The organism is Paenibacillus sp. A3, from assembly GCF_001399685.1.
Lineage (GTDB): Bacteria > Bacillota > Bacilli > Paenibacillales > NBRC-103111 > Paenibacillus_G.
Genome location: NZ_JTHN01000041.1, coordinates 57,672 through 113,274, shown reverse-complemented (window position 1 = coordinate 113,274; position 55,603 = coordinate 57,672). Strand labels below are relative to the sequence as shown.

At 55.6% G+C, this 55,603-nt stretch carries 47 protein-coding genes (1 of these 47 running past the window's edge); 36 read left to right on the top strand and 11 right to left on the bottom strand.

Features of this window, described 5'->3' with window-relative positions:
• The 3 genes from QJ48_RS37360 to QJ48_RS06245 all read left to right on the top strand — a co-directional run.
• Positions 1-1,203: hypothetical protein (locus QJ48_RS37360; RefSeq protein ID WP_054972785.1), on the top strand; the 1,203-nt coding region annotated here is incomplete at its 5' end.
• Between the two features lie 20 nt (positions 1,204-1,223).
• Positions 1,224-2,210, top strand: coding sequence for a glycosyltransferase family 2 protein (locus tag QJ48_RS06250; RefSeq protein WP_054972778.1), 987 nt, complete (start codon positions 1,224-1,226; stop codon positions 2,208-2,210).
• Positions 2,207-2,596, top strand: coding sequence for a GtrA family protein (locus QJ48_RS06245; RefSeq protein WP_054972777.1), 390 nt, complete (start codon positions 2,207-2,209; stop codon positions 2,594-2,596). Before QJ48_RS06250 ends, QJ48_RS06245 begins: the two co-directional genes overlap by 4 nt.
• 276 nt (positions 2,597-2,872) lie before the next feature.
• Here the strand turns inward: QJ48_RS06245 and QJ48_RS06240 are convergent, their stop codons facing one another.
• Positions 2,873-4,051: a metallophosphoesterase gene (locus tag QJ48_RS06240; RefSeq protein WP_054972776.1), complete on the bottom strand. Its 1,179-nt coding sequence runs from the start codon at positions 4,049-4,051 to the stop codon at positions 2,873-2,875.
• A gap of 953 nt (positions 4,052-5,004) precedes the next feature.
• On the opposite strand from QJ48_RS06240, the gene ilvB reads away from it, so the two are divergent.
• The 8 genes from ilvB to rfbD all read left to right on the top strand — a co-directional run bounded on the left by ilvB (position 5,005) and on the right by rfbD (position 13,610).
• Complete coding sequence (gene ilvB, locus QJ48_RS06235) at positions 5,005-6,747, top strand: biosynthetic-type acetolactate synthase large subunit (protein ID WP_054972775.1); 1,743 nt, start codon at positions 5,005-5,007, stop codon at positions 6,745-6,747.
• Positions 6,744-7,232: an acetolactate synthase small subunit gene (ilvN, locus tag QJ48_RS06230; RefSeq protein ID WP_036693781.1), complete on the top strand. Its 489-nt coding sequence runs from the start codon at positions 6,744-6,746 to the stop codon at positions 7,230-7,232. Before ilvB ends, ilvN begins: the two co-directional genes overlap by 4 nt.
• Positions 7,233-7,391: 159 nt before the next feature.
• Positions 7,392-8,384 carry a ketol-acid reductoisomerase gene (gene ilvC / locus QJ48_RS06225; protein ID WP_010499554.1) on the top strand — a complete coding sequence of 331 codons (993 nt, stop codon included), beginning with the start codon at positions 7,392-7,394 and terminating at the stop codon, positions 8,382-8,384.
• Between the two features lie 158 nt (positions 8,385-8,542).
• Positions 8,543-10,090 carry a 2-isopropylmalate synthase gene (locus tag QJ48_RS06220; RefSeq protein ID WP_054972774.1) on the top strand — a complete coding sequence of 516 codons (1,548 nt, stop codon included), beginning with the start codon at positions 8,543-8,545 and terminating at the stop codon, positions 10,088-10,090.
• 325 nt (positions 10,091-10,415) lie between these two features.
• Positions 10,416-11,156, top strand: a complete 741-nt coding sequence (locus tag QJ48_RS06215; RefSeq protein WP_054972773.1) for a sugar phosphate nucleotidyltransferase — start codon at positions 10,416-10,418, stop codon at positions 11,154-11,156.
• A gap of 30 nt (positions 11,157-11,186) precedes the next feature.
• Entirely contained in the window at positions 11,187-11,735 is a 549-nt protein-coding gene (gene rfbC, locus QJ48_RS06210; protein ID WP_054972772.1) for a dTDP-4-dehydrorhamnose 3,5-epimerase, read from the top strand.
• Between the two features lie 10 nt (positions 11,736-11,745).
• Positions 11,746-12,768 carry a dTDP-glucose 4,6-dehydratase gene (rfbB, locus tag QJ48_RS06205; protein ID WP_054972771.1) on the top strand — a complete coding sequence of 341 codons (1,023 nt, stop codon included), beginning with the start codon at positions 11,746-11,748 and terminating at the stop codon, positions 12,766-12,768.
• The gene (rfbD, locus tag QJ48_RS06200) at positions 12,768-13,610 is read left to right on the top strand and encodes a dTDP-4-dehydrorhamnose reductase (RefSeq protein WP_054972770.1); all 843 of its coding nucleotides are present in this window, start codon (positions 12,768-12,770) and stop codon (positions 13,608-13,610) included. The genes rfbB and rfbD overlap by 1 nt, the downstream gene beginning before the upstream one ends.
• Positions 13,611-13,747: 137 nt before the next feature.
• On the opposite strand, the gene QJ48_RS06195 is transcribed toward rfbD, so the two are convergent.
• Complete coding sequence (locus QJ48_RS06195) at positions 13,748-14,950, bottom strand: PLP-dependent aminotransferase family protein (RefSeq protein ID WP_054972769.1); 1,203 nt, start codon at positions 14,948-14,950, stop codon at positions 13,748-13,750.
• Positions 14,951-15,156: 206 nt separating this feature from the next.
• Between QJ48_RS06195 and QJ48_RS06190 the strand changes: the two genes are divergently transcribed.
• Together QJ48_RS06190 and QJ48_RS06185 are read left to right on the top strand one after the other, a co-directional pair.
• Entirely contained in the window at positions 15,157-15,981 is an 825-nt protein-coding gene (locus QJ48_RS06190; RefSeq protein WP_054972768.1) for a helix-turn-helix domain-containing protein, read from the top strand.
• Positions 15,982-16,112: 131 nt separating this feature from the next.
• A complete protein-coding gene (locus tag QJ48_RS06185) occupies positions 16,113-17,012 on the top strand; it encodes a hypothetical protein (protein ID WP_054972767.1) in 900 nt (299 codons plus the stop codon).
• A gap of 315 nt (positions 17,013-17,327) precedes the next feature.
• Here the strand turns inward: QJ48_RS06185 and QJ48_RS06180 are convergent, their stop codons facing one another.
• Positions 17,328-17,552, bottom strand: coding sequence for a helix-turn-helix transcriptional regulator (locus QJ48_RS06180; RefSeq protein ID WP_054972766.1), 225 nt, complete (start codon positions 17,550-17,552; stop codon positions 17,328-17,330).
• Positions 17,553-17,571: 19 nt separating this feature from the next.
• Entirely contained in the window at positions 17,572-18,144 is a 573-nt protein-coding gene (locus QJ48_RS06175) for a DUF2975 domain-containing protein (RefSeq protein ID WP_054972765.1), read from the bottom strand.
• A gap of 204 nt (positions 18,145-18,348) precedes the next feature.
• Here QJ48_RS06175 and QJ48_RS06170 point away from each other — a divergent pair, with 204 nt between their 5' ends.
• The 6 genes from QJ48_RS06170 (at position 18,349) to QJ48_RS06145 (ending at position 23,515) form a co-directional block, all read left to right on the top strand.
• Positions 18,349-18,843: a PH domain-containing protein gene (locus QJ48_RS06170; RefSeq protein WP_054972764.1), complete on the top strand. Its 495-nt coding sequence runs from the start codon at positions 18,349-18,351 to the stop codon at positions 18,841-18,843.
• Positions 18,840-20,339: a PH domain-containing protein gene (locus QJ48_RS06165; protein ID WP_054972763.1), complete on the top strand. Its 1,500-nt coding sequence runs from the start codon at positions 18,840-18,842 to the stop codon at positions 20,337-20,339. Before QJ48_RS06170 ends, QJ48_RS06165 begins: the two co-directional genes overlap by 4 nt.
• Positions 20,340-20,527: 188 nt before the next feature.
• Positions 20,528-21,607: a 3-isopropylmalate dehydrogenase gene (gene leuB / locus QJ48_RS06160; protein ID WP_054972762.1), complete on the top strand. Its 1,080-nt coding sequence runs from the start codon at positions 20,528-20,530 to the stop codon at positions 21,605-21,607.
• A gap of 225 nt (positions 21,608-21,832) precedes the next feature.
• Positions 21,833-22,381 (top strand): peroxiredoxin, encoded by a 549-nt coding sequence (locus QJ48_RS06155; protein WP_054972761.1) that lies wholly within the window; start codon positions 21,833-21,835, stop codon positions 22,379-22,381.
• A 95-nt stretch (positions 22,382-22,476) separates the two neighbouring features.
• A complete protein-coding gene (gene gcvH / locus QJ48_RS06150; RefSeq protein ID WP_036694249.1) occupies positions 22,477-22,860 on the top strand; it encodes a glycine cleavage system protein GcvH in 384 nt (127 codons plus the stop codon).
• A 148-nt stretch (positions 22,861-23,008) separates the two neighbouring features.
• Positions 23,009-23,515 carry a DUF1572 family protein gene (locus QJ48_RS06145; protein ID WP_054972760.1) on the top strand — a complete coding sequence of 169 codons (507 nt, stop codon included), beginning with the start codon at positions 23,009-23,011 and terminating at the stop codon, positions 23,513-23,515.
• A gap of 108 nt (positions 23,516-23,623) precedes the next feature.
• Here the strand turns inward: QJ48_RS06145 and QJ48_RS06140 are convergent, their stop codons facing one another.
• From QJ48_RS06140 to QJ48_RS06120, 5 genes are all read right to left on the bottom strand, one after another.
• Positions 23,624-25,600 (bottom strand): glycoside hydrolase family 15 protein, encoded by a 1,977-nt coding sequence (locus QJ48_RS06140; protein WP_193394405.1) that lies wholly within the window; start codon positions 25,598-25,600, stop codon positions 23,624-23,626.
• Between the two features lie 167 nt (positions 25,601-25,767).
• Positions 25,768-25,980 (bottom strand): KTSC domain-containing protein, encoded by a 213-nt coding sequence (locus QJ48_RS06135; protein WP_054972759.1) that lies wholly within the window; start codon positions 25,978-25,980, stop codon positions 25,768-25,770.
• Positions 25,981-26,050: 70 nt separating this feature from the next.
• Positions 26,051-28,447 (bottom strand): sugar phosphate nucleotidyltransferase, encoded by a 2,397-nt coding sequence (locus QJ48_RS06130; RefSeq protein ID WP_054972758.1) that lies wholly within the window; start codon positions 28,445-28,447, stop codon positions 26,051-26,053.
• A 58-nt stretch (positions 28,448-28,505) separates the two neighbouring features.
• The gene (locus tag QJ48_RS06125; protein WP_054972757.1) at positions 28,506-31,415 is read right to left on the bottom strand and encodes a 1,4-alpha-glucan branching protein domain-containing protein; all 2,910 of its coding nucleotides are present in this window, start codon (positions 31,413-31,415) and stop codon (positions 28,506-28,508) included.
• A 12-nt stretch (positions 31,416-31,427) separates the two neighbouring features.
• Positions 31,428-31,937 carry a DUF4912 domain-containing protein gene (locus tag QJ48_RS06120; protein ID WP_054972756.1) on the bottom strand — a complete coding sequence of 170 codons (510 nt, stop codon included), beginning with the start codon at positions 31,935-31,937 and terminating at the stop codon, positions 31,428-31,430.
• A 475-nt stretch (positions 31,938-32,412) separates the two neighbouring features.
• On the opposite strand from QJ48_RS06120, the gene QJ48_RS06115 reads away from it, so the two are divergent.
• From QJ48_RS06115 to QJ48_RS06090, 6 genes are all read left to right on the top strand, one after another.
• Positions 32,413-32,841, top strand: a complete 429-nt coding sequence (locus QJ48_RS06115) for a hypothetical protein (RefSeq protein ID WP_054972755.1) — start codon at positions 32,413-32,415, stop codon at positions 32,839-32,841.
• A 307-nt stretch (positions 32,842-33,148) separates the two neighbouring features.
• The gene (sigI, locus tag QJ48_RS06110) at positions 33,149-33,958 is read left to right on the top strand and encodes an RNA polymerase sigma factor SigI (RefSeq protein ID WP_054972754.1); all 810 of its coding nucleotides are present in this window, start codon (positions 33,149-33,151) and stop codon (positions 33,956-33,958) included.
• Positions 33,951-35,516, top strand: a complete 1,566-nt coding sequence (locus QJ48_RS06105) for an anti-sigma factor domain-containing protein (RefSeq protein WP_054972753.1) — start codon at positions 33,951-33,953, stop codon at positions 35,514-35,516. Before sigI ends, QJ48_RS06105 begins: the two co-directional genes overlap by 8 nt.
• A gap of 200 nt (positions 35,517-35,716) precedes the next feature.
• The gene (locus tag QJ48_RS06100) at positions 35,717-37,936 is read left to right on the top strand and encodes an S-layer homology domain-containing protein (RefSeq protein ID WP_054972752.1); all 2,220 of its coding nucleotides are present in this window, start codon (positions 35,717-35,719) and stop codon (positions 37,934-37,936) included.
• Between the two features lie 209 nt (positions 37,937-38,145).
• A complete protein-coding gene (locus QJ48_RS06095) occupies positions 38,146-39,162 on the top strand; it encodes an aldo/keto reductase (protein WP_054972751.1) in 1,017 nt (338 codons plus the stop codon).
• Between the two features lie 63 nt (positions 39,163-39,225).
• Positions 39,226-40,848 (top strand): leucyl aminopeptidase, encoded by a 1,623-nt coding sequence (locus tag QJ48_RS06090; protein ID WP_082420370.1) that lies wholly within the window; start codon positions 39,226-39,228, stop codon positions 40,846-40,848.
• A gap of 108 nt (positions 40,849-40,956) precedes the next feature.
• Here the strand turns inward: QJ48_RS06090 and QJ48_RS06085 are convergent, their stop codons facing one another.
• Positions 40,957-41,547 carry a hypothetical protein gene (locus QJ48_RS06085; RefSeq protein WP_054972750.1) on the bottom strand — a complete coding sequence of 197 codons (591 nt, stop codon included), beginning with the start codon at positions 41,545-41,547 and terminating at the stop codon, positions 40,957-40,959.
• Positions 41,548-41,752: 205 nt separating this feature from the next.
• On the opposite strand from QJ48_RS06085, the gene QJ48_RS06080 reads away from it, so the two are divergent.
• From QJ48_RS06080 to QJ48_RS06030, 11 genes are all read left to right on the top strand, one after another.
• On the top strand, positions 41,753-42,709 hold the full coding sequence (locus QJ48_RS06080; RefSeq protein WP_054972749.1) for a Gfo/Idh/MocA family protein: 957 nt from the start codon (positions 41,753-41,755) through the stop codon (positions 42,707-42,709).
• A gap of 52 nt (positions 42,710-42,761) precedes the next feature.
• Positions 42,762-44,906 (top strand): PAS domain-containing sensor histidine kinase, encoded by a 2,145-nt coding sequence (locus QJ48_RS06075; protein ID WP_054972748.1) that lies wholly within the window; start codon positions 42,762-42,764, stop codon positions 44,904-44,906.
• 112 nt (positions 44,907-45,018) lie between these two features.
• Positions 45,019-45,630, top strand: coding sequence for a sulfite oxidase-like oxidoreductase (locus tag QJ48_RS06070; RefSeq protein ID WP_054972747.1), 612 nt, complete (start codon positions 45,019-45,021; stop codon positions 45,628-45,630).
• Between the two features lie 202 nt (positions 45,631-45,832).
• Positions 45,833-46,942 carry a UDP-N-acetylmuramoyl-tripeptide--D-alanyl-D-alanine ligase gene (murF, locus tag QJ48_RS06065; protein ID WP_054972746.1) on the top strand — a complete coding sequence of 370 codons (1,110 nt, stop codon included), beginning with the start codon at positions 45,833-45,835 and terminating at the stop codon, positions 46,940-46,942.
• Between the two features lie 212 nt (positions 46,943-47,154).
• Positions 47,155-47,583: a universal stress protein gene (locus QJ48_RS06060; RefSeq protein ID WP_054972782.1), complete on the top strand. Its 429-nt coding sequence runs from the start codon at positions 47,155-47,157 to the stop codon at positions 47,581-47,583.
• A gap of 426 nt (positions 47,584-48,009) precedes the next feature.
• Complete coding sequence (locus QJ48_RS06055) at positions 48,010-49,794, top strand: LytS/YhcK type 5TM receptor domain-containing protein (protein WP_054972745.1); 1,785 nt, start codon at positions 48,010-48,012, stop codon at positions 49,792-49,794.
• The gene (locus QJ48_RS06050) at positions 49,769-50,551 is read left to right on the top strand and encodes a LytTR family DNA-binding domain-containing protein (RefSeq protein WP_054972744.1); all 783 of its coding nucleotides are present in this window, start codon (positions 49,769-49,771) and stop codon (positions 50,549-50,551) included. The genes QJ48_RS06055 and QJ48_RS06050 overlap by 26 nt, the downstream gene beginning before the upstream one ends.
• 243 nt (positions 50,552-50,794) lie before the next feature.
• Positions 50,795-51,124 carry a DUF485 domain-containing protein gene (locus QJ48_RS06045; protein WP_054972743.1) on the top strand — a complete coding sequence of 110 codons (330 nt, stop codon included), beginning with the start codon at positions 50,795-50,797 and terminating at the stop codon, positions 51,122-51,124.
• Between the two features lie 3 nt (positions 51,125-51,127).
• The gene (locus QJ48_RS06040) at positions 51,128-52,663 is read left to right on the top strand and encodes a cation acetate symporter (protein ID WP_054972742.1); all 1,536 of its coding nucleotides are present in this window, start codon (positions 51,128-51,130) and stop codon (positions 52,661-52,663) included.
• 138 nt (positions 52,664-52,801) lie between these two features.
• Positions 52,802-55,252 (top strand): CoA-disulfide reductase, encoded by a 2,451-nt coding sequence (locus tag QJ48_RS06035; protein WP_054972741.1) that lies wholly within the window; start codon positions 52,802-52,804, stop codon positions 55,250-55,252.
• A gap of 15 nt (positions 55,253-55,267) precedes the next feature.
• A complete protein-coding gene (locus QJ48_RS06030; RefSeq protein WP_010493553.1) occupies positions 55,268-55,528 on the top strand; it encodes a metal-sensitive transcriptional regulator in 261 nt (86 codons plus the stop codon).
• A 66-nt stretch (positions 55,529-55,594) separates the two neighbouring features.
• On the opposite strand, the gene QJ48_RS06025 is transcribed toward QJ48_RS06030, so the two are convergent.
• Positions 55,595-55,603: the 3' end of a helix-turn-helix domain-containing protein gene (locus tag QJ48_RS06025; protein WP_054972740.1), read on the bottom strand. The gene runs 393 nt beyond the window's last position; the window shows 9 of its 402 coding nt (coding positions 394-402); its start codon lies beyond the right edge, outside the window — the gene reads right to left on this strand; its stop codon occupies positions 55,595-55,597.

The following is a 55,603-nucleotide window of genomic DNA, read 5'->3' as shown; positions in this document are numbered from 1 at the left end:
AGCTTCAGCTGTAACCCGTTCATGTTCCTGTTCGGCGCGAACGGACTTAGCGATGCGCCGTTTATTTTTTTCATCATGTATGCGGTTGTCCATCTGACGCATTGGATTTACGGGCGGCGCGTCGGCAGTCTGATCAAAGTGAGCTTTGCGCTGGCGCTTGCTTTTTGGACCCGATACGAAGCGGTGCCTCTGGGAGCGGCGGTCGCTCTGGCCATCATCCTGATCGTTCTGCGGATTCCGCCGACGGACCCTCGGGTCGACCTGCCGAGGCGGCAGTACGGATTGCTGCACAAGCTGTTCCATATCGAGGGGACATGGTCGATGGTTATGGCGCCGGTCGTGTTTTCCGGACTGCTGTGGCTTTGGTTCAACTACAGCATCATGGGAGACGCGCTTTATTTCCTGCGTTCCGAATACTCAAACGTGGCTCAGGCGCAAGGGCTGGCGACTGAGCAGGCCTTTGTGGACATGATGGGCAATCCGCTGCTCGGTCTGGTGTTTGTGGCCAAGAAAACGGCTTATTATTCGCTTCCGCTGGCCGCCGTCGTGCTGCTGCGGCTCTGGAACCGGCGCTGGTTCCTGTGGGACCTGCTGGTGCTGCTGCTGCTGTTCGTCTCGATCGTCGCGCTGCAGTTCCTCATGCTCATGAAAGGAACGTCTTACGGCTGGTTCCGTTACTTCATGTACGTGTTTCCGATCACCGTGGCCTGGCTGCCGTACGAGCTTGCCCGGGTGAAACGGTCCTTCGTCAATTACGGGATCGTGCTGGCCGGGATGCTGGGAGCCTGCGTCGTGCTCGGGTACGCCTGGACGAACCCGCAGATTGCTCCGGACGAGAACAAGTATTTGCATGCGTCGCAGTATGCGGCTTCCCAACAGGTGGAGAAGGAGATTGCCCGTTATTTGGACACGGAGCTGAAGGGCCACAACATTTTGATGGACTCGTACTCCGCTTATTCGGTCATTCTGAACAGCAGACATCCTGACAAATTTTTGATCACCAGCGATTTCGAATTTACTCCTTCGCTGAAAGATCCGGTCGGCCGGGGCGTCGATTTTATTCTTACGGCGAAGCCGGACAAGAGTTCGGCGCTAAGTGCCGAGGAGCGGACGTATAAAGATTTCTACGAGACGGGCACGGAATGGACGGAGCTGTATAAGGAATTCGGGGGCAAATGGAGATTGTACAAGGTCATTCGTTAGCAAGAGGGAGGCGGGGAAACGTGGAACGCGCGGAGCCCGAGATTACCGTCATTATACCGGTTTATAACGAGGAAATTCATATTTACCGCTCGCTGCAGCATATTGAAGAGGAACTGAAACGGCTGACAGCTTCTTACGAGATCATCGTCATCGACGACGGTTCGCGGGACGGCACATGGGAGCAGCTGATTTTGTCCGGGCAGCGTTCACCCCGGCTGACCGCGCTGCGGCTGAGCCGCAATTTCGGCAAGGAGCTGGCGCTCTGCGCCGGGCTAGAGCATGCGTTGGGACGGGGGGTCATTATTATGGACTCTGACCTGCAGCACCCGCCGGCGCTGCTTCCCGAGATGGTCCGGCTGTGGCGAGAGGAAGGCAAGGAGATCGTGGAATGCGTCAAGCAGGACCGGGGCAAGGAGTCGCTGGATAAGGCGGTCGGCTCCGCACTGTTCTACAGCATCCTCAACCGGCTGTCCGGCTTCGATCTGCGCGGCGCGTCGGATTTCAAACTGCTGGACCGGAAGGTCGTGCAGGCATGGCGGGAAATGCCGGAGCGGAACATATTTTTCCGCGGGATGACGGCATGGCTCGGCTTCAACCGGGCGCAGATTTCGTTCGAGGTGCCGGAGCGGACGGACGGTCACAGCCAATGGAGCTTTTTCGGCCTCATGAAGCTGGCGGTGAACGCCGTGGTTGCATTTTCTTCCATTCCGCTGCGGTTTGTCAGCCTGTTCGGAATCGTATTCCTGCTTGGCGCCGCCGTGCTCGGGGTCCAGACGCTGTATCAGAAAATCGTCGGCAATGCAGTGACCGGCTTTACGACGGTCATCCTGCTGCTGCTCGTCATCGGCAGCGTCATTATGATTTCGCTCGGGATCATCGGCGAGTACATCGCCTCCATTTACAACGAAGTGAAGGGAAGGCCGCGGTACTTGGTCAGCCAGCGCATCTTCAGCGAAGCGTCCGCCGCGGCCGGCGAGGAAAGCCGCCGGGTGGGCGAGGTTTCATGACGCTGCGGCTGCTCTTTCGGTACGGCATCGTCGGGCTGCTCGGGACGGCGCTTCATTTTGCGGCGCTGTTTGTGCTCGTCGAAGCGGCGAAGCTGCATCCGGTGCCGGCCTCGGCGCTCGGGTTCGTGCTTGTGCTGCTGGTATCGTACGCGCTGAATCGGCGCTGGACGTTTCAGGCTTCCGCCTCGGGCTGGAAGCCGCTTGCCAAATATACGGTCGTGTCCGTCGCCGGCCTGCTGCTCAACACCGGCCTCATGTATTTGGCCGTGGACCGGCTGCACTGGCACTATGCCGTCGGCCAATGTCTCGTTGTCGTTGCCGTGCCGCTTTCGAACTTTTTGTTTAATTATTACTGGACGTTTCGCGAAAAAAGGTCCGGTGAATAAGAAGCCGCCGAGCGGGCTGAGCTTGTTGAGAAAGTGGTGAATTGAGGTAATAGAGGTGTACGAATGGGTGGGGTATCTACTTCCGGCCGCTGTTGTCAGCGGGAAACTTTGATTGAAGCCGCTTAACAGCGGTTATTTCCCGCAGACAAAGGCGAACGCTATCGCTTCTCCCACCTACGTACATATCTCTATTTTTGATTAGACCATTTTCTCAACACTCTGCAGCCGCCGAGCGGCCTGCTCTTATTCATCGGACCTTAAAAATAAGCCAGCCGCTCACTTCTTCTGGGCCAGCGGCACGGTAAACTGCGCTTCCGGAATCCACTGCTTCCGGTAAAAATCCCTGCCCTTGATCCGGACACGGTCCGGATACACCTCGACGTACAGCCCTTCGCTTTCAGCCTTGCCCTTCAGCTTTTCCGCTCCTTTGCCGTCACTCGTCCACGTTTCGGACACCGAGGCGGTGTTGACCATCGTGAAGCCGTCCCGCACCAGCGTATCCGGCTGATTCAGCTCCCAGTGCGAATGGCTGCTGAAGTAGATGACCTGCGGATACTGCGACAAGGTCGCCTTCAGCTCCTCGTGCTGAATGACGGCCCGGCTATTCGTGCAGCAGAAATGGGTTCCCGATACCGTGGCAGGCAGCGGCTGATGCAGGAAGACGAAGACCGGCTTGTTCGAGCCGGCGTCTTTTTTCAGCGTCTGCCTCAGCCATTCCAATTGCTCGGGCGACAAATAAGCGTCCTCCGCATTATTCTGGTCGGACTGCCGGTACCGCTCCGAGCCAAGGAAGATAAAGTGATAGCCCTTGATGGTCTTGTCGTAATAGACCTTGTTCTCACCGGAGAACGCGAGGAACCGGGAAATCGACGCCTGCTCCGTTTCTCCATTCGGGAAGCCGTCCGGGTTCCAACGGGTACGGCTGCTGTACCAGGCTTTGTAAAACTCGTGGTTGCCGATATTGTACAAGACGCTCTCCGGATGCGGCGCGCTTTGCATGAGCTCCTTTAGCTTGGCGTAGTCCTCGGGCATGCCTTCGGTTAAATCCCCGTTGATCACGAGCGTGTCGGCCGACGGATTGATTTCGTTCAGGTCGTTCAATACGTGAACCAGCTTCTCGTGCGACGCATCCTCCCACGATTGAACGTGGATATCGCTGATGACGGGAAAGGTCAGCACCGGACTTCCGTCCGTTTGGGGTTGAACGCTTCCGGCGGCCGCGTCTTGTGGCGGCTTCGTTTGCGGAGCGGAGCCGGAGATAGCCGTCGGCGGGGCTGGCGACACGGCTTCGCCGCCCAGGAGCGGGCCGGTTGCGGTGGAAGCTTGGCTTATGGCTTGTCCCATGCCGGTTGCCATCAGTTCGGAACCGACGGCAAAAGGAGCGGCTGCAGCGGTTGCAAGGGCGCCGGAGATCAAGGTGATGGACAGGACGGCGGATTGCAGCATGTCTCGCATGAAATCACTCCTTTTTCTAGTTGCGCTTTTTTTGCTTTTTCGGTCTTTTATATACTTCGGCGTTCGGCTCCTCCGTTTTGACCCATTGCGGTAAACTTTTCTCCATCATGGCTATTATTGGCCTGAAGCCGCAAGATTGAAGACGAGTTCATTCTGGTAAAAGTTTCAGTGTATCCAATTTTCGGTTGGCCGTTCTCCGTTCCTTGGTCGCGGGGCTCCTTTTTAACATAACCAAAGTTTGTTATTGCTTCGTCAAGCCGGCAAGAATTGTTTGTGAAACCAACGAGAGGCATTCACGAAATCTTCATTCGATGCGACGGCAATCGGCAGCCGCGGGGAAGGAGCGCTTGCAATCGGGCTCTCCGAAAGAGTCTCTGGTCTGACTTTGTGTAAAGAAAACGCAAACGCCGTCTCCGACTTGAGCGGGAGGTCCCGGGTCAAGGGCTTTTCCGCGTCCGTTTTTTCGGCTGGAATGATGCTTGACTAAAAAATCGATTCGGCATATAATACAAAAAAACACATCAGATATATCGGCTATGAAGAGGACGAAGTTATAAGGGCTCTTATGTTCAGAGAGCAGCGGAGATGCTGAAACCAATGCCTTAACCCCTTATGTACGAGCTCACCTCGGAGCTGTTTTCCTGAAAGCTTGTCGCATAGCATCAGGCTTTACCGCTTGAAAGCGACAATGTTACTAGGGAAAATCGGATTGGCACACGTTACCGTGCTGAAGGTAAGAGACGCGAACTCGCGGGTCGTCATCGTGCTAGCCGATGAGGATTGCTGCGGCGCGCATTACCTGCTAAGGTTATTTGCCGTGAGGCATCTAACAAATTCTGGGTGGTACCACGGAAGATTAACCCCTTTCGTCCCGTCAGACGCACATGCTGCGTTTGGGGATGAGAGGGGTTTTTTAGTCGTTTGTCGGATTATCTGAGAGGAGGCCAATATTCATGATCGTCCAAACCACACAAAAGTCAAAGGTACAGCTTCGCGAAGAGCTGCTGAAGCCGGACGTCATTACCGGTTCGGAAATGCTGCTTCGCAGCCTGCTGCTGGAGGACGTGGATTGCGTCTTCGGTTATCCCGGCGGAGCGGTCTTATATATTTACGATGCCATGCACGGCAATCCGGATTTCAACCATTTGCTGACGCGGCACGAGCAAGGCGCGATTCACGCAGCCGACGGGTACGCCCGTTCGACCGGCAAGGTAGGCGTCTGTATCGCCACCTCGGGTCCGGGAGCAACGAACCTCGTTACCGGAATTGCGACGGCTTACATGGATTCGGTGCCGCTCGTGGTCATCACGGGCAACGTAGCGACATCGGTCATTGGTACGGACGCGTTCCAAGAGGCGGACATTACCGGCATCACGATGCCGATTACGAAGCACAGCTACTTGGTGCGCGACGTGAAAGATTTGCCGCGCATTATCAAAGAAGCGTTCCATATCGCTTCGACCGGCCGCAGAGGCCCGGTTCTGATCGATATTCCGAAGGACGTCTCGAACGATACGGCGCCGTTCTACTATCCGGAGAAGGTGGACATCCGCGGCTACAATCCGACGGTGCAGCCGAACAAGCTCCAAGTCGACAAGATGCTGGAGGCGATCGCCGAGAGCGAGCGTCCGGTGATCATTGCCGGCGGCGGCGTTGTCTATGCGGATGCGGCGGAACAGCTTCTCGAGTTCGTTAACAAAACGCGGATTCCTGTCGCCACGACGCTGCTTGGCTTGGGAGGCTTCCCGAGCGCGCACGAGCTGTGGCTCGGCATGCCGGGGATGCACGGAACGTACACCGCCAACAACGCGCTGCAAAACTGCGATCTGCTGATCGGCATCGGCGCCCGGTTCGACGACCGCGTCACGATGAAGGTGGACGGCTTTGCGCCGAAGGCGAAAAAAATCGTCCACATCGACGTGGACCCGGCGGAAATCGGCAAAATCGTCGAAACGGCGATCCCGGTCGTCGGCGACGTGAAGGCCGCGCTGCAGCTTGCCAACCTGAAGGCGAAGCCGTCCCGATCGGAGAAATGGATCGAATGGGTGCAGGAGACGAAGCGGAATTTCCCGCTGCGCTATAAAGATTCCGACACGGAGTTGAAGCCGCAGTACGTTATCGAGATGATCCACGAGACGACCAAGGGCGAAGCGATCGTGACGACGGACGTCGGCCAGCATCAGATGTGGGCGGCGCAGTATTACAAATTCAATCATCCGCGTTCCTGGATCACCTCGGGCGGCCTCGGCACGATGGGCTTTGGCTTCCCGTCGGCGATCGGCGCGCAGAAGGCGCACCCGGACCGGCTGGTCGTCTCGATCAACGGCGACGGCGGCATGCAGATGTGCTCCCAGGAGCTCGCGGTTTGCGCGATTCACCAAATTCCGGTCAAAATCGTCGTCATCAACAACCAGGTGCTCGGTATGGTGCGCCAGTGGCAGGAAATCATTTATGACAACCGGTACAGCCACATTGACCTGGCCGGCAGCCCGGATTTCGTGAAGCTGGCGGAAGCTTACGGCGTGAAGGGTCTGCGCGCGACGAACAAAGACGAAGCCCAACGCGCTTGGCAGGAAGCGCTGGATACCCCGGGTCCCGTGCTCGTCGAATTCGTCGTCCGGAAGCACGAGAACGTGTTCCCGATGGTAACGCAGGGCTCGACGATAGACCAAATGTTAATGGGGGATTCGGAATGACACGCAAACACACCATATCCGTTCTAGTGAACAACCAGCCCGGTGTGCTGCAACGCGTATCCGGCCTGTTCGGCCGCCGGGGCTTCAATATCGAGAGCATTACGGTGGGCGAGTCCGAGGAAAAAGGGCTCTCCCGCATGGTTATCGTCACGACGGGAGACGACAAGACGCTGGAGCAGGTTTCCAAGCAGCTCTATAAGCTGATCGACGTGATCAAAGTCGTCGACCTGAGCGCTCATCCGATGGTGGCGCGCGAGCTGGCGCTGATCAAAGTCAACGCCGAACCAAGCATGCGGCCGGAAATTCTCGGCGTCGTCGAGACGTTCCGCGCGGCTATCGTCGATATCGGTCCGAGCTCGCTGATCGTGCAGGTGGTCGGGGATTCCGAGAAAATCGAAGCCATGACCGAGCTGCTTAAGCCTTACGGCATTAAGGAGCTGTCCCGCACCGGCGTAACCGCCATGATTCGCGGTATGATTAAATAATTCATTTTTCGTTTTATTACTAATATCAAGATGGTCCTGTGAACGGGGGCTCATGCGGATGACAGGGCCAACCCGGCCGGCGGTCCGAGCTTCCTGTCCCCCGTCGTCCGTTCGAGCACCCGTTCACAGGGTTTTAATTCAAAGGAGGAGCTATTATCCATGGCAGTTACGATGTACTATGAAAAAGACGCTGATTTGAACGTATTGAAAGGGAAAACGATCGCCATCATCGGCTACGGCAGCCAAGGCCACGCCCAAGCGCAAAACCTGCGCGACAGCGGCTTGAAAGTCATCATCGGACTTCGTCAAGGCCGTTCCTTCGAGCAAGCGAAAAACGACGGTTTCGAAGTTTACTCCGTAGCGGAAGCGACCAAGCTTGCTGACGTCGTACAGCTTCTGATGCCGGACGAAACCCAAGCGAGCGTATACAAAAACGAAATCGAACCGAACCTGAAGCATGGCGCAGCTATCATGTTCTCCCACGGCTTCAACGTTCATTTCGGCCAAATTCAACCGTCTGCGGATAAAGACGTATTCCTCGTCGCTCCGAAATCGCCGGGCCACATGGTTCGCCGCGTGTACGTCGAAGGCTTCGGGGTACCCGGCCTGATTGCGGTTGAGCAAGATGCAAGCGGTCAAGCGAAAGCTATCGGCTTGGCATATGCCAAAGGGATCGGCTGCACCCGCGCGGGCGTCATCGAAACATCGTTCCGCGAAGAAACCGAAACCGACCTGTTCGGTGAGCAAGCCGTTCTGTGCGGCGGTGCTTCCGCGCTCGTTAAAGCAGGCTTCGAAACGCTGGTGGAAGCAGGCTACGCGCCGGAAATGGCTTACTTCGAGTGCTTGCACGAGCTGAAGCTGATCGTTGACCTGATGTACGAAGGCGGCCTCGCGACGATGAGACATTCCATCTCCAACACGGCGGAGTATGGCGACTATGTCACAGGTCCTCGCATCATTACGGAAGAAACGAAGAAAGAAATGAAACGCGTCCTGTCCGACATCCAACAAGGCAAATTCGCCCGCGACTTCATTTTGGAGAACCAATCGGGCCGTGCGTTCCTGACAGCTACCCGCCGTCTGGAAGCCGAGCATCCGATCGAGCAAGTCGGTTCCCAGCTGCGCGAATTGATGCACTGGATCAAGAAGTAATACGGCAGACAATCTCAACGTATAACGGAGAAGCGGCATAAGGTCGGTTTGAAGCGGCGCAGGGAATGGACAACAAGAGATCCGATCCCTGCCCGTTTCGGATCGCACCTTTTTCTGCTTTAATGCAAGTCATTTCCAAAGGAGGCCGGCCAAGACCCATGAGAAAAATTTATATTTTCGATACGACGCTTCGTGACGGCGAACAGTCGCCGGGCGTCAACCTGAACATGCAGGAAAAAGTCGAGATTGCGCTGCAGCTCGAGAAGCTCGGCGTCGATCGGATGGAAGCCGGCTTCCCGGCAGCCTCGCCCGGAGACTTGGCGGGTGTCAGCGCCGTGGCCCGCGCCGTGAAAAATGCCTCGGTTATCGCCCTGTCGCGTTCCCGCGAGCAGGACATCGAGGCGGCCCGCGAAGCGCTGAAGGATGCGCAGGACCCGTGTCTGCATTTGTTCCTCGCTACCTCGCCGATTCACCGCCAGCACAAGCTGCGGATGGAAAAGCACCAAGTGCTTGAAACGGCGGAAGCGGCGATCCGTTACGCGAAGAAGTATTTCAGCAAAATCGAGTTTTCGCCGGAAGATGCCGGCCGTACCGAGCTCGATTTTCTGTGCGAAGTGACGGAGATGGCGATCCGCGCGGGCGCGACGGTTGTGAACATCCCGGATACGGTCGGTTACATGACGCCTTATGAATACGGCAACATTTTCAAGACATTGAAAGAGAACGTGCCGGGCATCCAGAAAATTCAGCTCAGCGCGCACTGTCACGACGACTTGGGCATGGCGACGGCGAATGCGCTGGCGGCGATTCTGAACGGAGCGGACCAGATCGAAGGGACGATCAACGGCATCGGCGAACGCGCAGGCAATACGTCGATCGAGGAAGTGGCGATGGCGCTAGAGACGCGTCAGGAGTTTTTCCAAGCGAAGACGACGCTCACGCTGTCCGAGATTGCCCGTACGAGCCGTTTGGTCAGCAAGCTGACCGGTATGGTCGTGCCGGGCAACAAGGCGATTGTCGGCGCCAATGCGTTCGCGCACGAATCCGGTATCCATCAGGACGGCATGCTGAAGGAAAAGACGACGTACGAGATTATGTCGCCGGAGACGATCGGGCTCAAGGAGAGCAAGCTGGTGCTCGGCAAGCACTCCGGACGCCATGCGTTCCGCGAGAAGCTGGTCGACCTCGGCTACAACCTCGACGACGAGCATGTGAATGCCGCGTTCGCCAAGTTCAAAGACTTGGCCGACAAGAAGAAGAACGTCACGGACGAAGACATTGTCGCACTGCTCGAAGAGAAGCTGATCGAGACGCCCGAGGTGTTCTCGCTTGAGACGATTCAAGTCTCGTACGGCAATCAATCGACTCCGACGGCTACCGTGCGGATTAAGCTGCTGGAAGGCGGCCACCTGGAAGAAGCGGCCGTCGGCAACGGCTCTGTCGATGCGATCTACAAAGCGATCGACAAGGCGACCAAGGAAGAAGTCGAGCTCGACGACTATTCGATCCAATCGGTTACGCACGGCAAGGATGCGCTTGGCGAAGTGCACGTGGTGCTGAAGCAGGGCGATTACGCCGTGCTCGGCCGCGGCGTTAGCACGGATATTCTCGAAGCGAGCGCCCGCGCGTACGTGGACGCGATCAACCGCTTGATCGAGAAGCGCAAAAGTCCGGCCCGCAGCCGCGATAATGTGACGTTGATATAAGAATAGGCACATTTCTTGTTTGTTTTTGCCGGCTCCTTGGGTGCCGGCTTTTTTCGTTCAATCCGCATGATTCCCCAACCTTATTTCGATACCTGCAGACTGAGTTTATGTAAAAAGATACTATGTACTTAGAACTAAAGAAACGCATTTCAATGGCCGATATATAATGTGTGATATCCAAGAGATGTCTCCTTTAGAGGGAGAGGTATGATAGCAGCCTGCCTTTCAACAAAAGGAGATTTTTTGTTCAACGATGTTTCTTGAACAAATTTCTTTTTAAAGTGGATCCGTTTCAGCTTATTTCATACATTATACGGAGGTCGACATGAAAGGAATTATACTTGCAGGCGGAACCGGTTCCAGGCTCTATCCTCTTACGAAAGTAACGAATAAACATCTTTTGCCAGTAGGTAAGTATCCTATGATTTACCACGCGATTCATAAATTGATTCAAGCAGATATTTATGAAATTCTTATTGTAACTGGCCGGGAACATATGGGTGATGTAGTCAACCTTTTGGGCAGCGGTCATGAATTTGGAGTAACTTTTACGTATAAAGTGCAAGATCAAGCTGGCGGAATTGCTCAAGCTTTGGGATTGGCTCAAAATTTTGTCGGTCAGGATTCCATGGTGGTTATTTTAGGAGATAATGTGTTTGAAGATAATATAAGTCCTTATGTCCAAAATTTCGATAAACAAAGCCAAGGAGCAAAGATTCTCCTCAAAGAGGTTCATGATCCTGAACGTTACGGTGTTGCGGAACTATCGATGGAAAAAATTGTTTCTATCGAAGAAAAACCAGTAGTACCGAAAAGTTCATTAGCCGTAACCGGAATTTATATGTATGATAACAAGGTATTTGATGTTATTAAAACATTGAAGCCTTCGGGGCGTGGAGAGCTTGAAATCACTGACGTAAATAACGCGTACATTCAAAATAATGAATTAACCTATGATGTTCTTCAAGGTTGGTGGACTGACGCTGGAACTCACACTTCCTTAGCAAGGGCAAATGAATTAGCAGTAGGACTTGAATTCGGAGATCATTTTGGCCGTAACATTTAAAAATAAAGTTTACTGATGGAGAGGGTTTTCTTGAAAATATACCCTACAAAGTTTCAAGAAGTGAAGCTGATCGAGCCTATTGTATTTGAAGATTCACGTGGTTTTTTTATGGAGAGCTATAATGAACAAATTTTTAAAATATCAGGTGCTAATTATTCATTTGTTCAAGATAACCATTCCTTATCATGCGATGCGGGTGTGTTGAGAGGGCTTCATTATCAACTGGAACCGAAGGCACAATCAAAGCTTGTAAGGGTAATTGCCGGGGCTATTTTTGATGTTGTTGTTGATATCAGAAAATCCTCGCCCACCTTTGGGGAATGGTATGGTGTTATTTTAAGTGAGTTTAATAAAAGGCAGTTGTTAGTCCCAAAAGGGTTTGCCCATGGTTTCTGTACGTTGGTTCCAAATACTCAAGTCATTTATAAGGTAGACGAATACTACTCACCCGAACATGACCGTGGAATTATATGGAATGACCCAAGTCTTGGTATTGAATGGCCTATAAACAATCCTCAGCTTTCAGCCAAGGATGAAAAGCATTCGTTACTTCAGGATGCTGAAATTAACTTTATTTAATGGAGGCCATATGAAAGTACTAATTACCGGCGGTGCTGGATTTATTGGAAGTAATTTTATTATTTATATGACCCATCGATATCCGAATTATGAATTTGTTAATTTTGATGCTCTTACTTATGCGGGAAATTTGGAAAGTTTGAGATCAGTTCATCTTTTACCAAACTATCGCTTTATTAAAGGAGATATCACGGAACGTGATTTTGTGGAGTCGGTTGTAGCAGACGGAGTAGAGGCTATTGTCAATTTTGCCGCGGAATCTCACGTAGATCGAAGTATTACGGAACCTGATATTTTTGTGAAAACAAACGTTCTAGGGACACAAGTTTTGCTTGATGCGGCAAAGAAGTATAATATTACAAAATTTCTTCAAATCTCTACCGATGAAGTATACGGTACTCTTGGAGAAACCGGTTTATTTACAGAAACGACGCTACTAGCTGCGAACAGCCCGTACTCTTCCAGTAAAGCGGGTGCTGATCTGCTTGTTCGGGCTTATCATGAAACTTATGGTTTACCGATAAATATAACACGATGCTCCAATAACTATGGACCCTATCAATTCCCTGAAAAGCTCATTCCGTTAATGATTATCAATGCAATTAACAATAAATCGCTGCCCGTATATGGGGATGGTTTAAATATTCGAGATTGGCTGCATGTAGAAGACCATTGCTGTGCAATCGATTATGTGCTTCATAAAGGAATTGATGGAGAAGTCTATAATGTTGGAGGGAATAACGAGAAGACGAATATACAGATTGTCAAAACAATTTTGGCGGAGTTAGGGAAATCAGATGATTTGATTCAATTTGTTAAAGACCGCCCTGGGCATGACCGCCGCTATGCAATAGATGCAAGTAAAATTACAAAGGAATTAGGCTGGACCCCTAAATATAATTTTGAATCAGGTATCAAAGAGACGATCCAATGGTATCTGCAAAATCAAGCTTGGTGGGAACGCATTATTAATGGGCAATATCAGCAATATTATGAGAAACAGTACGCCATGCGAATAAATGGGAGAGTGTAATGAGAATATTCGTTACTGGTGCTTCCGGACAATTAGGAACCGATCTCATTGATCTCTTTAAAGAAACAGGATTTGAGGTTTTCGGTACATCTAGTAAGAACTTGGATATCACTGATAGGAAGGCCGTAGAATGCGTAATTTCGGAAAAGTGTCCTGACATTATTGTCCACTCAGCTGCTTATACTAAAGTGGACCAGGCCGAACAAGATATGGATGAAGCATATGCTGTCAACGCTTACGGCACAAGAAATATTGCTATGGCTGCACAGAATTGCAGTGCCAAATTGATATATATCAGTACGGATTATGTATTCGACGGGACATCACAAGTTCCGTATAATGAGTTTTCTCCGACTTCTCCACAAAGCGTTTATGGCAAATCTAAATTAGCAGGGGAACAATTTGTTCGCCAATGGATTCCGAAGCATTATATTATAAGAACTTCTTGGTTATTTGGAAAGCATGGTTCCAATTTTGTAAATACGATGCTAAAATTGGCCGGAGAACGTGCCCAGCTAAATGTAGTGCATGACCAGTTCGGCTCGCCTACGTATACGGCAGACTTAGCTGAGTTCGTATTGCAATTACTGGATAAAGAATTGTATGGGACGTATCATGCGTCAAATACGGGCGTATGCTCATGGTACGAATTTAGTAAAGAAATCTTTCAACAGGCTGGATTGCAGCATGTACAGGTAAACCCTGTGAGCACATCAGAATTTCCGCGTCCGGCTCCGAGACCTTCATACTCCGTGATGGATCATATGGCTATTCGGGTAAATGGTCTTAAAGATTTACGCCACTGGAAGGAAGCACTTTCAGCTTTTTTATTGCAAAAATAATTGATCAACACCAATAAAAAGAATGCAATTCCATAGATTATGGGACTTGTTTTATAAGTCTTGGAAACATAAAAACCGTTCACTTTCTTACGTGTGGTGAACGGTTTTTTAGTGTTCAAGAATTTACCTTCGTTCGCTCAACGTGCCGTAGTCTGCTGCATGCGCTGCAGGGCGCGGTCCAACCGGTCGAAAGCGCGGATCATGTCCTCGCTGTTCGTATGGGTAAAGTTCAGCCGCATCGTGTTCGTCTGCGGTTCGTTCGCGAAGAAGCTGATGCCCGGGACGAAAGCGACGCCTTCTTCGACAGCCAGCTTAAGCAGCTCCTGCGTGTTGATATGCTCCGGCATTTCCACCCAGACGAACATGCCGCCTTTCGGCTCGATCCACTTCACGCCGTCCCAGTTTTTCGCTTTCATCAGGTCGATCATCTGCCGCATCCGCGTCTCGTAAGCCGTCCGGATCTGATCGATATGGCCGTATAAATCGAAATGCTCAAACAGCTGATGCAGCGCCTGCTGATCCATCGTGCTGGAGTGAAGGTCGGCCGCTTGCTTGGCGCGGGTCATGTGACGGATCACCTGCTCGTCGCCGATGACCCAGCCCGTGCGCAGCGCCGGAGCAACGATTTTCGAGAACGTGCTGGTGTAGACAACCGCGCCGCCATTCGCTTCCTGCTCCAACGAGAAAATCGACGGCATCGGCTCGCCGCCGCCGAAGCGCAGCTCGCCGTACGGGTCGTCCTCCAAAATCAGCACATCGTTGGCTTTGCACAGGTTCAATGTGCTCTGGCGCCGGTCCAAGCTCCACGATTTTCCCGTCGGGTTGGAGAAGGTCGGGATGACGTAAACGAGCTTCGGGCGGTGCTGCTTGATTTTACGTTCCAGATCCTCGGGAATCATGCCGTCCGCGTCGCAGTCGACGGAAATAAGTTTCGCCTGGCGGGATTGGAACACTTGAATAGCAGCCAAGTAAGTCGGCCGCTCGACGAGAATGACGTCGCCCGGATCGATATAGACGCGGGTGAGCAGGTCGATCGCTTGCTGCGACCCTGTCGTCAGCAGCATATTGTCGACGCCGGCGCGGATGCCTTTGCGTTCCAGATGCTTCGAGATGTTCTCGCGCAGCGGCGTATAGCCTTCGGTCAAGCCGTACTGCAGCACGCCCTTGCCCTGCTTGAACACGCGATCGAACGCTTCGTTGACCGCTTCTACCGGAAAATACTGCTCGTTCGGCAAGCCGCCGGCGAGCGAAATGATCGAACGGCCCTGGGTCAATTTCAGGATCTCGCGCACGGCCGACGATTCAAAAGCTTTGGTTGTATCGGAAAAACGGTATTTCATCGGTTTAGGGCTCCTTTGACGAAAAGAAGTGAATGTTGCTCCAATCGATAAATTTAATTGTAAACTTATCGGGGGGAGATGACAACTGCCGCCAAACGCCGACAGCGGCCGTAGTGCCAACAGCCGTTCGTAGGATGCCAAGGTGTCCGGACGACCGGTGTGGTAAACTATTTGTATCAGCACGGAGATGGAAGAGGGCGGACGATGTGGAATCTTACCTGATGTTCGAACCGACGCAGGGGACGCGCACCCCAGGTCATTACGCGGAATACAAGCCTTGCCCCGCACTTAGGGCGTATGTATCGTGCTATTGGAGCTCCCGGACGGATGGAACGGGATTGTGGAACGAATCTGCGGTCACCGTCGTTCCGGACGGCTGTACGGATTTGATTTTCGAATGGGAAGCCGCGGGCGGGGGAGACGTTTCCATCCGTTATTGCGGGGCGTTTGAGCTTCCCTTCAGCCCGGAGCCGAAGCGCGAGGGTGCTTCGGAAACGTTTGCGGTGCGGTTTTTTCCGGGAGGAGCGTACCCCTTTATAGGAGTGCCGCTCGGCGAGTTTAAAAATGCGCTGTTTCGGGGAACGGACGTATGGGGGAAAGCGGCGGGGGAGCTCGGGGAGCATCTGAGGCTTGCCGCAGGGACGGCGGAACGGATCGTCCGTGTCGAAACGGCGCTGCTCCGCCTGTTGGCGGCTGCGGATAATGGCAGGGCCGAAGCACCACCAGCGCTGCATGAGGCGATGATGCGTATTTTTGCGGCCAGGGGGACGATCAGCGTTCAGCAGTTGGCCCGGGCGGGGAATATTAGCGCAAGGCAGCTGCAGCGGCTGTTCGACGGCCGGATCGGGCTGGGACCGAAAACGTTTTGCGGCATTGTCCGGTTTCAAAATATACTGCGCGATGCGGAAAGGCAGCCCAAGCTTTCTTGGCAGGAAGTCGCCGGGGCTTACGGATACTGCGATCAGGCGCATTTTATTCGCGACTTCAAGCGCTTTTACGGCGAGCTTCCTTCCTCGTTGATAATGTCCTAGCAGGTGGTCCGGCCACCATGTACGCAAGGGTTCCCGTTCTCATCCACCGATGTCCGATTTGTTCAATACAAGTCGCCCTAGCCCGGTTACACTGGTATACGGAAATCGAACATCAAGGAGGCGTGTGAGCAATGGAATTCAATAGAGCCGCTGCAGCGGCGGAAGAACGGGCCAAGCACTACCTGCAAACGAAAGCGCGGCCGCTGGAGAAGGCGATGTATAAGTACGAGTTCGAAGGGGGACGCTCGGCGGACGTAGTCAGGGCGCTCGAGCCCTACCAGAACGAAGACGGCGGCTTTGGGCATGGACTGGAGCCGGATATTCGCTGCGAGGCGTCCTCGGCCATTGCCACGACCGTAGCGCTGCAAACGCTGTCCCTGCTTCCCCGGGAGGCAGGCGGGGAGATGACCAGAAAAGCGCTGCGCTACTTTACGCAGACGTACGACCCTGCGATTTCGGGTTGGGACAAGGTGCCGCCGAAGGTTGAGCGGTCCCCTCGGGCTCCATGGTGGAATTACAGCAAGGCGAATCCGTACTGGGGCAATCCGAATGCGGAAATCGCGGGCTACTTTATTCAGTTCCGGGAATGGCCGGAGGCGGAAGGCTGGGCGGACAAGCTGACGGAGCTTGCCGTCGGTAAGCTGTGCGAAGAATCGTCGCTGGACGAATTCCATGAGCTGTTGTGCTACTTGCGCCTGTCCGAGCGGCTCGCCGGCGACCAGTGGGCACGGATCGCCGAGCGGCTCGACACGATGATTGGCCGCTGTGTCACGATCGATCCCGCACAATGGAGCGGGTACGGGCTGCACCCGGTTCAAGTGGCGACAACACGGCAATCTCCATACTACGAGTGGTACAAGGATATCATACCGGTTAATCTGGAATTCATCGTCCGGGGTCAGACGGAGGAGGGGGCTTGGGAGCCGGCGTGGTCTTGGGGACAGTACGAGGACGTATGGCCGCTAGCGAAAGAAGCGTGGAAAAGTGTGCTGACGCTGGGGAACTTGCGGCTGCTGCGGGATTTGCGATAGAGCAGGGGCAGGTGGTCGGAAGCAAGAAAAGCGGCCACCACTGCTGCGGTCTTTGGAACGAATCAGGATGCTTGGGATCAAGCAGTAGTTATTATTCAAACAAAAGAAACCCCGCATAAGGGTTCCTTCAGAGTATTGAGAAAGAGGTTTTGATTTAAGAATAGAGATACATACGGAGGTGGGGTATCTACTGGAGGAGCGATAGCGTTCGCCTTTGTCTGCGGGAAATACCCGCTGCTAAGCGGCTTCTAATAAAAATTTCCTGCAGACAACAGCGACCGGAAGTAGATACCCCACCCCTCTCGTAACCCTCTATTACCTCATTTGGCCACTTTCGGTCTCGTCGATATATTCCATTAAATCGCCGGGCTGGCAGTTTAAAGCTTTGCACAACGCATCAAGCGTCGTAAAGCGAATGGCTTTGCCGTTTTCGTTTTTTAAGATCGACAAATTCGCCGGCGTGATGCCGACCAGTTCGGAGAGCCGGTTTAACGACATTTTACGCTCCGCCATCACGACATCCAGTTTGATTCTTATCATCTTATCGCCTACTTCGCCGTTAAATTGTTTTGCTATTTTCCTCCACTGCATGTACCGCTATTTTTAAAGCCCAAGAGATCAACAGGAGCACGATCCCGCCGGTTATCGTATCGACATAGGACAGGTTGGAAAGCGAAATCTGCGCATTGGAAACCGTTAAGGCCGCAAACGCCTTCGATAACAGAAGGCCGTCCGTATACGTATAGGCCGACCCCGCAACGATGATCGTCAGCCCTAATTTGAAAACAATCGACACGTTCTCATACGAAAAGAGGCTATCTTCATATATATTGTTCAGCAGCTTGCGCATAAACCATAGGAACAAGAGCATGAACAAGAGCATGCACGCCGTGGAAATGAGCGATAGTTGAATAAAGGAAGGATCGGTGTAGAGCTGCGGCTGCTGATAAAAGTTAAGATCGATATAGCTGAATAAAGGCTGGAAGTCTCCGAAGGACCGGGTGAGATCGCTATCCGGGCTCCACAGATGTAAGGAATGTTCCCCTAATGCAAAAATCCCTACCAAGATAACAAAATAAAAACAAATGAGACACAGGATCGCGCCTATTTTAAATATGATCTTTGCTTTCATGAAGGATAACTCCTTTATAGCAGAATTGTAGTAACGAGTCGGGCAAAAGGCTGCTTCAGTTCATTAATCTACCATATTATTTTATCCTAAACAATAAAAATTTATCGTTTATCGATAAAAATTTATTGATTAAGATGATGAAAGCTGCTAAGGTTAAAATTAGAAACTTGAACATGGCAGCATGGAGCTATAGGGGTGAAAATTATGTTTTCTCCAATTGACGCGCCTCAAAGACGATTGTCCAGGGATGCGGTCAAAGTATGGATCATCAGTGAAACGATTTCGAATGTCATCGGCTTTGTTCTGCTTGGGGCTTTGCTCTATTTGGACCATCGGTACGCATGGAAAGCGTGGATCGGCTGGATTCTTATCGGTCTTGCTGTCATTTCCGTGCCGTCTGCGATCTGGTCTTTCTATAGACCGTTTTTACTCTATAACAATTGGCGCTACGATATTAATGAAGAGTTTTTGCAGCTGAAATCGGGCGCGTTAAACGAAGAGCATCAGCTCGTCCCGATGACCAAAATCCAGTCGGTCGCCACGAAACAAGGACCGCTTCTGCGAAAGTACGGCCTCTGCTCGGTCTCGATCAAAACGATGGGATCGACGCATGCCATACCTGCTCTGCCTAAAGAGGTCGCGATTGAGTTAAGGGATCAAATTGCCCATTTCGCCAAACTAAAGGAAGTGGAGTCATGACCGAAGCGAAACGGCATCATCCGCTGTCGATGGTTTGGAAATTATGGAAGCTGGGCAAATTCTCGTTTATCATCGCCATGTACTTGTTCGTGATCAAATCCGGTTCGGATTCCGCTTTTCTCAAGTATGGACGGATTGCTTTTTTCCTGTTTGTTGGGGTCTCCGTTCTTGTCATTCTTTCGAAGTGGCTGACGCACAAATACAAGCTCGACGATGCTTCGTTTCATCTATATGAAGGGGTGTTCACCAAATCCGGACGAACGATTCCTTTTGCCAAAATTCAAAACGTCAACCGTCACACAACCTTATTCCATCGGCTGTTTAACGTGACTTCCATTCGATTCGAAACAGGCCTCACCGGCGAAGAGGCCGCCGTCGAATTCGAGGTCATCTCGTTAGCGGAAGCCGACAATATGGAAAAGCACGTGGCGAGCCCGGTGCCGGGCGGGCCGATGACGGTACAGGACGGCGAAGCTGCCGCGGAGTCGCATGCCGAAGCGGTGAATTCGCGGCGGACCGTTCATTTTAAGCCGACAAGAAAGGATATTATAAGAGCTTCCTTTACATCCTTAAGCTTTCTGCTCCTTATTCCTTTGCTCGGTTCCGCTTATTCCAAAATCGATCAATTCTTTCATGTGAAGCAAGAGGCGAAAGGTTTGCTTTCCATCATTATGAACTCCTGGTGGATTGCCGCGATTCTGATCGTTGTGCTCGCTGTGGTCTCTGTCGCTTTCGGAATCGTCAGAACCTTTGTGAAGTATGGGAAATACGAGATTTCTTCCGATCCCGACCGGATTTACATCACCAAAGGCCTGATCGACGAAACGGTATTTTCCATAGCCAAGCAAAGGGTGCAGGCGGTTGAAATTACGCAGTCCGTGCTGAAACGCTTGCTCGGACTCGCCGAAGTGAAGCTGACCAGCGCAGGAGGCCTTGGCGACGGAGAAGACAAGCTGGAAATCAGCTCGCTGTATCCTTTTTTGCCTGTTCGGCGCGCCTATGAGATGATTTCGGAAATGCTGCCGGCTTATGAAGTGACCCGCGAGATGAACCGTCTTCCCCGGAAGTCGTTATGGGTCCGCATGCTAAGGCCAAGCTGGGTTTGGATTCTATCGACGGCCGCTCTATTTTATTTCAAGCCGCGGTTCCTTGGATTTGAACAGACTTGGTGGGTTTTATCCGGCGTTTTGCTGATATGGATCTTTGTAGCCAGATGGCTTGATTACGCCAATACGCGGTACGTCTTGAAGGATAACTTCATTCAGTTCCAAACGGGAAGTCTGACAACGGCTTTATTCGTATCGAAGCGGGAGAAGATTATTGAAGTGAACGTCACCCGCAGCCTATTTCAAAAATGGCTGGGGCTCGCGTCCGTCGGGACCATGAACCGGGCTAAGCCGGTACGTCGTGCCGGGATCGACGATGCGCCGGTCGAGCTGGCCGAGTCGTTCGTCAAGTGGTATATGGGACGCCGCAAAGAGGTCAAAATGGAATAGAAGGGCGCCTGCGTGCGCGATTCGGAGCGCGTCCCGCCTTCCAGCTCTGGAGAAGGTCCGGGAGGCCGGTTATCGGTACGTTGAGGGTTATAGGTTTTGTCTATCAAATTTATTCGATTTATGTCTTGGCGCAAAGACGGACAAATGTGCTACAAAAGAGATAATGAACTTATTTAGGAGTGAAACCAATGGCAGACGTGAAGAAAATTGCCGTTATCGCCGGGGACGGCATCGGTCCCGAGGTTGTGGCGGAAGCGATTAAAGTCATGAAAAAAACCGAGGATGTGTTCGGGTACCGTTTTGAGTTCGAGCACGGCTTGTTCGGCGGTATCGCCATTGACGAGAAAGGAACACCGCTGCCGGAGGACACGCTGGCGATTTGTAAGAAAGCGGACGCCGTGCTGCTCGGAGCCGTCGGCGGCCCGAAATGGGACAACAATCCGAAGGAGCTGCGTCCGGAAACGGGATTGCTCGGAATCCGCAAGGCGCTCGGCTTGTTCTCCAACATTCGTCCGGCTAACGTATTCGATTGCTTGAAGGAAGCTTCCACGCTGAAGCCGGAAGTGCTTGAAGGCACGGACCTGATCGTCGTGCGCGAGCTGACCGGGGGGATTTACTTCGGAGAGAAATTCCGCCGCGAGGGCGCGAACGGAGAAGAGGCGGTCGATACGTGCGTATACAACGTCACGGAAGTGGAGCGCATCGTGCGCCAAGCGTTCGAGATCGCCCGTACCCGCCGCAAGAAGCTGGCTTCCGTCGATAAAGCGAACGTGCTGGAAACGTCCCGTCTGTGGAGAGAAACGGTCAACCGGATCGCGCCGGATTACCCGGACGTCGAGCTGGAGCACGTGCTCGTCGACAACTGCGCGATGCAGCTTCTGCGCCGTCCGTCCAGCTTCGACGTCATCGTGACGGAGAACATGTTCGGCGACATTCTGAGCGACGAAGCGGCGATGCTGACGGGGTCGATCGGCATGCTGTCCTCCGCCTCCCTGGGCGAAGGGGCGTTCGGCCTGTACGAGCCGGTGCACGGCTCTGCGCCGGATATTGCGGGCCAAGGCATTGCGAATCCGATCGCGACGATCTTGTCCGTAGCGCTGATGTACCGCCTGACGTTCGGCTACCATGATGCCGCCGAAGCGATCGAGCGTGCCGTGAAGGAAGTGCTGGACGCGGGTCACCGCACCGGAGACATTGCCGTCGACAAGAGCAAGGCCATCGGTACGACCGCAATGGGCGAGCTGATCGTTAACGCCATCCGCAAATAGGAATCGAATAGCAAGACCGGACAGCAAAAAACTCTTGAGGAATTCCGATTTCTTAAGAGTTTTTTCTGTTTTCTACAGCGTAGTTTTGTGTCTGGATCGTCACAGATTAGAATTATTATAAAAAAGTAATTAGTTTAATCTTGACTTCAATGGGCTCCGAATGATACGATTTATAACGTGAAAAACCGTGATCAATAACCAAATTTAAGGGAGGATTTTTGGAACATGGCAGAACGTTTGGTAGGTAAACAAGCACCCGATTTTACAATGGACACCGCCCTTGGGAACGGACAAGAGTTCGGCAAAGTTTCCTTGTCCGACTATAAAGGCAAGTGGCTCGTATTGTTCTTCTATCCGCTGGACTTCACTTTCGTGTGCCCGACGGAAATTACGGCAATCAGCGAAGCCGCTTCGCAATTTAAAGCGATCAATGCCGAAATCCTCGGCGTTTCCATCGATAGCATTCATTCCCACCGCGCATGGATCAACACGCCGGTAGATCAAAACGGCCTTGGCCAATTGAACTTCCCGTTGGCTGCCGATATTACGAAACAAGTATCGCGCGACTACGGCGTTCTGATCGAAGAAGAAGGCATCGCGCTGCGCGGCCTGTTCATCATCAGCCCGGAAGGCGAACTGCAATACCAAGTCGTTCATCACAACAATGTAGGCCGCAGCGTCGAAGAAACGCTCCGCGTTCTCGAAGCTCTGCAATCCGGCGGTCTGTGCCCGATCGGCTGGAAAAAAGGCGACAAGCACCTGACGGCGAAATAATCGTCTTCATACGCCGCGCATATCCCCCTCGGCCTGTCTTGCGGCAGGCTAGGGGGTTTTTCACTACTTGGAGTAAAGGGGCCGAAAACAAGCTTATGGAAGTGATCAAGGGGCTCAAGTACAGCGAGAATCATGAATGGGTGCGGGTGGAGAACGGGAGAGCCGTGATCGGCCTCACTGATTTTGCCCAAGAGGAATTCGGGATCATCGTCTTTGTGGAGCTCCCCGAAGAGGGAGACGTCCTTCAGGCCGGCGAACCGTTCGGCAGCATGGAATCGGTCAAGACGGTGACGGAGCTGTATGCTCCGGTATCCGGTAAAGTCGTTAGCGTCAATCCGAAGCTGACGGAAAACCCGGGCGTCATCAACCTGTCCCCGTATGGCCAAGGCTGGATGATCGTCGTCGAAATGAGCGATCCCGCCGAGCTTGACCGGCTGTGGGAAGCGGACAAATACGAACAAACCTACGTGCATGAATAAAAAGGTACGGCAGCCTGACTTCGGTCAGGCTTTTTTTGCGTCTACCGTTTGTACGGCTTATCGCCCCGATAAAAAAACGGGAATGTACTTTCCGGACTCGTTCCCGTAAGATGGGGTTGTACCCATTTCGCGGAAAGGGAGGATCATGATGAACCAACCGATTCAACTTGGCGACGAATTTTTGAAAGAATCGATTTTGGCTTTTGAAAGCATGAAGAAGCTGGCCGACGGAACGATGAGCCAACTGGAGGACGCGCACTTTTACGAAACGATCGATCCGGAATCCAACTCAATGGAACTACTGATCAAGCATATGCATGGAAATATGATATCGCGCTGGACCGATTTTTTGACGACGGACGGCGAGAAGCCGGACCGCAACCGGGACGGCGAATTCGAAGTCAGCCGGCTCCCCCGGACCGAGCTGCTGCGGCTGTGGGAGGCAGGCTGGGAGCGGGTATTTCAGGCTCTGCGTTCGCTGACGCCGGAGGATGTGCTGCGCACCGTATATATCCGCGGCGAAGCGCATACGGTGCTGAAGGCGATTCAACGCCAGGTTTCCCATTACGGATACCATGTCGGGCAGATCGTCTTTTTGGGCAAGCACCTGAAAAGCGAGCATTGGCAGACGCTCAGCATTCCCCGCAAGCGGTAGCAGGCGATAGGAGGATGCAGGAGGAGCCGCGCAGAACAAAAAACATGCCGGAAGGACGGACGACCCGTCTTGCCGGCATGTTTTTTGCTATTACGAAAGCTGCCGGGTTTACGCTTTGCTGGCGGCCAGCAGCTTTTTATATTTCTCCGTGTACTTGACGACGGTCAGCACATAGGTGGCGTGCGACCAGGTGAGCGGGGCGACCGATACCGGCCCGCCGTCGAACGGGTCAAGCTGCTCCGGCAAAACGCCGCTTTCCATCGCGTGGCTGACGACCCATTCGAGCGTGCGCCGCGGCGATTCGAGATCTTCCAGCGTCTTGGCGCACTCGATCTCCCATTCCGCGATCCACAGCGTGCAGATGATCCACGGATTGCCCGGGACGGTATCAATATCCGACGAACGCTGGAAGTAATAGTCGTGATGGTAACGGGCGACGCCGCCGATGTCCGTTTTGATCGTGAGTCCGGCCCGGTTGGCCTCCATCGTGCTGACGACGCGCGGGTCGTCGGCCGGGAGCACGCCAAACTCGAAAATGCCGTAGACGCTGCTCTCCAGCGTCTTGTCTTTCACCCAGGCTCCGCCGTCCAGCACGAGTCCCCGCACGAAACGCTGCTCCTCTTCGTCCCACAGATGCTTGAGGATGCCGGACTTGATTTTCTCCGCCGTATGCCGGTAGCGGCTGGACCGCTCTTCGTCTCCGAACAGGCTGCAGAAGTTGGCGGCTGCAATGAGACCGCCGTAGACGGCCGATGCGGTGAATGTGAAGATGCCGTACCGCTCCTCCCACAGGTCGTAGCTCGGCTTCGGCAGGCTCAGCTCCTGCTCGATATAGCCGGCCATAAAGCGCGCCGCGCGGCGGATCAACGTCCGGTACAGCGACTGCGGCAGCTCGATGATGCCGTGGCGGACGTAGTCCTGCCACAGCGCGAACAGGACGAGCCCGGTCTCGTCCTCTTGAATCGGCAGCTGCATGTTGCCGCCGTTGAGGTACGGATGCCAGCTGGAGCCGACCGTTCCGTCGGGATTGTATTTGTGATGCAGGTAGCCGTCCGGCGAGAGGGCCTCCGCGCAAAAGTTGAAGAACGGCGTAATCATGCCTTGATAGCCGGCCATGGTCATCGCATAAGCGATCAGCGCACCGTCCCGGGGCCACATATAGCTGTAGTGGTCGCGGTTGGACTGCATGATGTCGGAGTCGTTCGCCGCGATGATCGCGCCGTTCACGTCGGTCTGCGTCCGGACGATTAACAGGCTGTGCTTGTACAACCGCACACAGGCCTCGCTCAGGTTGCCGTAATCGCGTTCCTCCGGCTTGTTGACCCAGCGCTGCCAATAGATTTCTACCCGGTCCAGCAGCTTGCCCGGATAGCTTTCTTTGACGTAGTTGTCGAGCTTCTTCACTTCTTCGAGATTTTTGCCTGCGCTCATCCAGTAGTAGAGCGTCTCGTCGCCGTTCGGCGGCACATGAAGCCGGAAGCTGACGGTGCTGTCGACCGAGCCCTGGGCGATCGCATTGCCCATCAGATGGCCGTCCTCCGCATCGCGCCACGTGCCCTCGGCGTTGTAAAACCGTTTGACGCCCGTCGTGTACTGATAAATGCCGTCGGTGCCGGCCAGCCCGTTGAACATGAAGTAGCGGTCTTTTTTATAATGAAACACGGTATTGTTCTGAGGATAATAAGCGGCGGTATCGCCCACCTCGGTCTCGTTGATGACGAGGTCCTGATTGAAAAACATGCGCACTTCGCGCACGGTATCCCAGTGATTGTGGACGCGCACGCGTTTCAGATACACGTCCTCGCGCTGATGCACGCCGTCGTTAATAAGCAAAGTAATCCCGAGATGGTAATGGGAGGCGCGAACTTCGGTTACCAGAGAGTCCTCAATATACGAAAGCTCGAACTTCCATTCCGGGTCGGCCAGCCAAGTAAAAGCGCCGTCCACCCAAAGGCCGATGCGGCATTGATAGCCGCCGACATGGTTGAGCTGCCCGACGTAAGGATAATACAAATCGCGCATGTACGTATTACGGTCCAGGTTGATCAAAAACTTTCCGTTTCCGATGACTAAGTGCCTAGGCAATCCACCCACACCCTTCTCGTTCCAGAATGCTTGCTTTCTCTTAAGATACCTTTTTATGCCATGCCGGTCAATCCGTGAAAATGAGTGAAAACAGCTGCCGGCGGCATGTTTGCTTCAAATTGTCGGCTATGGGACCGGAGCGGAGGAAGAGGCAAAGCCCGGCTGCCTCAGGCTTGCGGAGGGCACCAGGCTTTGGCGGATGTCATTTGCATGAGCAAATCGTATGGATTGGGAGACTGGAGCAGCAACTGGTAATGCTCGGGCAGGACGTCGCAGCACGTGTGGGTATGACCCGTATGGTATTGAATGTGCATCTGCGAAGCTTGGTCGTCATACCGGACAAAAGCAATCTGCTTCGAGCCGATCGGAATGAGCTTCATACGATCATCCTTCCTTTGGGAAGTCCGGTGAAGCCGGACTGTTCAATTGGGCATTACTTTATGGTTATGCTCACTGCATCAGGTTTAGAATTTGCTCGCGGTATTCGTGAACGAGCGACAGCGCATGCTCGTCGTGAAGCCCTTGGGCGACGACGCTGAAGGCCGGGTCGTCCGAATCAGGGAGCAGCAGCACCCATCCGCCGTCGTGGTGCACCTTGATGCCGTCGATGAGCTCCACCGGCCGTCCTTTCGTTTCCTGCAGCATCCGGCGCATGATTTCGCCTTTGCGGTCCCACGGGCAGTCGATCCGCTCGCGCCGGACGTAAACGCTCGGCAGGAGCCGCAGCAGCTCGTCAAGCGGCAGGCCGCTGCGATGCATATTCCGCACGATGAGCCCGGTTGCGAACAGGCCGTCAAACAGCGGATGCAGCGCAAGGTCTGCAGAAACCTCCATGATGCTGCGAATCTGCTGCTTCGTGCGCACGATCCGGGCGCCGAGCCCTTCCGCCAAGCTTTCGAGCAGGTGAGGCGCGCTCACGGGGGCGCCGATGACGGCGGATTTGAAGCTGTGGAAGAACGACACGTACTGCAGCAGCAGCAGACGGTCGCCTGTCACCGTCTCGCCTCCGGACGTAACGAGCGACATGCCGCGGGCGTCGTCGTCGAGCCATAGACCCAGGTCGGCCGACAGCGCGCGGACATGGTCCGTCAGCCGCCCGCGCTGCGCTTCGGCGGGCAAATGCACCGCCTCGCAGCCGAGCGCATCGAGCAGCGGCCGCAGCTGCGCGAAGACGACCGGGCGCGTGCAGACGACGGCGCGCAGCGGCAGGGCGCTTTCGCCTTCCATCGCCGTGAAGGCGAGCAGGGCCCCTAGATACGACGCCGTCATCGTCTCGTCCGTCCGATAGCTCCCGGGCGATTCCGCCGGGGCCCGGCCGTAATCCTCCTGCCGGAAGCCGTTCTCGACCTTGCGCTCCGCCGCTTTGTCGATCGGCAGGCCCTGCCCGTCGTAGCATTCGAGGCAGCCGAGCCCGTCGGCGCCGAGCCGCACGTGGATGCCCCCGGCGCTTTGCAGCTCGCGGACGGCGAAGCGGGCGACCGGCGGCAGCACGTCGCCGAGATCGACTACGTCGACGCCGACGGATTGCAGCCCGGCGGCCACGGTGCGCTTGATCAGCCGCGCGAATTCGTGGGGCGCGGAGCTGACGGCGAGCCGCTTGCCGGCAGCGAGAGCGGAGCCGTAGGCGGTGGCGAAGCGGGCGGCGAATTCCGGCGTCAGATCGAGGTTGGGCGTGCCGGTGACGCCGTAGGCGCTGTACAGCGGCCTGCCCAGATGCTCGCCCCAAATGAACGAGGAGGTCAGCCGCGTATTTTCACGGACCTGCTTCTTCGGCCATATCTTCACCTGCGGCTCGACAACGGCCTTCGGGCCGATGACGCAGTGGCTCCCGACGACGCTTCCGTCGGCGAAGCGCGCGCTTTCCTTGCAGAAAATCCGGCTTCCCAGCGTCGAGCCGAGCAGTTCGTTCCGTTCAGCGATATGGTTATGATCCCATAGGATTGTCCGGCCCAGCACGCTGCCTGCGGACAGCACGTTGCCCTGTCCGACGATGCTGTACTCGCCGATCTCCACGCCTTCCCCGATCCGGCAGCCGTCGCCGATAAACGCCGGCCCGATCCATTTGACGTCCGGAGCAGTGATAACGTTCTCGCCTACGTAAATGCCGGGCCGCAGCTCGGTGCCGCGGATGCGCACGTTCGCCTTGCGGTCGAGCATGTCGAACTGCGTCTGCCTGTACTGTTCCAGCGTGCCGATATCCGACCAGTAGCCGTCCGCGACATAGCCGTACAGCGGTTTTCCGTCGGAGAGAAGGCCCGGGAACAACTGCTGGCTGAAATCGTAGGCGATGCCCGGCTCGAAGCGGTCCAGCACCTCGGGTTCGAGAATATAGATGCCCGTATTGACCGTATCGCTGAACACCTCGCTCCAGCTCGGCTTTTCGAGGAAGCGGACGATCCGCCCATCATCGTCGGTCATCACGACGCCGTATTCGAGCGGATGCCGGGCCCGGGTGAGCACGAGTGTGGCGAGCGAACGCTTCTCTTGATGAAAGCGGATCGCCTTGGTCAGATCAAAATCGGTCAGCGCATCGCCGCTGATGACGACGAACGGCTCGTCCAGAAACGGGGCGGCGTGTTTGACGCTGCCGGCGGTGCCGAGCGGCACCGTTTCTTCGAAATAATGGAGGCGGACGCCATGCCGGCTTCCGTCCCCGAAATAATCGCGTATAACGTCCGGCAAATATTGGATTGTGACGGCAATATCCGTAATCCCGTGCGACTCCAGCAGCTCGATGATGTACTCCATGCAGGGGCGGCCGGCAAGCGGAACCATCGGCTTCGGGAGATGGCAGGTTAACGGGCGAAGCCTTGTCCCTTTGCCTCCGGCCATAATGACGGCTTTCATACACATCCCTCCTTGCGGCGATCTGTCGTGCTGCGAATCTCCGGAGGGCCGGCCTCTGTCACGAGCCGACGCCGGATGCCGGAGACATGCGCGAACGAATCCGCTCCTGATACTGCTCCGCTACAGCATCTGCAATGCGTTCCAGAGCATAGTGCCGCTCCAGCTTGAGCCGCGCCCGCTCCGCCATGCTTCGCCCGACCTCCGGCTGCCGCAGCAGGTCGCCGACATGCCAGGCGAGCGACTCGACATGGCCGGGCAGCGCTTTGTACCCGTCGATGCCGTGTTCCACGAGCTCGGCGAGTCCGCCGGTATCGGACAAGACGACGGGACATCCGTGCTTCATCGCCTCCAGAGCGACGATGCCGAACGGCTCGTACAGGCTCGGGATGACGCATACGTCGGCCGCCCGGTACAGCGCCGCCTTCGTCCCGTCGTCAATGAACCCGGTGAAGCGCACGCGGTCGCCGAGGTGGGTGGCCTGCCGCTTCAGCTCGTCCTCCATCGGCCCGGAGCCGCCGATGAACAGCACCGTATCCGGCGCGCCCGACAGAATGCTTGGCATCGCGTGGAGCAGCGTCTGCACGCCCTTCTCGAAGACGAGCCTGCCGACAAAAACAAGCACGCGCCGCCCTTGAACGCCGAACCAGCGCTTGGCATCTTCCTGCGAATCGGCCGGGCCTTCGACTGGCTCCTCCAGCTTCACGCCGTTCGGGAAGACGAGCATTTTGTCGTCCGCTTGCTGAAACAAGTCCTGCACCTCCCGTTTCATCGCATGGCTGCAGACGAATACGCGTTCCGAATCGTAGGTGAGCCGCCATTCGAGCCGATGAATCCGGTTCGACAGGTCGGTATTCAGCCGTCCGTGATTCCGCCCCCATTCGGTGGCATGAATCGTGCAGACGAGCGGAAGGCCGTAGCTCATCTTCAGCTCGCGCGCCGTATGATATACCATCCAATCATGGGCATGCAGCAGATCGATGCGCCCGCCGTTTTCTTTATAGCGGACAAGATGATCCGTGAAGGCCAGATTCATCTCGAAGGTCCAATCGTAAAAGTCCGTGTCGCCGGAATGCAGCACCGGAACACGGTGCACGTACACGCCGCCGCGCTTCTCGAAATACGGCGCGCCGTCGTGTGCGCTCGTCACGACATGAACGATCGAGTCCTGCGCAGCCAGCGCCTCGGATAGATCGGCCACGGCGCGGGAGAGCCCGCCGACCGTCTTGGGCGGGTACTCCCAAGCGAGCATGAACACGTTTGGGCTATGCTTCGTTTCCTCCAGAATTTGTCGGAAATGCTCCACATCCGGTAGCAGTGGAACCGGCGACGCCCGGTGAATGGAAACGTAATCCCGGTAATCGATCCCGGGAAAGCAGTTGTCCTTTGCTTCCAGTTCCGTGACAAACGATTCGTTTATTACCTGCGCCTCGATTTGTTCGCACAGCAGCCGGAAGCAGCCGAGGTGGTCCTTCGTCCGGCGGCAGGCGTAATCGACGACCGTCTGCGAATCCATAATGAACGCCCAGTCGCTGCTTTGCGCCAGCATCAGCTCGCGGGCCGCTTGGTTCAGCGCGCGCCTCAGGAGGCTTTCGCCCTCCTCCAAATGCTCGTGCTTCGTGGCGAGCCGGATCATCCGCAGCTCCGCTTCGTGCAGGTGGCGGTAAATCCAATCGTTGTTCCCCTGCAGCCATACCTCCGCCGAAGCCCCGCGGCCCCAACTGGACTCGTTCACTTTGCCCGTATCGGCGACGGGGTACTCCCGCAAATACTCCGAAGGCGTCACCATCCGCAGCTCGAACGGATCGTAAAACAGCTTGCGGCACAGCATCTCGATCCACAGGGGCCCTTCGTACCACCAATGGCCAAACAACTCGGCATCGTAGGGCGAGACGATGATCGGCTTGCGGTCCAAATGATGATACCAGTGCTCCGCCTGCTTTTGCCGGTTAAACAGGAAATTCCCCGCGTGCTCGGCGGCCTTGCTTCTTGCCCATCCCGGGTTGTACGGCTCGCGGTGTCCGTCTTTGCCGGTGATCCGGTAATATTTAATGCCCGTGTTGACCCGTTCGTGCGTCGGCAAAACGTACGGACGAATATGCTCCCATTCCGCCAAATCGTGCCAGCCGAGGTCCCAGCCGATATCCCGGTAATATTCCCGGTAGTTGTAGTCGCCCGGATATCCGTTCTCGGCGCTCCATACCTGCTGCGACGATTCGGGATCGCGCGGGAACGCCGTGACGCCGTACGGCGTCATGAGCGGGGCGTACAGCTCGCGGTTCGGGCGCGGAGTGGCATAGGCGACCGCCGTAGAGTCCGCAAAAAAATAATCGATGCCGCACGATTTCAGCACCCGGTCCACCCCGGGGGTAATGCCGCATTCGGGCAGCCAAATGCCGCGCGGCGGGCGCCCGAAATGCCGTTCGTAATCGCGGACGGCCGTAACAATCTGGGCGCGGATCGCCTCTTCGGTCCGCATCAGCGGCAAGAAGCCGTGGGTCGCGGCGCAGGTGACGATTTCGAGCATGCCGAGATCCTGGTAATGCTTAAAGCGGGTCACGATGTCGCGTCCGCAAGCCTCGTAAAGCCGGCTCAGCTCCCGGAACCGTTTGGCGTATAGGCGGGCCAACGGCCCGAAGCGCTCGTCGCCCCGAAGCCGGACGATTTCCTGATCCGCCAGCAGGATCAGCTTGGCCAGATGGACCGCGTAGCGCTCCTGCATCAGCGGGTCCGTACATAGCGCCAGCAGCGTGGGCGTCATCGAGAAGGTGAGCCTGAAATCGATGCCTTCCGCCGCCAATCGGTCGAACAGGTCGACGAAGGGAAGGTACGTTTCCGTCATCGCCTCATAAAACCAGCGCTCCTCCATATAGTCGTCGCGATCGTAGTGCCGGATATAGGGCAGATGGGCGTGAAGAACCAAAGCCAGATAGCCCTTCGGGTCCGGCTTCGGCTGGCCTCGGTTGAGCATAAACGAAGAACCTCATTTCATCCAGCTGTGGTATGCGCTGAAATTCTCAAAATCGTACGGTCGTATACGCGCGGGAGTTTTGCCGGGCTCCTGTGCCTCCGGTACGGTCGGCTGCAGCGGAGCGCCCCACGGAGCGGCGCTGTCCCGCGGCGTGTGAACGGCGCCGGACCGCAGCAGCGGCACGAACTGCCGCCGGATCGTATAGACGCCGAAATCGACGGTCCACACCGTATCGGCCGAAACCCCGTGAATGTACCAGCGGTCCGCCTCGGGCGTCGTCTCGATATCGAAATGACGGTGCGCGTTGTTTCCGTTAAAGTATACGCCGGTAACGTCGTATACCCGCAGCACCTTCGGCAGTACGCCCCAGTCGCATTCAAAATGCTGCGAGCACAGCCAGCGCTTGCGGTTGCCGACTTCCCAATAAACGAACAGCGTATGGGCATCCCGGACCATCAGATGCAGCAGATCCTTCTCGTAGCGATCCGGCAGCTCGAAGCCGGACGTCGGAATAGACCGCACGGCCAAGTCCTCCTTGGAAACGAACTTTATCTTTAACAGAATTTACAAAACGGAGCCAAATTATGCATGCAGGAAGCGAGGGGACAACCTGCCGTATTCAAGAAGGAAACATTTAACTAAGCATCCGCGGAGCGAAAAAAGAGGATTTTTGGCGCTCTTGGTCGAATAGTTTAGAGATAGCGGCATGGGTCTTTTTTGGTTGATAAGAATGGAGAAGCTTTTTGCAGCCTACAGCTGCGCATGAACAATTGACAATTCGCTAACGTCACTATAAAGCAAGGAGACCATGCGGCTTGGGACACGCAAACATCGAGAAACCTTTTGCAGGAAAATAACGTCAATATAGTTGGAATCGTCCCGGGAGACCTCTTTAGCCGATTCGACTAACGCTTTTTTCCTGTGCGAAACGGTTTCCAATCAGTTTGCAGTCATAGCCGTCATAGATTCAAAGTGGAAACAGAGGGGGACGAGGACGATGAGTTTTTGCTGCGGCGCCAGCATGTTGGGGACCAAAGGGACGCTAAGACATATCCGGACGCAAATTCATAACGTGCCGTTATTGTTCTGCCCGGTATGCCACCGTGTGGAAGTGCACCATCTGGTGGAAAACGAGTATGAGATCCTTGCCGAGTATGCGCATGGAGACGGTGCGCCGGAAGTGGACTTCCAAGAGTACGTCGAGCATCGGGACGTTCAGGAGATGTTCGAGAACTGCGTGAATCACGAGAACGAAGAGCCGCTTGGGGTCGTTCAAAGCCAGATCGACATGGCGCTCGACCTGTTGATGGTGGCCAAAGAGATCGGCGACGCCGAATGGGAGCAGCAGCTCAAAAAAAGGCTGAACGTGCTCAGCCAGCGCCGTCACAAGCTGAAGAATAAAAAGACCATGCGAGGCCTGTCTTAACAGTACCAACCATTTGCAAAAACGTCCCTTCTTCGCCAAGCTTCTTTGCAGGCACAGGCAGCGCCGGCAGCGGCGCCGTATGCCCATGTGAGCGCGGCGCTGCGGCTGCATGGCGATGCGGTCCGGCGCCCGGGCAAGCCTGCCGTGGCTGCGGCTTGGATAGGGACGTTTTTTGCGGCTGGCCCGGTTGGAAAGCCTGCCCTGACCCGCATAATAATTCCTTAGAAAATATAGGCGTCCAGCCTTCGAAATGACCCCCGTAATCGTATAAGCGATAGCGAAATTTTTAAGCAGAGAGGTGGAACGATTGCTGCTGGTTTTATTTAAGAAATTTCTCGGAAAACGCCAGGCACACCACTCGGATTCCGCGGATGCGCAAACGCCGGAACAAATCGTTATTCTGATTCAAGAAGGTGATCTACGCCTCCGCAATCAATTCATCACCGATTATCAACCTTATGTTGCGAAGGTAACGAGCAGATTTTGCAAAAGATATGTGGACCCGGCCCGGGACGATGAGTTCAGCATCGCACTCGGCGCCTTCAATGAAGCGATCAATCAGTTTTCGCCGCAGGCCGGAAGGTCGTTTCTCGGATTTTCCGAACAGGTCATCCGCCGGCGGCTCATCGATTATGTCCGCAAGGAACAGCGCTTCTCGCAGCAAATCCCGTACAGTACGTTCGAGGTGGAGGACGAGGAGGACAACATCGTCAATCCGGTCGAAATCCATCAGGCTGTCGAACAGTACGAGAAGCAGAAGGGAATGGAGGAACGGCGCAGCGAGATTATCGATCTGAACCGCTGCCTGTCCGAATTCGGTATCCGCTTCGGAGATCTGGTCGATGCTTCCCCTAAGCACGACGACTCGCGTCAGGCGCTCTTTGGTATTGCCAAGACGCTCTCGAATGACGGCGAGCTGATGCGGCTCATGATATCCAAGCGGATGCTTCCCATTAAGGAGCTGCTGGCTCAAGTGAAGGTTTCGCGCAAGACGCTGGAACGAAACCGCAAATTTATTATTGCTGTTGCTCTGATATATCAAGGACCTTATCCGTATCTCAGAGATTACCTACATATCAGAGAGGATCATGAAAAAGGGGAAGATGCCCGTGAATAAAGGGGTCGTGATGGAAATCACGGAAAAAAGCATCGTCGTGATGCGTCCGGACGGCAAGTTCGAGCGGGTGCCCCGCAAGAAGCGGACTTGCGAAGTCGGCGAAGAGATCGTCTACGCGGATAGCGGCATCAATTGGAGGAGCCCTTCCGTCGCCGGCCGTTCGGCGATCGCGGCAGCCGTTGTCTTTGGTCTGGTTTTGTTTGCCAGCTTCAACGGGAAGCTGGGCAGTCCCGAGGTGGTAGCTTACATCTCGATGGACATTAACCCGAGTATCGAGATGGGCATCGACGCCAAAGAGAACGTGCTCGAGCTGCGGGGACTTAACGACGATGGAGCGGTGCTGGCGCAGGCGGTCGACTATAAGGGGAAAACGCTGGAGGCCGTCACCTCGAAGCTGTTGGACAAGGCCGAGCAGGGCCCGCTTGCCAAGCAAGAGGCGGAGATCGTCATTGCCAGCACTGTCGTCGAGCCTAAGAGCCAGGTGAGCGATGCGGGCATTGCCGAGAAGCTGCGCAAGCAGGTGACCAAGCACATCCAAGAGGCGCACCCGACCAAAGCGGAAGCTTATCAGGTCGCCGCGTTCGCCGCGCCGCAGGAGGTGCGGGAGGTCGCCTCCCAGAACGGTGTATCCATGGGCAAGTACACCGTATATTTGAATGCCAAAAGCAACGGAGAGAGTGTAACGCTCGACGAATTGAAGAGAGAATCGGTCCTGCAGATCTCCAAGCAGAAGCCGGAAGTGGCCAAGCTCATTCAACCGGATAAACTTCCGACGAAAGCGGACATCAAGAAGATGGTGGAGGAAGAGAAGAACGGAGAGCTGGACAAGAAGCTGGAGGAGCAGCAGAAAGACCGCAAGCAAGACAACGGCAAGAATGGAAAAAACGGAAAGAACGACTCGAAAAACGACTCGAAAAACGACCCCAAGAATAACAGCTCCAAGAACGACTCGAGAAACGATTCGAAGAACGATCCGAAAAAGCCCGGAAGCACGACCGGGAACGGCGGAAAAGACAAAACCAAGGACGACGATAAAAACGACGACAAGAACGGCAATAAGCGGGGCAGCGATAGAGACGACAAATCCGCAGACCAAGGAAAGACGACGCCGGCCAATACAAGGCCGGGCAGTACGCCTCCTGCGGGCACGAAGCCGGGAACGACAACTCCCGGCACGTCACGTCCCGGCGACAAGAACGACGACAAGAAAGAAGATGACCGGAAAAAAGACGATGACCGGAAGAAAGAGGAAGATCGTCAAAAGAGCGATCGTTCCGGTTCGAACTCCAAAGATCGGGAAGAGGATCGGAAGAAGGAAGAACCTACGAAAACGAACGACGAGCGCCGGCGCGACGATGCAGACCGGCGCGTTGACGAATCTAAAAAGAATGAGCAAGACCAACAGAAGGAACAGGATAAAAAGAAGGAATCCGACAGCAAGAAAACGGACGACAACAATAAAAAGCCGGCCGGAGATTCGAAGAAGAAAGACGACAACAAGCCGGACGATTCCCGAAAGAAAGAGGATCACCCGGGAGACGACCGGAAGAAGGATTAAAATCATTAGATGCCAGTATATTGCTCTCTATCCAAAAAACCGTTACCGAAGCGTTCATGCCGCCCCGGGAAACGGTTTTTTGGGGTTTATTTCACATAAAAAAAACCAAATGGCCCACCGATAAAATGTAAGAGTGGCGCTTGGCAATAAGGGGGGGCGCACACAAGAGTGTAATCACAGTAGCCAAGGAAGGTGTACAGATGCTAAGGAAAGCAATCACAGCAGTATCCATCGCAAGTCTCATGTTCGGTTCTTCTCTTTCCGGTATCGCGGCGGCGGACAATTCAGTTCCGGCTTTCAGCGATCTGGAGGGGCATTGGTCGAAAAGCGAAGTGGAGTACCTCGTTCAGAAGAGGATTGTCGATGGGACCGAGCAAAACGGCCAGCAGGTCATCCTGCCGGACCAAAGCATTACAAGAGCGGAGTACATCAAGCTGCTTGTCTCCGCCCGCCAGGTGAAGCTGGCCGAACCGGCCCAGAGCTCGTTTAAGGACGTCGCTGCCTCCCATTGGGCGCTGAAGTATATCGAAGCGGCCAAAGCGAACGGATGGTCCGACGGGTATGAGGACGGGACGTTTAAGCCCGATAACGAAGTAAGCCGAGCGGAAATCGCCGCCTTGATGGTCCGCAGCTACAATCTAAGGATGCAGGAAGGTAATACGGTCGCATTCGAAGATACGGCAGGCCACTGGGCGAACAATTACGTGAACATCGCTGCTTCGAATAAAATCGTTGAAGGCGATACGATGAACGGCAAGCATTATTTTAATCCGGGAAAAGCGGCAACACGCGCCGAAGGGATGGCGATGCTGACCCGGTACCTGAAAACAACGGAAACCGGCGCGAAAGATCCGAAGAAAGAGACACCGACTCCTGCGCCGTCAACGACACCGGCCACGGGTACATCCGGCACGACCAGCGGAGGAAGCTCGAGCTCCGATTCGAGCTCGGGTTCCGACTCGGATTCCACGCCAAGCCCGAATCCTAATCCAAACCCTAATCCGGGTCCGGACGATAAGAAGGTCACACTTGGGGAAGAGGAGATCAAGAATTCGATCGGCAAAGGAAAGCCGGTTGAAGGGTCCGACGAATTGAATAACAAGATTACCCTGACCGGTCTGGACTTGAGCTCCTTCAGCGGAAGCATCAGCGACATTTTGGTCGATCTGGTGAAACCGAACACGGTGTTCAGCCAGCTGTCCGTTCCCGGCTTGACGGGTCCCGTGATCGAATTTTCGACCAACGGGAAGACGTTCACTTCCGGTACGCTGACGTTCAACGTGGCCGAGCTGTCCAATAAACAAAATTTGGCGGCGGCATATTACAACGAAACGACGAAGCGCTTCGAATTTTTGCCTACCGCGTACAATGCGGATCAAGGAACGCTGAGCTTTACGACGACGCACAACAGCAAATACGTGCTGATCGATAAAGCGTCCTGGGAGCAAACGTTCCGGGCGCATCTATCGACCGTCGTCGACGGCACCTACAAGCCGTATATCGATTTTGCCTTCATCATCGACAGCTCCGGCAGCATGGGGGGAACGGATCCGAAGGATTTGCGCAAATCGGCGGTAACAAGCTTGGTTTACGGCCTGAAGTACGATGCGGCGAGCCCGCTTAAGACGGAGACGGTTACGGTAGCCAAGTCGGTATACGAGGAAGGGAAAGGGTACCATTTCGAATATCCGACCGTAACGAATCAGGTATATTCCTTGAGCGACCGGGCGGCCATCATCGATTTTGACACCAACGTGCGCACCTTCGCGACGTTCTCGGCACACAGCTCGACCGTGGCTGGTGCGGTGTACCACATCGACAGCGACGGCGGAACGAATATTTTCGCAGGGGTACGGGAAGCGGTGAAGCTGTACGATACGTACGGAGACAACGGCCAGCGTAAAATCGCCCTGCTGCTGACCGACGGACAAAACAACTTTGCGACGACCCAGGACGATCTGAACATGCTGAAAGAGGCGTTCGAGAAAGGCATCACGATCATTACCATGGGACTGAGCAGCCAAGCCGACATCGGCCTGCTGAAGCAAATCTCCGAATATACCGGCGGAATGTACTTCCAGGTGCAGACAGCCGACGATCTTGAGGCGTACTTCAAGTCGGCGCTGGAGAACAGCTATCACGAAGATAAAGATCAGGACGGTCTGGACGACTTCTACGAGAAGACGACCGGCATGATGCTGGAGAACGGCATGATCATCCGGACGAGCACCGATCCGGTTAACGGTAAGGATACGGACGGCGACGGCTTCACCGATCTGGAAGAAATGGGCGAGCCGGTGGACATGGTCATTACGGCGGATATGGTGCCGGAAGGCAGCACGCTGGCAGGCAAAACGGTGAAGGTGTTCAAAAACTTCAAAAGCTTGCCGACCGACAAAAACGACGTGCCGAAACCATAAGTGCGCAATGCGAGTCATTGGATACAAAAAGCGGGTCTTGCCTTTCGGGGCGGCCCGTTTTTTGCTGTTTCAGGACAGAGAAGAGAGGCCGTCAAGCCCGGGAATCCGAGAGGCGAGGAGTGTTCCGCAGACTGTTATTTTGGCGCCGGTTGCTCTATAATTGATCCAGGGGAGAAAATGTAATTTTTCCATGAGGGAGAGACTTGGACATGCGCTACACGACGTTCGGAAGCACGGGATACCGCGTGTCTTCGCTCGGCTTCGGGGCGATGAACCTGCCCGGCGTACCGCTCGAACAAGCCCGGGCGGCGCTGAATTATGCGCTCGACGAAGGGATCAACTACATCGATACGGCCGCAGCCTACCGCAACAGCGAAGAAATTATCGGCGAATGCATTTCACACCGCCGTTCGGAATATTTTTTGGCGACGAAGACGGGGAAACGGGACTACAAGTCGGCCATGGAAGAAATGGAGCGCAGCCTGAGCCGTATGAAAACGGACGTCATCGATCTGCTGCAGATTCATTATGTCAACACAGTTCAAGAGTTTAAAGCGGCAATGGAAGAGAACGGCGCATATCAGGCGGCGCTTGAGATGAAGCGCAAGGGGCATGTCCGGTTTATCGGTCTTACCGGGCACCGGCCGGAGCTGCTTGCCAAATGGATCAGCAAGGGGCAGTTCGATCAGGTGCTGTTTCACTTGAACTTGGCGCAGCCGTTTGCTTTGGACGAGCTGATTCCGGAGGCGACCCGGCAGCAGATGGGGAAAACGGCGATGAAACCGCTCTCGGGCGGATTTATCCAGCCGGTGTCCCAAGCGATTCGCTATCCCTACAGTCAGGATGTCCATGTGACGATTTCGGGCATGATCAGCGTGGACGAGGTGAAGGAAAATATCGCTGCGATGCGGGAAGAAGTCGAAGACGACGAACGGCGCGAGCTGGAGACGCTGGCAGCGGAGCTCGGAGCGCATAACTGCCGCCGGTGCAATTACTGCTCCTGTCCGATCGGCGTGACGATTCCCGACATCATGATTTCAAGCCAGGTGCGCCGGACGTTCGGCTTGCTGCCGAAGGGCGACGGGTTTTACCAGAAGCAAAAGGACAAAATATTGTCCTGTGCCGACTACGAGCCCTGTAAGGACAAGCCGCTCTGCCAGCAGCAGTGTCCGTACCATCTGCCGATGCGGCAGGTGGTGATGGAGGCTGCCGGGTATTTCGGCTGAATTTTTCGGCTAAGGTCAAAGTGGAATTTTGCGGGGATCAGCGCCCGCTCAAACCGATAAGGAGTGACGAGAGTGGAGACGTTGGATCGTTTTATTACGCAGGAGCTGAAGCTGCGCATCGTATTGGTGGACGAGGAGCGCTTTGGCGGGGCTGAAGCGCCGGCGGGAGCGGAGGAAGACGCGGCGGAGGCCGTCGCGCTCGCGGTGTTCGTCACGCCGGAGGCGCTGGCGGCGGACGCGTGGACGGAGGCGGCCGGCACGGAGGTGCCGGAGCCGCTCGTCCACGCGGTCCGCTCGCTCGCCGCGCGCGGGCGGTTCAAGGGCCGCCTCGGGGACACCGAGGCGCTGCCCGTGCTCGGCCTGATGCCGGGCTATCAGGCCCTGCTGCTCTGCGGCCTGGGCGACGCCGCCCGCGCCGAAGACACCGACGCCTGGCGCAGCGCAGGCGTCTACGCGGCCCGCGCCGCGCACGAGCATGGGCTCGTGCGCCTCGCGGCGCCGCTGCCGCGCGCCGGGCGCGCGGCCTCCCGCGAGCTGGCGCAGGCGCTCGCGGAAGGGCTCTGGCTCGGCGCGTACCGCATGCCGAGCTATGCCTCCGCCGGCGGGACGCAGCCGCCCGCGCTGCGGGAAGTCGCCCTGCTGCACGGCAGGGCGGAGGGCCCGGACACGCTCGCGGGACTCGAGCGTGCGATCCTCGCCGCGGAGGCGCTGGCGCTGGCGACAAATGTTGCCCGCGACCTCACGAACTTGCCCGGCAACTATTTGGTGCCGGAGACGCTCGCGCGGGAAGCGCAGGCCTTGGCCGCCCGGTACGGGCTGGAATGCACGGTGCTCGACGAGCACGGCATTCGCGAGCAGGGCATGGGCGGCCTGGAGGCCGTCGGCAAGGGCAGCGCGAACCCGCCGCGCATGATTGCCGTCCGCTACCGGGGGACGGCGGAGGAGAACGCCGACGTGATCGGCCTTGTCGGCAAAGGGATCACCTTCGATACCGGCGGCATCTCGCTCAAAAAGCCGGAAGGGATGGAAGAGATGATCAGCGACATGGGCGGAGCCGCCGTGATGCTCGGTCTAATCCATGCGCTCGGCAGGCTCAAGCCGCCGGTGAATGCAGTGATTGTCATTCCGACGGCAGAGAACATGCCTTCCGGCTCGGCCTTTAAGCCTGGCGACGTCATTACGGCAATGAACGGCCAGACGATCGAAGTGCTCAACACGGACGCCGAAGGACGGATCGTGTTGGCGGACGGTGTGCTGTATGCGAAAGCGCTCGGAGCGACGCGCCTGATCGATGTCGCGACGCTGACCGGCGCGGTGCTGGTTTGCTTCGGCGACGTGGCGACCGGGGCCGTAGCGAACGACGAGCCGATGCTGCAGGAGCTGCTGTCCGCCGCCAAGCGGGCGGGGGAAAAGGTGTGGCCTCTGCCGAACTATCCGGAATATCACGACATGCTGAAGAGCCAAGTGGCCGATATCCGGAACTCCACCTCGCGCGACCGTTGGGCCGGCAGCATTACGGGCGGGCTGTTCATCGGCTTTTTCGCCGGGGAGACGCCTTGGGTGCATTTGGATACGGGCGGAACGGCATGGCTGTGGAGCGAACGGGGGACGGAGCCGCTGGGCGGCACGGGGGCGATGGTGCGCACGTTAAGCGGCTATCTGTGCCGTTCCGTATTGAACGGATAGAGCCTGGCGAGATTCAAAAAAGCGGATTCCGCAGCGGCGCTGTTGCGTACGCTTGGAAATCCGCTTTTTTGCGATCCAATAAAGCAGAGACTGCGATCGCTCCGGCAATTAAGCCTGAAGCTGTTTGCCCTCGTTCGCCGTTACCGCGCCGGGCGTAACCATCACCTTCATCGCCGCTTCCTCCAGATCGGCCATTCGAATGAGCAGCCGCGACACTTCGTCGGTCGTATAAGACAGGCTGCGGGTCCGCTCGGCCAATTGCGGGAGGTCGATGCCGATCCACCCCTGCTTGCGGGGATGGAGGGACAGGTCAAAGGGAAGTACGGCCAGCGCCGCTTCGGTGCTGTCGGAGCCGCCCGCCGCTTTGGCTTCCGGCGTTCCGCTAGATTCACTACTTCCCATACTGTTTAAGTGAAAATACAGCTTGCGGCTATGATTCCAACGAATAAACCCGGGTTTGAACGTGATGGTCAGCACCGGATCGCCGCCGATGGTTTGTTTTACGAACCGGACCCCGGCTTTCGGCTTCAAGCGAATGTATTGAATCCGTCCCAAGTCTGGCAAAAATATGACGATCGCGACCGGCAGCGCGCTGGCCGCATACAAGTAGACGATGGATTCATGGTAAACCGAGAGCCCAAGCAGACCGATAAATACAATAACGGATAATACGAGCAACCACTTGTTTGATTTAAACATGAATGTAAATCCCCCAGATGATCAGGCATTTTCAAAAAACGGCCGACACTCCTATTCTACCATAACCTTTACAGCCTTTGAAAGCGATCAGCCTGTTCGCGGATTGTCAATTTTTTGTAAGGATTGCGTCGGCACTCCGGTTCATTGCTGTACCGCCGGAGATCAATTGTAACATGAACCAAACCTAAATCGGGGGGACATCCGAATGAAACGCAAAATTGGCATCATCGGGCTGGGAGATATCGCCCAAAAAGTATATTTGCCGCTGTTATCGGCGAGCGAGAACGTCGATATTGTGGGATTGTTCAGCCGTTCGATGTCAACTGTAGACCGAATCGGCGCGCAGTATCGGATCGCCGGACGATATGCTTCCCTCACGGAAATGCTGCGTCAGGCCAAGCCGGAGGCGGTATTCGTTCACAGTCCGACGGAAACGCACGATACCATCGTAACGACATGCCTAAAGGAGGGAATTCACGTTTACGTCGACAAGCCTCTGGCTTACGACATCGAAGCTTCGGAACGGATGGCGGCCTATGCCGCCGAGCGCGGGCTGCTGCTGGCCGTCGGGTTCAACCGCCGCTTCGCGCCGCTGTATGTGCAGGCCAAGCGATGGATGGAGGAAGGGGGCGGCTTCGATCTGATGACGGCGGCGAAGCACCGGACGAAGCTGCAAAGCCACGGTGCCAAGCACACGCTGTACGACGATTTGATTCACATGCTCGATTTAATGCTGTGGCTTGGCGGAGACAACTTCGACGTGGCGTCGTACCGGCAGCGCACCGATCACGAAGGACGGCTTTTGTTCGGAGCGGGTACCTTGACTTTCGGCCATGGCGCATCCGCTGCTTCTTCGCAGGACGCGGCGGTTGGGCAATTCAGCATGGCGCGCCAAGCGGGAGCCGATCTGGAACAGCTGGAGCTGCACGGAAGCGGCCGGTCCGCCGAAGTGCTGAACATGGAAACCGCTGTATGGAGAAAAGTGGGCGTTTCCCCCCAAGAGCAGACGTTCGGAAGCTGGGATTCGATCTTGCACCGCCGGGGATTCGCCGATGCGGTGGATCATTTCTTGGCATGCATCGCGGACCCTTCGAGCTGTACGATCCGCGCCGACCGGACCTTGCCGGCGCACCGTCTGGTGGAAAAGCTTTTCCCGGAATGAAATGAAGCGGGACCGCATCAGGTCGACATGTCGAAGGAGGTGTCTGCTTTTCATGGAGCAGGATTCCCTGATCAAGTACTGCTTCACCTATGCCCCCGGCGGTATCGCGCTTATTTCGACGGAAGGATATTTTATCAGGGTCAACCCGGCGTTCTGCCGCCTGCTGGGCTACACCGAAGACGAGTTGGCGAGCCGGAAGGAGAAGCAGTTTACTTATCCGAATGACCCCGGCGTTGAGGAGGCAGCCGCCCGGCTGCTTGAGCCCGGCGCCGCATCCGCGGTGGTCAAACGCTACCTGCGCAAAGACGGCGGCACAGTCCGGGTAAAGCTCGACGTCATCCTCATCCGCAATCGGGACGGATCGCACGACGGCTTCTGCGCCTACGCATCGGAATGGCCGGAAGCTGAGGAGCCTCAAATGCTCCAAGCGGCGGAGCTGTACGAGATGGTCTCGGAGCATACCCGCGGTGTCATCTCTTATGGGATTGACGGCGTGCTGCAGTTCGTTTCCCCGGCCTCGCTCAAGCATCAGCTTGGCTTCGAACCGGAGGAACTGATCGGAAAGCACGCCTCCGAATTCATCCATCCGGACGATCTTGAGGCTTTGGGAGAACAAACCTTTCGGGACTCGGATTCGTTCATCTGCCGGATTCGCCACAAGCAGGGGTATTATATCTGGTTTGAAGTTTCCGTGAAGCGGGTCATCGACCCGGAAGGACCCCAAGTGAAAGAAATCTATATCGGCCGGGACGTCACGGAACGGGAGCGGGCGCAGGCTGCGCTTCGCCATAGCGAGCAGAATCTGGCGCAATCGCAGCGCATCGCCCGTTTGGGCAGCTTTGAATGGGACGCGCTAACCGGCAAGATGCTGTGGTCGGGCGAGCTGCGCCGCATTCTGCAAGCCGATCTGCATGCAGAGGTGACGTACGAGGAGCTGATGGCCCGCATTCACCCGAATGACCGGGAGGCGGCGCGGCAGTCGATGCGGGGAGCGTTGGCCGGACGCGAAATTCAAGTGGAATGCAGGATCGTCCTGGGCGACGGGACGGTCAAGTTCATTCGGATTCAAAGCGCTACGACACTGACCTCGAAAGGAAGACCGCTTCGGATCAGCGGGACGATCCAGGATATTACGGGCCAGAAGCTGATGCTGCAAATGCTTGAAGAAAGCGTAGACCGGTATACTTCGCTTAAAAAATACAATTTAGATGCGATCGTCTCGCTTAACAGGAGCGGGATCATCACGTCGGCCAATCCTGCGGCCGAAACCATTACCGGCTATTCCGTGCTGGAGCTGATCGGCATGCCTTTTGCCGATTTGCTGGCATCCGAAGAAGAAGGAACGCAGACGCAGCTTCATAGAATCATGCACGAAGGCGCCTTGTCCGGCATGGAAATGCAGATCGTCCGCAAGTCGGGGCAGCCGGCCTATCTGCTCGCGACGCCGGCCCCGATCTACGTTAACCGCAAGCAGGTCGGCTGCTACCTTATCGCCAAGGACATTACGGAGCAGAAGCGGAAGGACGAGCTCCTGCTCAAGTCCGAGAAGCTGACGATTGCCGGACAGCTTGCCGCAGGGGTCGCTCACGAAATCCGCAATCCGCTGACGGCGCTCAAGGGCTTCGTTCAGCTGATGGGCCGATCGGAGCACAGCTATTCGCAATATTTGCCAATTATGAAGGAGGAGCTGGAGCGGATCGAGGTGATTATCAGCGAGCTGCTGATGCTGGCCAAGCCGCAAGCCGTTCAAATGAAAATCGCCGACCTTGCCGTGCTCGTTCAAGAGGTGATCATGCTGACCAGCGCGCAGGCGCTGCTTCTTAACATCGAGATCCGCTTCTTCCCAACCGGTGAGCCGCTGCCGATCCGCTGCGACCCGAATCAGATCAAGCAGGTGTTCGTCAACTTTTTGAAAAATGCATTCGAAGCGATGCCGCGAGGGGGGACGATTGACGTAAGTATGGAGGCTGTGGAGCAGGGACTTGCCTTGGTCCGCATCGACGATCAGGGCTGCGGCATTTCGCAGGAGCAGCTGCGGCAGATCGGCGAGCCGTTCTATTCGACCAAAGAAGCGGGGACGGGACTCGGCTTGCTCGTCAGCCACAAAATTATCGAGCATCATAAAGGCCGGATTCATATCGCCAGCGAGGTGGACATCGGCACGACGATTCAGGTCACGCTGCCCATTCACCGTTAGCAGTCGGCAGGTACGTTCTAAGGTGAAGCCGGTTGAGCGACCGCAATGTGCGGCCCCTTTTTTACGGGTATACTAGAAGGAAAAGACGCAGCGTGAAAAGGAGGCGTAGTTTATGACGACGGATAACAAAACGCCGCAGCCGGAAGCGGGAGGACCTGCGCCGGAGCGTGTGCCCCCCGGCCAGAAGGTGACGGAAGGCTTTCCCGTGCTGCATTATGGCGAAATTCCTTACTACAACGACATGGGCAAATGGAGCTTGCGCCTGTTCGGGTTGGTGGACGAGGAGCTGACGCTGAGCTATAAAGAGTTTTTGGCGCTACCGCGCCGGGAGTTCCGCAACGATATCCACTGCGTGACGACCTGGTCCAAGCTGGACAACGTCTGGGAAGGCATAGCCGTAGCCACGCTGATGGAGCGGATTAAACTGAAGCCGGAAGCGCAGTACGTGATGCTGCACGCCGAGCACGGGTGGAGCACGAACCTGCCTTTGGCGGATTTCCTGCGCGACACGACGTTTCTCGGTATCCGGCATAATGGCGTGCTGCTTTCGCCGGAGCACGGCTATCCGGTGCGCGCGGTCGTCCCGCACCTGTATTTCTGGAAAAGCGCCAAATGGCTGCGCGGCATCGAATTTATGGAGAAGGACAAGCCGGGCTTCTGGGAGCGGAACGGGTATCACATGTATGGTGATCCCTTCAAGGAGGAACGCTACGATTTTGATTGACAGGGCATAAGCTCTGAAAATGCCCGGCATCTGCAACGACCAGGTGCCGGTTTTTCGTTTGGTTTCCCGCCTTCAATTGAGTAATCGGGCATGTACCCCTGTTGGGACAAAATTGCTATCCTTTAAAATAATCGTAAAAAGTGTTCATCAAGGGATAAGTCTTTCAAGGGAGACATTTTACGATTGGCGGTGGACGGGGTAGATGAGGAAAAAATCAATTCTGTACAAACCGATCATTGCGGTCACCGGCAGCTCCGGTAAAACGACAACAAAAGAAATGATTGCCGCGGTATTGAAGAAACGTTGGAAAATTTTCAAATCGCCTCAAAATCGAAATGCCGTGTCGGCCACCAAAAGGCATGCAAAATTGCTCCGTTCAGCTCACCGGGCCGTTGTTTTGGAATATGGCATGCAGTATTACGGAAACATCAAACGCCATTGCCACTATATTCGTCCCAATATAGGGGTTATTACCCATATTGGAAGGGCCCATATCGGCAATTTTGGCGGCCGAATTCAAGGTGTGGCCAAGGCGAAGTCGGAATTAATCCGTTACATGAAATCGACAGGGACCTTATGGCTAAACGCCGACGACCAGCATTCCAAACTGCTGCGAACGAAGGGATTCAAGGGCCGCATCGTGCGAATCGGAATCCGCAACAAAGCCGTTTACCGGGCGTCTCAAATCCATAACGCCAAGCGCGGAATGACATTCCGGGTGAAGCTTGACGGGAAAGAACACCGTTTTTATATCCCTATTTTAGGAAGGCATAATATTTATAACGCGTTGTTTGCAATTGGCATTGCACATCGTTTGGGATTTACACCGAAGCAGATCCAGAACGGCCTCAAAACCTATGAAAAGCCAAAAAGACGGCTGTACGTCTACAACTTGAGAAGAGGCATAAGAATAATCGACGATTCTTACAGCGCAAATCCGGATGCGGTAAAAGCTGCCCTTGATGTATTGTCCGCTACCGGCAAAAACAAAAAAATTGCCGTACTGGGTTCCATGTCGGAATTAGGCGCATATGCAGTCAAAGGCCATAAAGAAATAGGAAGCTACGCAGCGCGAAAAAACATCACTCATATATATGCAATTGGAAAGCATGCCTCACAGATTATCGCTGGAGCCAAACAAGCGGGCTTTCCCGCCCAGAACTTGCACAGCTTCGTCTCCAGGGCACAGCTTCACAAGGCATTGGCTCGCGTTATACAACCTGGCACAACTATTCTTGTAAAAGGGTCAAATCAGATGAGGATGAACAAAACAGTAGCGTATCTGAAGCAAATTTATTTCAAAAGCAGATAGAATGCATGAATCGTGAAATGACCGGCGTTCGTATCGGACGCCGGTTTTTGTATGGTCACATTTGGCGCACCTTATTTCCATTTTCATGAGATCGTAGTGTTTACATTTGTATTTCCCCGAATCGCCGCAATACTGTGATCCATGTCATTCCTATCGGGGAGGAAGAACGGTAACATAAATTAAAGTAGATCTGAGTGAAAGGGATGTTGTTCATGCCGTATCAAAACATATTGGCCGCATTCGACGGCTCGGCATTATCGGTAAAAGCGCTGGAAAAAGCAATGAAATTTGCTCAAGATCATGCCGCGAGGCTGGAAGTGATTCATGTCTGCCATATTCCCGTTCCCGTGTTCGGAGGGCCGCTGTATGCAGCACCGTTCAACGAGGATAAAGATTACTTGCTCGCCGCCCAAGCGATTATCGATGAAGCCAAACGCTTAACCTCGCAGCTGCCAGACGTCAAGGTGATCCTGAAGCAGGGGCAGCCGGCTCTTGCGGTTCTGGAATACGCCGAAGAAAGCGGATGCGACCTGATCATTATGGGAAGCAGAGGACTGGGCGGCCTGCGCGAGTTTGTTCTTGGCAGCGTCAGCCATCATGTGGTTCAGCACTCCAAGGTTCCGGTGCTGATTGTCAAGTAACTCGGTTCAACGCACCTGCAAGGTGCTGTGCTTGTCGCGAAAGTGCCAATTGAAGTAGTAGAGGTGTACGAGTGGGTGGGGTATCCACTTCCGACCGCTGCTCCACCCCGCAAAGTGAAGTTGAATCAGGGAAGCTTAGTCCGAATACTTTACGGGGACCCCGGGTCCTCGGGAAATTTGATTGGAAGCCGCTTAGTAGCGGACATTTCCCGAAGACAAAGGCGGCCGCTATCGCTTCTCCAGTGGATACCCCACCTCCGTTTGCATCTCTATTTTCGTAAAAGTCCACTTTCTCAACAATCTCCGCACCTTTACGGTGCTTTTTTTATTTCCGTAAGCACGATCAAAGTCCATCCAAAAAGTTTACTCTTCCGCGCTCAATTCCGGGTATAATGGGGATAACTAGCCAAGGAACGGGGGATGCGGATGCAGCACTTAACCTTGCTGCTCATGGAGCGGATGGGCCTGCTATTGTTGATTACGTTCATCCTTACCCGAATCCCTCAGTTCCGTTATCTGCTTGACCGGAGGCCGGATTGGAGAACCGGATTGACGTTTTCGCTGGTTTTCGGTCTGGTCAGCATCGGAGGCACGTACGCCGGGGTGACGATTACCGGGGAGAAGGTGGACTCTTCTTTTCTCGTAGCTTCTCTTCAGCCGGAGGAGGCGATGGCGGATTCGGCGCTGATCGGGGTGATGGTGGCCGGTCTGCTCGGCGGGGTCGCCGTAGGCACGGGGGCCGGTCTCATCTCCGGCATTCACGCGTACAGCCTGGGCGGAATTACCGGCGTCGCCGATGCAGTGTCTACGCCAATCCTGGGTCTCTTGGCCGGACTGGTCGCCCGCTTCTTTGCCGAAGAAAGAGTCATCGCGCCGGTGAAGGCGCTGTTTATTAGCGTGTTCGCTCCCATCTTGCAAATGGGCGTCGTGCTGATCGTGAACGAGTCTTCGCCTGCCGCAATCCACACGGTGGACCTCATCGGGATCCCGATGGTGGCGGCCAACAGCGTAGGGGTCGGCATTCTGGTCGCGATGATTCAAGCAGCCATGAAGGAGGAGGAGAGGGCCGCCGCCTCCGAGACGCAGCGGGCGCTGCATATCGCGGAGATGGCGCTTCCTTTTCTTAAGCAGGGGCTGACCTTCGAGACCGCCGAAGCGGCGGCCAATGTACTGCGCCGCGAGCTTCGCGCCAGTGCGGTCGCCATTACGGATACGAAGCAAATCTTGGCGCATGCAGGCACAGGAATGATGCCGGGCATCCAAGGAACGCCGATCGCTTCAGAATTGTCGAGGAAGGCGGTCCAAACCGGGGAGATTCAGATTGCCCGAACGAAGGAACAGATTCAGCCGCACCATCCGGCGATCGGCGCGGCGATTATTGTACCGATCCGAAGCGGGGGACAAGTCGCGGGATTAATCAAATTGTATTATCCCAGCGTCAGGCAGATCCGTCCGGTGGAAGAGGCTTTTGCCCAAGGGCTGAGCAAGCTGATCTCGATTCAGCTCGATATCGCGATGGCGGAGCAGCTGAGAAGCTTGATGAAGGATGCAGAGTTGAAAGCGCTTCAGGCGCAAATTAACCCGCACTTTTTGTTCAATACGCTCAATGCGATCGTCACGCTGATTCGGATCAAGCCTGAAGCGGCCAGACGGGTTACCGTGCAGCTCGGGCATTACATGCGCATGAACCTGACGATGACCCAAGCGCCGCTTGTCCCGCTGTATAAGGAATTGGAGCATCTCCATACGTACCTCGGCATCGTGAATATCCGGTTCGAGGACCAGCTTTCCGTCGATTGTCAGTGCGATCCCGGCGTGGAATCCGTGTCCATCCCGCCTTCCACGCTTCAGCCGCTGGTGGAAAACAGCATTCATCACGGCTTTAAAGGGCGGACGGACAGGGGCGACATTCATGTCGAGCTCCGCCGCGTAGCGGACGGGGTTCACATAGTGATCAAAGACAACGGCAACGGTTTTCCGGCGGAGGTATTGGAGAAACTGGGGGCTTCTCCGGTCACGGGCGGCGGGAGCGGAAGCACGGGCATTGGAGTCTATAACGTGAACCGGCGGCTGATCCATTTGTTCGGTCCGGAGGCGAGGCTGAAATTTTCCAACCCGCCCGAGGGAGGGGCGCGCATCGAATGTACGATACCTTATCAAGCGGAGGAAAGGCGTGAAACGATAGATGAAAGTGATGATCGCAGAGGATGAGCGGCTGGCGCGGGAAGAGCTGACTTATTTATTGTCCCGGGAACGGGATGTCGAGCTGCTGCCTTTCGCTACGAGCGGCGTTCAATTGCTGGAACTGGCAGCGGTACACAAGCCGGACGTCGTCTTTCTCGACATTCATATGCCTGGCCTGGACGGGGTACAGACCGCACACAAGCTGATGGATGTCGAGCCGCGGCCGTATATTGTTTTTGCTACGGCTTACGAACAGTATGCCGTGGAAGCGTTCCGTCTGGAAGCGGCCGATTATTTGTTAAAGCCTTACGACGAGGAACGCCTGCGTCAAACGATGCAAAGAATACGCAAAATGCGGAATCCTTCCGAAGGGACGCTGGTACCGCCCGTTTCTGTGGCGGCTTCGGCGGCTGTGGAAGGAGCGGCCCGGTCCAGGAGCGCATTCAAGCCGAAGCTGCTGATCGATGACGGCAGCCGTATGGTGGTGGTCGAGCCGGCGAAGATCAGCTACGCGGTCAAGGAAGAGAAGCTGACGCAAATTCATATGGCCGACGGGCAGGTGCATGCGACCCGGCAAACGCTTCAGGAGCTGGAGGAGAAGCTGACGGGGTATGCCTTTTTCCGGACGCACCGCAGCTATTTGGTCAATGTGGACCGCATCGATGAAATCGAGCCGTGGTTTAACGGCGCTTATAACGTCGTCTTAAAGGATGCCGGGCGGAGTAAAGTACCTTTGTCCAGAGTAGCGGCCAAGGAATTGATCAAGCGGCTGCAGGGAGAATAACAGGACGGGAAAGACCGCCGTTCAGGACGGCTTTTAACCGTTTGAGGGACGTTTTTTGACATTTCGCGCCGAAGTTCAAGTGATCAGCACCTTCCTATGCTACAATAATAAAGCGCTTACAAGTAAATTACTGGGACCTGGGACCGATGAATAAAGCGTCTCGGTTCCGATAGCGCAGCGGCCGGTACTTCCGGCAGACGTTAGACCAAGAGCGACGATCAATCTTTGCAGGAGGGAAAGCCCATGAAAGAACAATCCCGAAGGAATGCTTACAGCGAAATCGTACGCTCCGATACGTTTCGCAGGCTGATGGTCCAAAAGAAACGTTTTATCCTGCCGATGTCGATCTTTTTCCTCGTGTTCTACTTCGTTCTTCCGGTCCTGACCTCGTATTCTCAAGTGCTGAACACCAAAGCGGTCGGTTCGGTCACGTGGGCATGGATTTTCGCTTTCGCGCAATTTATTATGACCTGGGTGCTGTGTTCGCTGTATACCCGCAAGGCGGTGGAGTTCGACGCCTTGGCCAGACAAATCAAAGACGAATCCAAAACGAGCCTGCGGAAGGTGGGGTAGCCGATGATGAATACGGCCTTTCTCTTGTTTCTGATCATCGTGGCGGGAACGCTGGTCATTACGTATTATGCGGCCAAAAAAACGAAGACCGCCAGTGAGTTTTACACCGCCGGAGGCGGGTTGACCGGCTGGCAGAACGGTCTGGCCATAGCGGGCGACTATATGTCTGCGGCTTCCTTCCTCGGGATCGCCGGGATGGTGGCGCTGTTCGGCTTTGACGGCTTCTTTTACAGCATCGGCTTTCTTGTCGCGTACCTTGTCGTGTTATATCTGGTGGCGGAGCCGCTGCGCAATCTGGGCAAGTATACGATGGCGGATATGATCGCGGCCCGTTTCGACAACAAGAAAGTACGAGGCGTGGCGGCGCTGAACTCGATCACGATCTCGATCTTCTATATGATCGCCCAATTGGTGGGCGCAGGAGCCTTGATCAAGCTGCTGCTTGGTCTGGAGTATTCGACCTCGGTCCTGATCGTCGGAGCGTTGATGACCGTCTATGTCGTCTTCGGCGGCATGACGGCCACGAGCTGGGTGCAGATCATCAAGTGCGTGCTGTTAATGGCGGGTACGTTCATCATTTCGCTGATTGTGTTCGCCAAATTCGACTTCAATCTCCTTCATATGTTCGACGAGATGGCGAAGGCTACGCCGCTGAAAGAAGCCTTCTTGAATCCGGGCAACAAGTTTACGAACGGGCTGGATACGATCTCGCTCAATCTGGCGCTTGTGCTCGGTACTGCGGGCCTACCGCATATTTTGATCCGCTTTTTTACGGTAAAAGACGCCCCGACCGCAAGGAAGTCCGTGGTTGTCGCTACTTGGGTTATCGGGCTGTTCTATGTCATGACAATTTTTCTCGGTTTCGGCGCGGCTGCATTTGTCGGGAAGGATGTCATTGTGCAGGCGAACGCGGCCGGCAACATGGCGGCCCCGCTGCTGGCCAAGGCGCTTGGTGGAGACTTCCTGTTCGCTTTCGTCTCGGCTGTAGCGTTCGCCACGATTCTGGCAGTCGTTGCCGGACTTGTGCTCTCGGCTGCCTCCGCTTTCGCGCACGACTTCTACAGCCATATTTTGCGTAAAGGGAAGGCGACGGAGAAGGAGCAGGTAAGATCCGCCAAGTTGGCCTCTGTCGGAGTTGCGATCATTTCGATTATCTTGGCGCTGTTTGCCCAGAAGCTGAACGTCGCTTTTCTGGTCTCGCTGGCTTTCGCCGTCGCCGCAAGCGCCAACCTTCCGGTCCTCGTGTTCACCGTGTTCTGGCGCAGATTCAATACCGCAGGCGCCGTGACGGGAATGCTTGTAGGCTTGATCAGCTCTTTGATCCTGGTGATGGTCAGTCCCAACGTATGGGACCCGGTCGCAGGGAAGGCCATTCTCGTCGGAGAGCCGCTCATATCGCTCACGAATCCGGGCATCATCTCGATCCCGATCGGATTCGTGGGCGCCATTGCCGGAACCTTGCTGTCCTCCAAGCGCAACGACGAGAAGTACGATGAGATTCTGGTGAAAGCGAATACGGGCATGCAAGAAGTTGTGTGAGTTGAATCGAATAAAGTTGTTCGGGAGTCGTGCCGGCGCACGGCTCTTTTTCTCGTTGTCCGGTTGACTGTAATACCCCGCTGGGTATATTATATACCCCATAGGGTATTTATTATTTAAAGAAAAGGACTGATTACCGTGTCTAGAAATATTGTCATTGTTGGCGGAGTGGCGGGCGGCGCTACGGCGGCTGCCCGGTTAAGACGTTTGAACGAGCACGATTCGATCACGATGTTCGAACGCGGGGAGCATATTTCGTTTGCCAATTGCGGGCTGCCTTATTATATCGGAGGGACGATTGCATCCCGCGACAAACTGCTGCTTCAATCGCCGCAGGGGATGAAGGACCGGTTCGGCATCGACGTTAAAGTGCGCACGGAAGTGACGGCGATCGACCGGGCGGGCAAAAAAGTACGGGTCAAGCAATTGGATACCGGAGAAGAAGGGGACTATCCGTACGATGTTCTCGTGCTATCGCCGGGGGCGAAGCCCATCGTGCCGGAAATTCCCGGTTTAACCGAGGCGGAAGCTGTGTTCACGCTGCGCAATATTCCCGATACGGACCGGATTCACGCATGGATTGACGAGCATAAGCCGCGTCATGCCGCCATTATCGGCGGAGGGTTTATCGGCGTCGAAATGGCCGAGAACCTGCGCCATCGGGGTCTTGAAGTGACGCTGGTGGAGCGGAACGGGCAGGTGCTGGGGCCGCTTGATCCCGAGATGGCGAAGCCGGTGGAACGGCACATGCATCTCCAAGGAGTTGATCTTGTGCTCGGTGCGTCCGTCGTCGCTATCGAAGATCGCGGGAAAACGCTGCGCCTGTCCTCGGGGCAAGTTCTCCGGACGGACATGCTGCTGCTGGCCATCGGCGTGACGCCGGAGAGCGGATTGGCCCGCGAGGCGGGGCTTGAGCTTGGCGTGAGAGGAGCGATCCGTGTAAACGAGCGGCTGCAAACGAGCGATCCGTCCATCTACGCGGTCGGCGATGCGATCGAAGTCAAAGACCGGACGCTCGGCTTCGAAACGGTGGTGCCGCTCGCTTGGGGGGCCAACCGCCAAGGGCGGCTGGTCGCGGACGCGATTCACGGACGGAAAGCCTCCTATTCCGGGGCTTACGGAACGGCGATTGTCCAAGCGTTCGACATGACCGCGGCCGTCACCGGGGTGAATGAGAAGACGCTGAACAAGCTGGGGGTTGCGTACGAGGCCATCCATATCCATCCGGCCTCCCACGCCGGGTATTATCCCGGAGCTGCGCCGCTGTCGCTTAAGCTGCTGTTCGATAAAGCAAGCGGCGCGATTTATGGCGCGCAAGCCGTCGGGCAGGATGGGGTGGATAAGCGGATCGACGTGATTTCCGCGGCGATGCGCGGAGGGTTGACGGCAGCGGAGCTGGCCGATCTGGAGCTGGCGTACGCGCCTCCGTATTCGTCGGCCAAGGACCCGGTGAATATGGCCGGATACGTCGCGTCCAACATGATGGAAGGCTTGGTCGAGACGATGCAATGGCACGAGGTGGATGCGTATGTCGAGGGCGGCGGACTGCTCGTTGACGTCCGGGATGAAGCCGAACGGATGACGGGCTACATTCCGGGCTCGGTCTGCATTCCGCTGAACGATCTGCGCAACCGGCTGCACGAGCTGCCGCTCCAGCATCCGGTTGTCGTCTCGTGCCAGGTTGGCTTGCGGGGCTATGTCGCGGCCCGGCTTCTTCAGCAGCACGGGTACCGGGTGCGCAATTTGGACGGGGGGTACAGGACGTACGCCGCGATGGCTGACGAGCCGCCGCTTCCGGTTCCCGAGACGGGCAGCGCTCCTTCGGCGGTGTCGACCGATTCTCCGGCCCCGGATTCTCCTGTTCAAGTTCAGGTCGACGCTTGCGGGTTGCAGTGTCCAGGCCCTATTATGAAAGTATACGAAGCGGTCCGGCAAATGGCCCCGGGAGAACGGCTCGAAGTGAAGGCCACCGATTTCGGATTCGCCGCGGATGTTGCCAAATGGTGCGAAAAAACAGGCAATCCGCTGGAGACGGTCGAGTCTTCACCCGAAGGCGTGCGGGCGGTGCTCGTGAAAGGGGCCGATGCCGGACCTCAGCAATCCGCCCCGGCTTCGTCCAAAAACGGGGCGACCATGGTCGTGTTCAGCGGCGACCTGGACAAAACGATCGCTGCCTTCATCATTGCTTCGGGGGCAGCGGCGATGGGGAAGCCGGTCACGATGTTTTTCACCTTCTGGGGCTTGAACGTGCTGCGCAAGGCCGAAGCCCCGGCCGTCAAGAAGGACGGCTGGGAGGCGATGTTCGGGATGATGATGCCCAAAGGCGCGGCCGCCCTTCCTTTGTCCAAAATGAACATGGGAGGTCTTGGCGCCAAGATGATTCGCCGCGTCATGCAGCGCAAAAATGTCGATTCGCTGGAAGCTTTGATGGGCAATGCGATCCGGTCCGGCGTCAAGCTGGTCGCATGTACGATGAGTATGGATATTATGGGCATCCGCAAGGAAGAATTAATCGACGGTATCGATTATGCCGGCGTGGCGGCCTATTTGGGCGATGCCGAGGATTCGGGCTTGAATTTGTTTATTTAGAAGAGGTGATTCGGTGTGGAATACGATAATGCGGTCAAAAACCGGCTGAAGCGGATCGAAGGCCAGATCCGCGGAGTGCTCGGCATGCTGGAAGAAGGAAAAGATTGCAGGGACATCGTAACGCAGCTGTCTGCGATAAGGACGGCCGTGGACCGGACGATCGGCACAGTCATCGGGGCGAATCTGGAGCACTGTATCCGGGAGGAGCTGGAAAAAGGCAATTCGCCCGATCAAGTGATCCAAGAGGCCGTGCAGCTGCTGGTTAAGAGCCGGTAAGAACTGGGCTGTAACACCGCGTCGTGCGATGCACGGCGCGGTGGCGGGTGGTCAGACGATTGAAGGCTATAAGGA

Coding starts and splice junctions, on each gene's coding strand:
- QJ48_RS06245 (WP_054972777.1), top strand. CDS start 2,207: ATGACGCTGCGGCTGCTCTTTCGGTACGGCATCGTCGGGCTGCTCGGG.
- QJ48_RS06240 (WP_054972776.1), bottom strand. CDS start 4,051: ATGCGAGACATGCTGCAATCCGCCGTCCTGTCCATCACCTTGATCTCC.
- ilvB (WP_054972775.1), top strand. CDS start 5,005: ATGATCGTCCAAACCACACAAAAGTCAAAGGTACAGCTTCGCGAAGAG.
- ilvN (WP_036693781.1), top strand. CDS start 6,744: ATGACACGCAAACACACCATATCCGTTCTAGTGAACAACCAGCCCGGT.
- ilvC (WP_010499554.1), top strand. CDS start 7,392: ATGGCAGTTACGATGTACTATGAAAAAGACGCTGATTTGAACGTATTG.
- QJ48_RS06220 (WP_054972774.1), top strand. CDS start 8,543: ATGAGAAAAATTTATATTTTCGATACGACGCTTCGTGACGGCGAACAG.
- QJ48_RS06215 (WP_054972773.1), top strand. CDS start 10,416: ATGAAAGGAATTATACTTGCAGGCGGAACCGGTTCCAGGCTCTATCCT.
- rfbB (WP_054972771.1), top strand. CDS start 11,746: ATGAAAGTACTAATTACCGGCGGTGCTGGATTTATTGGAAGTAATTTT.
- rfbD (WP_054972770.1), top strand. CDS start 12,768: ATGAGAATATTCGTTACTGGTGCTTCCGGACAATTAGGAACCGATCTC.
- QJ48_RS06195 (WP_054972769.1), bottom strand. CDS start 14,950: ATGAAATACCGTTTTTCCGATACAACCAAAGCTTTTGAATCGTCGGCC.
- QJ48_RS06185 (WP_054972767.1), top strand. CDS start 16,113: ATGGAATTCAATAGAGCCGCTGCAGCGGCGGAAGAACGGGCCAAGCAC.
- QJ48_RS06180 (WP_054972766.1), bottom strand. CDS start 17,552: ATGATAAGAATCAAACTGGATGTCGTGATGGCGGAGCGTAAAATGTCG.
- QJ48_RS06175 (WP_054972765.1), bottom strand. CDS start 18,144: ATGAAAGCAAAGATCATATTTAAAATAGGCGCGATCCTGTGTCTCATT.
- QJ48_RS06170 (WP_054972764.1), top strand. CDS start 18,349: ATGTTTTCTCCAATTGACGCGCCTCAAAGACGATTGTCCAGGGATGCG.
- QJ48_RS06165 (WP_054972763.1), top strand. CDS start 18,840: ATGACCGAAGCGAAACGGCATCATCCGCTGTCGATGGTTTGGAAATTA.
- leuB (WP_054972762.1), top strand. CDS start 20,528: ATGGCAGACGTGAAGAAAATTGCCGTTATCGCCGGGGACGGCATCGGT.
- QJ48_RS06155 (WP_054972761.1), top strand. CDS start 21,833: ATGGCAGAACGTTTGGTAGGTAAACAAGCACCCGATTTTACAATGGAC.
- gcvH (WP_036694249.1), top strand. CDS start 22,477: ATGGAAGTGATCAAGGGGCTCAAGTACAGCGAGAATCATGAATGGGTG.
- QJ48_RS06145 (WP_054972760.1), top strand. CDS start 23,009: ATGAACCAACCGATTCAACTTGGCGACGAATTTTTGAAAGAATCGATT.
- QJ48_RS06135 (WP_054972759.1), bottom strand. CDS start 25,980: ATGAAGCTCATTCCGATCGGCTCGAAGCAGATTGCTTTTGTCCGGTAT.
- QJ48_RS06130 (WP_054972758.1), bottom strand. CDS start 28,447: ATGAAAGCCGTCATTATGGCCGGAGGCAAAGGGACAAGGCTTCGCCCG.
- QJ48_RS06125 (WP_054972757.1), bottom strand. CDS start 31,415: ATGCTCAACCGAGGCCAGCCGAAGCCGGACCCGAAGGGCTATCTGGCT.
- QJ48_RS06115 (WP_054972755.1), top strand. CDS start 32,413: ATGAGTTTTTGCTGCGGCGCCAGCATGTTGGGGACCAAAGGGACGCTA.
- QJ48_RS06100 (WP_054972752.1), top strand. CDS start 35,717: ATGCTAAGGAAAGCAATCACAGCAGTATCCATCGCAAGTCTCATGTTC.
- QJ48_RS06095 (WP_054972751.1), top strand. CDS start 38,146: ATGCGCTACACGACGTTCGGAAGCACGGGATACCGCGTGTCTTCGCTC.
- QJ48_RS06085 (WP_054972750.1), bottom strand. CDS start 41,547: ATGTTTAAATCAAACAAGTGGTTGCTCGTATTATCCGTTATTGTATTT.
- QJ48_RS06080 (WP_054972749.1), top strand. CDS start 41,753: ATGAAACGCAAAATTGGCATCATCGGGCTGGGAGATATCGCCCAAAAA.
- QJ48_RS06075 (WP_054972748.1), top strand. CDS start 42,762: ATGGAGCAGGATTCCCTGATCAAGTACTGCTTCACCTATGCCCCCGGC.
- QJ48_RS06070 (WP_054972747.1), top strand. CDS start 45,019: ATGACGACGGATAACAAAACGCCGCAGCCGGAAGCGGGAGGACCTGCG.
- murF (WP_054972746.1), top strand. CDS start 45,833: ATGAGGAAAAAATCAATTCTGTACAAACCGATCATTGCGGTCACCGGC.
- QJ48_RS06060 (WP_054972782.1), top strand. CDS start 47,155: ATGCCGTATCAAAACATATTGGCCGCATTCGACGGCTCGGCATTATCG.
- QJ48_RS06055 (WP_054972745.1), top strand. CDS start 48,010: ATGCAGCACTTAACCTTGCTGCTCATGGAGCGGATGGGCCTGCTATTG.
- QJ48_RS06050 (WP_054972744.1), top strand. CDS start 49,769: ATGAAAGTGATGATCGCAGAGGATGAGCGGCTGGCGCGGGAAGAGCTG.
- QJ48_RS06045 (WP_054972743.1), top strand. CDS start 50,795: ATGAAAGAACAATCCCGAAGGAATGCTTACAGCGAAATCGTACGCTCC.
- QJ48_RS06040 (WP_054972742.1), top strand. CDS start 51,128: ATGATGAATACGGCCTTTCTCTTGTTTCTGATCATCGTGGCGGGAACG.